This is a genomic window from Lutimonas sp., from assembly GCF_051011215.1.
Classification (GTDB): domain Bacteria; phylum Bacteroidota; class Bacteroidia; order Flavobacteriales; family Flavobacteriaceae; genus Lutimonas.
In genome coordinates, this window is sequence record NZ_JBPCUJ010000111.1 from 1 (window position 1) to 41,088 (window position 41,088).

Sequence of the window (41,088 nt, forward strand, 5' to 3'; positions counted from 1 at the left end):
CCAGAACAACTTGTGATGACCCAATAGAACGCTTTATAAAAGCCTTGTTGATCTGATTGATAGTATTGGGTTTTGGTTGCATCAGCAGGAAGTTCTACCGCTAAAATAAGAGTTGCAATAGTAGAAATCAAGAACATTGAATTAATTTATACCAAATAACCCGTCAGCCATCTTCTTTTCTAATTCCGGGGCCTGCTCCTTTACAGCGATTTTAATGGAATTGTTTTCTTCAATTGCATCAAAACCTGCTAATTGTAAATAACTGGCGAGCGGAATTTGTTGCACTCCGGAGACATATTGTTTAAAAAAACCTGCTTGATCTTTACCACTTGCTTCTGAGATCAATTTTTCAATTTCCTCTAAAGAATAGCCATTGTTGGTTCCTCCATATTTTTTGAACAAGGTACGCATCACATCATCAAGGCTTTTTTCATTAGCAGTGGATGCTCTAATAATCATATCCTGAGAGATGCCAACAAAGAATCCTCCACTATAAATGAGGCCCCAATGATCATGCTTTTGATCACCATCAGTCATGGAAAGCTTTCCAACTCCTGTATCGGTTATGTAGCGTTGATAGAAAAAATTATTAAGGACTTGTAAATAGGAATCCTCATTGAGAAAGCCAATGTGGAAGAGAGATTTTAAGGTATAATAATTGGCGAACCCTTCTTTGAACCATTCACAGTCGTTGGCGATGGGAGCAAATGATTTACCACTCCAGAGATGAAAGAATTCATGAGCAAAAATAAACCGACCAATTAATTCAGACATTTGGTCTCCGTTTTTTTCAAGCAGGATACTGATATTATTTCCAATCACTTCTCCATCAGTTTTTTCTGAAGAATTAATGACAACTACAGATGTATTAAAAGCATTGTCAGGAGCCGGGTTAGGAACACCTCCCATCAAATTGATATAATAATCTAAAACACCGGAAGCCATGTTTGCAAAAGTTTCTTTCTGCGCAATAATAGCTGCCCCACCAAGAGCGAATATCAGTTGAAACTTTTCTCTTTTTAGTATGATTTCCTCATGGGTTCCCGCAAAAAATATGGCGTCAGAAAGCGCCGTCAGATTGTTCACCAAAAAACTGGATGTATTGTTTTCAACGGTGTCCCAGGGACAGGAAATTTTCCAAGCTTGAGGGATCTTAAAGTTTACTTTAACTTGCTGCTCAGTAGTTCCTGACATGATAAAGATACTTCTGCCGGTATAGAATACTCCCCAATCACGTGCATAGGCGGCTCCATCGATTCCACCACTCCACTGATAATCTTCATGGTCAAGATGTACTTCATAAGATAGCTTGATACGGGTCCCATTCCTGCATTTTATTTCCCACCTGCCTCCATCTGTTGCCCTAATTTCAATGGCTTGACCATCTAATGTTTCGGCACTAAGATTGTGCACAAATTTAGCCCATCGATCGGGGAATTGATTTGCTCCAATAGCACTCATATAAAGGGAACTGTCTTCTACTTTTAAAACACTTTCCACCAATGCTTTTTTAATTGTCGCCTCTTTGATGCTAATGGTATATTCACTGCTGTACAGTGATGAATTCGTATTTGAATAACCGGAAAGTACAGTCAGAAAAAGAAAGGAAATGCTAAATAGTTTTAGTTTATAATCACGGAAAGCAGGCATACGAATAGAATTGACTTTATTCATTGGACGAACAAAGACTTCAATTAGTTACAAAAAACAGATAGGATCTCTGTGACTATTCCTCTTTCTGCGGCATAATTCGAGGGCTCCAGATTTCATATATGGGGCTTCCTTTGGAACTTAATCCTCGATGATGCCATTCATTTTCTTTCACGTCATATTGAAAAGAAAGGCTCGCACCAACACGACTGTTATCTCTTGAAAAGAACTCAATATGTTCAGTATAAGTACCATTTTCAGCAGAATAAGTTCCTCCTCCGGTTCCGAAGAATTTACCGGTATCGGTATTATATGCAATCCATTGAAAGCGTGAATCTGATAATATTTTCATCGTTTTTCTTGCACTTGGAGCGCGTCTGATCATGTTTCCATCTCTTTCTCTTCCTGAGATCAGCCAGGCACCGTTAAGAGCTCCTTTTTTACCATCATCAATTCTTGTCCAGATCTTATCATTGCCTTTAAAAGTGATGGTATCACCCCTAAGATCAAAAATCAGGTGTCTTGTTTTACCAATCGAAGCACTATCATTAGAAGAAAACTCACGTGTTAAAGAAATCATGCTGTCTTTAACGACCCAGGATCCGCCAAATGTTTTAACAAAGGCATTTGATTTCTCATTGTAAAAGGTTTCAGCCAAATAACCATCCATTACGATGGTGGTGATGGTAATTTTTTCTCCAGCATCATTGATTTCAGAACTGCTCCAGGCCCCTTGCAGATCAGGGGAGGCATCTGAGTTATTTCGCTGCTGCTTGTTGTTATCAGCGCCAAAGGCATCCCAATTAGAACCAATAAGCGGAATGCATAATAAACAACACAGTGTTAAAGGCAATAATACAAGAGTCTTCATAGATCAGAATTTTAAGTCATGAATTATTATTGAAACGCAGGAATTCCGGTAATGTCCATTCCTGTAATCAGCAGGTGGATGTCATGTGTTCCTTCGTACGTGATGACAGATTCGAGATTCATCATATGTCTCATAATTGAAAAATCGCCAGTGATTCCCATCGCCCCTAGTATTTGCCTTGCTTCTCTGGCAATATTCAATGCCATTTCAACATTATTCCTTTTTGCCATAGAAATTTGAGCTGAAGTGGCTTTGTTTTCATTTCGTAACACACCCAGCCTCCAGGTCAACAATTGTGCCTTGGTGATTTCAGTAATCATTTCAGCCAGTTTTTTTTGTTGCAACTGGAATCCTGCAATAGGTTTTCCAAATTGTACCCTTTCCTTGGCGTATCTTAAAGCGGTATCATAACAATCCATGGCACATCCAATAACACCCCAGGCGATACCATATCGTGCCGAATCAAGACAACCAAGAGGAGCACCTAAACCACTTTTATTTGGCAGTAAGTTTTCTTTGGGAACTTTAACATTGTCAAAAATCAATTCACCAGTAGCCGAAGCTCTCAGTGACCATTTATGATGTGTTTCAGGCGTTGAGAACCCTTCCATTCCTCTTTCCACAATTAATCCGTGAATTCTTCCTTCTTCGTTTTTGGCCCAGACCACGGCAATGTCAGCAAAAGGCGAATTTGAAATCCAGAGTTTAGCCCCATTCAGTAGATAATGATCTCCCATGTCTTTGAATTTTGTTTCCATTCCTCCGGGATTAGAGCCATGATTTGGCTCGGTAAGGCCGAAACAACCAATCATTTCGCCAGAGGCTAATTTTGGCAGGTATTTATTTCTTTGTTCCTCATTTCCATACTTCCAAATGGGATACATTACCAAAGAAGATTGTACAGATGCGGTCGATCTTATTCCTGAATCTCCTCTTTCAATTTCCTGCATGATCAGTCCGTATGAGATCTGATCCAGACCTGCCCCGCCATATTCCTCAGGAATATAGGGTCCAAAGGCACCAATTTCGGCCAGACCACTTAATAATTGATCTGGAAATTTAGCTTCCTGAGCGGCATCCTCAATAATAGGAGAAACCTCTCTCTTAACCCAGTCACGACATGCGTCTCTAACTAGTTTATGTTCTTCTGTTAATAAATCATCTAAAAGAAAATAATCGGGTGCTTGAAATTGATCTGCAGACATAGCTTTTGTTATTATGATAATAAAGCAAAGTTACAGTTATTGGTTTGATAAAAACAAGTGGGTCAAACTTTTAAATACATAAAAAATAATTAACTAACTTTGGCCACCATGCGGCATACGTTTAGAAAGGAAGAAAAGCTAAAAAAGAAAAATCTAATCACTGAATTGTTTGCCTCTGGTAAGTCAGCTTCGGTATTTCCCTTAAAAATGGTCTATTTAGAGAATGACCATGAATCTCCCTTCAAAGTTCAGGCAGGAGTATCGGTTTCCAAAAGAAATTTTAAGTCTGCGGTAGACAGAAATCGCATCAAAAGATTGATGAGAGAATCATACAGGAAAAATAAATACCTGATTTACAATGATGATGATACTAAAAAGCATATTCTGATGTTTATATATCAAGGGAAAAAGGAACTTAGCTATGATGAACTTGAAAAGAAAATGAATGAATTGATTCACAAGTTTTTACAAAAACAAAAATCACAATAAAATGAAAAGAATGAAACGGGGGATAGTGATCATAGGTCTTGTTATTACAAGTACATTTTTTGTTGCCTTTAAATCAGATTTTTTTGAGGTGGCCAAGCAAATGGAAATATATACGACTTTGTTCAAGGAGTTGAATCTATATTATATTGATGAGATCAATCCGGCAGAATTAACGGAGAAGGCGATAAATGAAATGCTGGATGACCTTGACCCATACACCAGGTATTATGACGAGCAAGGTGTTGAAGAGGTAAAAATCAACTCTTCTGGTGAGTACAGCGGTATTGGGGCAGAATCGAGGTATTATGACAATAAGTTGGTGATTTCAGAAGTCTATGAAGGGTATTCTGCAGAAGAAGAAGGAATAAAAGTAGGAGATCAGATTTTAAAGATTGATGATATTTCGGTGGAAGATTATGACAGTGATCAAATTTCAGCCTTGCTGAAAGGAGTTCCAGGAAGTACTGTCCAGCTCATAGTTAAAAGACAACAAAAGGAAATTGGTTTTACTGTAAAAAGAGAGAAGATATTGGTTGACCCGGTTCCACATTTTGAAATGGTAAGTACGGAAATAGGGTATATCGCTTTTAATAAATTTAATAACAAGGCATCTTCTTCCGTAAAATCGGCCTTTGCTGATCTGAAAGAACAGGGAATGACCAAACTTATACTGGACTTGAGAGGAAACCCCGGAGGGCTTTTAAATGAAGCTATAAATATTACAAATTTCTTTGTGCCAAAAAATGAAGTAGTTGTAAGTACCAAAGCCAAATTGAAAAAGTGGAGCGAGGTGTACAAGACAAAATACGAGCCAATAGATCTGGATATGCCAATTGTTGTATTGATCGATGGAAGATCGGCGTCTGCAGCTGAAATTGTGGCCGGTTCTCTACAGGATTTGGACAGAGCTGTGATATTGGGAGAAAGATCATTCGGAAAAGGTTTGGTACAACGCTATAGAAACCTCACCTATGGTACCAAACTGAAACTTACAATTTCTAAATACTATACCCCGAGCGGAAGAAATATTCAAGAATTGGATTATACCCACAGGGAGGGCGATGATGTGCCTAAGTTTTCTGAAGAAAGCAGGCATGCATTTAAAACTAAAAATGGACGAACAGTCTATGATGGTGGAGGAATATCTCCCGATATTAAGATTGAGAAAATTGAATTAACTGAATCGACCGAAGCACTACTGCGTTCAGATGCGATTTTTAATTTTGCATCAGAATATTACCATGATCATAGCAGCATTGCTTCACCAGAAACGTATGTATTTGAAGATGGCGAATATGAAGATTTCCTGTCGTATCTCGATAAAGGAAGTTCGAATTTCAAAACAAAGTCAGAGAAAAAGTTTGAAGCAGCTTTTGAACTATCAGAGGAAGAAAACCTGTCTGGAGGAATTGAGTCATCCTTTAAAAAGTTGTCAAAAGAATTACAGGAACAAAAAATAGAAGAACTTAATAAGAATAAGGAAAGCATCAAGGAGATCATCAGTGATGAGATCATTAACAGATACTACTTTAAAAAAGGGGAATACCAAAACCATATTGCCTTTAGCCCGTTTATCAAGGAGGCTATTTCAGTTCTTGAAAATGACGAACAATACAGAAGCATCTTATTGAATGGAAAAAAATAAACGGACCAGAGCTCAAATTTCAACGAATGCCATTGAGAGGATTTATATCACAATGCGCCATTTATTTATCAGGGGTTTTTACAAGCCCATGGGAATTTCCGGGAATACTTTAATTAACGAGTTACTGGTATTACAACCAGAAATTTATGGTTCTATTGGGTCTGAGATAACCGAGCTGGATGGCTTATTGTATATTATAGACAGATTACCAGAAGGAATTGCAGAGTGTCGATTTATAAATCTTACGGCAGATGAAGGGCTTGGGAATTCGCATTTTAAGAAAATTGTTCCTTCCAAAAGAAGAAGGAATTGCTATCGAATAGACCGAAATCAAATGAACATTGAAATTACCAGAGGAAGGTCAGATATTTATGATATTCTAACCCATTTGACCTTTATGTTCGTTGAGGCTAAAAAGATTGCCCATAAGGTTTTGATCAATGATGAAGGAAAGACGATCAGAGAATGGGGATATCTTGAGGAAGTTGTTTTAAATAATAAGAAGATTAATAAAAATGAAAGGGAAGTCTTGCTGGCTCATTTATCTTCTTTTTTAGGAAGAAGTTATGAGGAGATAAAAAAAGCAGATGATAATTTTGCCAGTAGCAAATCTCCCAATCGGTTTTTTCAGGTAATCTACTGGATGGGCAAGCTATCCCTGAACGAAATTTTAAGCGATCAAAAACATGAAATTACTTTCAGTCCTATCCTAAGAGAAAGGATTGGTCATCACATTTCAGGTGAAAGCTGGGCTGAGAATATTAAAAACGAATTGTTTAAAAGAGACTTAATCGACAGACCAATTCATGTGATCAGTGCCAATATGCACAGTGTGATGAATTCTATTTATGCTCCGATGTTCCTTCCAAAAGAATCAAGTGAGAATAAAGGGATTTCATTATTTGAACTGATAGGTGAGTCGGAAAATAATGAGTTGAGAAGAGTGATTAAAAAAGGAGCTGCCAAAAAAGGCCTGACCTTTATCAAAGATACGACCGGAGCGAATATTGATGTTCAGATCATTGATACGGAAATGATCGACTTAAATGCGACCATTTATAAAAGAGAAAATTCTAAAGGGGATATGCCGGTGATTATTGTAATGGACTACGCCTTTGGAGAACAAGCCTATGAGTCCTTAGATGAATTGCTAAAGCCATTTGACTTGCCATCAGCGGGTAAAAAGCATTTAAATATAGAATCTGTTTCCGTAATGGGAAAGGCTGGAATCCTTGAAGGTGTCAAAGGGGACATTATGATTCCGACTTCGCATATCTTTGAAGGGACCGCGGATAATTATCCTTTTCACAATGAATTGACACCAGAAGATTTGAAAGATAGTGGTTTGGGAGTTTATGAAGGATCCATGATTACCGTCCTGGGAACATCTCTGCAAAACAGAGATATCCTGGAATTTTTCTATAACTCTACCTGGAAGGTTATCGGATTGGAAATGGAAGGAGCTCATTATCAAAAAGCGATTCAATCTGCTTCAAAAATCAGGGGAAATATCAAAAAAGACATCAAAGTGAGGTATGCCTATTATGCTTCTGATAACCCATTGGAAACAGGAAGTACCCTGGCCTCAGGAGGATTAGGTACCTCGGGAGTTCGACCTACGTACCTGATAACAAAAAAAATTCTTGAACAAATTTTTTAAATTTCGGGTCATTTCATTTCGTTCTAAATAGAAATTTTAAAGTATTTTTGCAGCCATAAATACTGCATACATGAACATACTTATTTTAGGATCAGGAGGTAGAGAATGTACTATTGCCTGGAAATTGGCACAAAGCCCAAATTGCGGATCTCTTTTTATTGCACCCGGTAATGCAGGAACCGTTGAATACGGGACCAATGTAGAGATCAGTCCTACTAATTTTGAGGAGGTAAAAAAAGTCGTTCTCGAGCACAACATACAAATGGTTGTTGTAGGGCCGGAAGACCCTTTGGTGTTAGGAGTTCACGATTTTTTTCTCAATGACAGCGAATTAAATAATATTCCTGTTATCGGGCCTCAAAAATATGCAGCACAGTTGGAAGGAAGTAAAGAGTTTGCCAAAGAATTTATGTTCAGGCACCATATTCCAACAGCGAAATACAAAAGTTTTACGGTAGATAATTTAGAAGAAGGGTTTCAGTTTCTCGATTCTCTTGAAGCACCATACGTACTAAAGGCTGATGGCTTGGCAGCAGGAAAAGGTGTTTTAATTCTGGACGATCTCAATGAAGCCAAAAAAGAACTGGAAGAAATGCTTCGTGATCAAAAGTTTGGTGCAGCAAGTGCCAAGGTGGTTATTGAAGAATTTCTGGATGGAATTGAAATGAGTTCCTTTGTTTTAACCGATGGAGAAAACTTTGTTGTTTTGCCAAATGCAAAAGACTACAAGCGAATTGGTGAAGGAGATAAGGGATTAAATACCGGAGGTATGGGGGCCATTTCTCCTGTTCCTTTTGCGGATAAGGAGTTCCTTACAAAAGTAGAAGAAAGAGTCATTATTCCAACTGTGGAAGGATTAAAAAAAGACAAGATTTCGTACGTAGGCTTTATATTTATTGGATTAATCCGAGTGAATAACGAACCATACGTGATAGAATACAACGTAAGAATGGGCGACCCTGAGACGGAAGTTGTCATTCCTAGGATTGAATCTGACCTGGTTGACTTATTGACGGCAACAGCGGAGAAAAAACTGGATCGATTTACATTGGATATTAATGAGAAATCTGCCACGACTGTGATGATGGTTTCAGGTGGCTATCCGGAATCATATGAAAAAGGAAAGGAAATAAGCGGTCTTGAGGAAATTGAAGATTCGATCGTGTTTCATGCAGGCACCAAACTCGATAATTCTAAAGTGAAAACCAGCGGAGGAAGGGTCTTGGCTGTAACCTCGTTTGGAGATGATTTTGAAAAAGCTTTGGCAACTTCATATAAGAATATTGAAAAAATTCATTTTGATAAAATGAATTTTAGAACAGACATTGGATTTGATCTGAAATAGATGTCGGCTCTTCTTTTGACCAGAGTGGCAATAACAACTTATTGAGCAATGCTATCTCACATAAAAAAATCTTGGTGGCACCATTGAATTGGGGCCTTGGTCATGCTACAAGATGTATTCCAATAATTAATGCACTGATGCAACAAGGGTTTTCACCCTTATTAGGAGGAGATGGTGATTCGCTTCAACTTTTAATCAAAGAGTTCCCTGAGTTGCCTTTTTATGAACTTCCTGCTGCTGAGGTCGCTTATAGCAAGAAAGGCTCTCTGTTAAAGTATAAGCTGCTTTCACAGGCACCAAAACTTTTAAGAGCGATGGGTTTGGAAAGGGAAGTGCTAAAGGAGATTCATCAAATCGAGAATTTAAGCGGAATCATTTCAGATAATCGATTTGCCGCCAGGTTGGAGGAGGTTCCCAGTGTTTATATGACGCATCAATTAAAAGTTCTGAGTGGAAAAACGAGCAGTCTAAGTACAGTCTTGCATCAAAATATTATCGACAAGTTTGACCAATGTTGGGTACCTGATTATGCATTGGAAGGGCTGGCGGGGGAATTATCCCAATCAAACAAATCATTCAAGCACGTAAAATACATTGGTCCGTTAAGCAGATGCGCTAAGAAGTCTCTTAAAAAAAAGTGGGATTTGGTAGTTGTTTTAAGTGGTCCGGAACCACAAAGGCAGTATCTGGAAGAAAAAATAATGAAACAACTGGTATCTTTTTCAGGAAAGAGTCTGGTGATTCAGGGCATCGTTGAAGAAAAACAGAAACAGGACTCCTTTGGTGCAATCACCAGAGTCAATTTTATGCTTCATCAGGAATTGAGAGATGCCATTGAAGCAGGTCATCTTATTATTTCAAGATCCGGATATAGCAGTATCATGGACATGGAGGCCTTGGAAGCAAAAGCATTTTTTATACCAACCCCAGGACAGTATGAGCAGGAATATTTGGCAATGCATCTTGAAAAAAAGGGGATTGCAGGATTTTCGGATCAGGCATCCTTTGATCTGCATAAAAGTTTAAAAGGAAAAGAATATGCCGGTTTTAGGCATAAAAAAACATCAAACAATAAATACACTTCATTATTTGATGCTTTTGAGCAGTGAGTATGCTTTAGATAAAAGAAAGTTCCGATTCATTCACCTGTTGCACTTTGATTACTTTGTTGTTTTTATAGGTTACTTCTTTAACAGAATCTTCTCCAACCATATACCATTTACCTTCTTTGATACCATTGTTGTAAAGGGCCACAACTTTTATTTTCCCTTCTTTATTGTAGGAAATCCATTTATCGTGAAGTTTTTCCTCTTTGAAAAAACCTACTTCCTTAATCATACCATTGTCATGATAATAGGTGGCTTTCACAAGATCATTTTCTTTTTCAAATTTTGGTTCTACTCCTTGAGCGAATGAAACATTAACCGTAAGGAGGAACAATACTAAGCAAGCGAACAACTTTTTCATTTTTTCTATTTTGATAGGTTAAAATTAGATATTTAACCTTTAATAAACAATAAGTTTACAATTTCTTAACATTGGAAAAAGAATAAGTCATTGTGAAATTGATGAAAATGCCAAATAATTCTATGAAGAAGCTTTGTTAAGTGTAAAAGAAAAAGTGGATCCTTTGCCAGGATCACTTTCTACCAGAACTTCCTGTTCATGGGCTTCCATGATATGTTTTACAATGGCCAAACCAAGTCCCGAGCCTCCTTGATCTCTCGACCTGCTTTTATCCACCCGATAAAATCTTTCAAACAAACGCGCCTGGTTATTTTTGTCTATTCCTACGCCATTATCAATCACATCGACCACAACCTGGTGGACTGAATGTGTTCTAACCTGTAAAAGGGTACTGCCGTTTATGTTGCCATATTTTATTGAATTGGACAACAAATTAATAATCACCTGTTCAATTTTTTCCTTGTCTGCTCTTACCAGAATGGGATAATTATGTGGTTCTTTGAATCCAAGTGTGATGTTCTTTTTATGGGCCCTAATTTCCATTAATTCGAAGACATCATTAATGGTGGCAACAATATTGAATTCAGACTGATCTAATTTCATTCCGGATTCTAATTTGGCGATCATATCGAGGTCCTTCACGATATAGGATAAACGTTCTATGCTCTTGTTGGCCCTTTCCAGGTATTTTTTTTCCAATTCAGGATCTTCAATAGAGTCATCCAAAACAGTTAAAAGATAGCCTTGTGCCGTAAACAAAGGAGTTTTTAGTTCATGAGAAACATCACCGATAAAGTCACGACGAAAATCATCTCGGTTATGCAGTTGCTCAATTTCACCGAGTTTATTTTCTGCAAAATTCTTGATGCGTTTCGTGAAATTTTCGAAATCAACATCTTCAAGATCAGCTTTTAAGGACGGTTCATTGTCGAAAAGAGTTGATTTATAGACACCTTCCAGCTGTGATTCAATAAACCGTTTGGTCCCATAAATAAAGATGAAAAACAGGGTGATAAAATAGCCAAGAAACAGCATAGAAATGAATACCCACCCTGAATCCTTCATGATCCAAAATAGGGCAGCAAAAATGATAAGACTAATGAGGCTTGCAAATGCAGTACGAAGGGCTTGCTTTTGAAGTAGTGTCAATTTCATTCCCAAATATACAGGAAGATCTTCTTATACCACAAATTTATAACCAACTCCTTTGATGGTTTTTATAAAGTCATCTCCGATTTTTTCCCGTAACTTTCTAATGTGTACATCAATCGTTCTTCCACCAACGACAACATCTTGTCCCCAAACGGTTTTTAATATGATTTCCCTATTAAAAACTTTATTTGGCACACTGGCTAATAAGGACAACAATTCAAATTCTTTTCTCGGTAGGGTAATCTCTTTTCCGTCCACCTCAACATAATACTGATCTTTATTGATAACTATACCATCAAAAGAAAGTGTGTTTTGCTTGATTTCTTCAGAAGTGGAGAAGCGTCTTAGCAGTCCTTTTACTTTACTAACCAATACCTTAGGTTTAACAGGCTTTGTTATATAATCATCTGCACCTGCTTCAAAACCGGCCACCTGAGAATAATCTTCTCCTCTGGCGGTAAAGAACGCGATCAATACATTTTCAAGGCCGTCAATTTTCCGAATCTTTTCACAGGCCTCAATACCATCCATCTCAGGCATCATGATATCAAGTAGTATCAAATGAGGTTGAATCACCTTAGCATTCACAACAGCTTCGGTTCCTTTAGTAGCCTTAAAAACCTGATACCCTTCCTTCTTGAGATGGTATCCAACAATTTCGAGAATATCGGGTTCATCATCAACCAGAAGAATCTTTATTGCTCCATTATCCATAGGATTGTCTTTTAAGAGATTATGCTGCAAAAATAGACATTTTTCACTGCCGCACTCGCTGTTAACAATAACTTAATATAGTAACACTTAAGTCGCCTTTATTTGATTGACTATTAAACCCGACTTAACATTTCTATAACATATGATGCTGACTTTTGCCATGTAAAATTAAAATCAATTAAAACTAAAAAATTAAAATGAAAAAATTTGTTCTATCTATTTTGATCTTAACATCGCTCACTTTTTCTTTTACAAGCTGTGAGGATGAAACAAACAGAGGAGGTGTTTCTTGCTTTAATGGTATTTTGGATGGTGATGAGACTGGAGTTGATTGTGGTGGTTCATGTGTTCCATGTGCTACTTGTGATGATGGAATCAAAAACGGTGATGAAACCGGAATTGATTGTGGAGGTTCTTGTGAACCCTGTACAGGAGTAATTACAATTTCTGGCGAAATACTTGCCGATGCGACCTGGACGGCAAACAATGTATATGTATTAGCAGGAAAAGTTGTTGTTGAGGATGGAATAACATTAACAATTGAACCTGGAACTATTGTAAAAGGGCAAAAAGGAACAGGCTCATTAGCTTCTGCATTGATCGTTGCCCGTGGAGGTAAAATCATGGCAGAAGGCACATCTGAAAGGCCGATTATCTTTACTTCTATAGATGATAATATTGAAGTTGGCCAGCAAGCAGGAACTAATCTGAATGAAAGTAATAACGGACTTTGGGGTGGTGTACTGATCTTAGGGTATGCCAAAGGATCTTTTAAAGGAGATGTAACGGAGGTTCAAATTGAAGGGATCCCTGCCGGTGACACTTTTGGATTATACGGAGGTGATGATGACGATGATAACTCAGGAGTTTTCAAATATGTTTCTATTCGTCACGGTGGTGCTTTGATTGGAGAAGGAAATGAGATCAATGGATTGACATTAGGAGCGGTAGGTAGAGGAACCGTGATTGATCAGGTAGAGGTTGTGGCAAACTTTGACGATGGCGTTGAGTTCTTTGGCGGAACAGTGAATGCTTCCAACTTATTGGTATGGGCACAAGGAGACGATGGATTGGATATCGATCAAGGCTATGCAGGAACCATTGAAAACTCTTTGGTTATACTGGGAGAAACTTCAGACCATGCTTTTGAAGTTGACGGGCCGGAAGGTGCTTACGAAGGGTTGTTTACGATTAACAACACGACAATTATCGGCGATGCTGCAACACCAGGAGGTGAATATGCCGATTACAGAAGCAGGGCGATGGGCGCAACTAACAATATCTACGCTTATGGTTTCAAGGAGTCTTCAGATGTAGAATTGGATAACAATGGTGTTTCTCAAAACTTTCTTGACGGGAAGTTGACTTTCTCAGGATGGGAAATTGTTGGATATGACAACAGTATTTTCCAGGAAAAAGTAGCCAAAGATGCTGACGGAAACGAAACAGAGAATAAAATTATTTTGAGCCCTGACTTTACTGAAAGAGCAGCTGCCTGGACGAAAGAAGTTACAGCAGGGTCACAAACAGTTGGAGCTGACGTATCGGTTTTCAATTGGACATATGCCAAAGCAAAAGGAGCTTTCTAAGAACACGAAACAAAGAAACGAAACAAACCAATTGCCCATCTGTTGAAAGATGGGCAATTGTGATACAAAAACGATAAGAAAGATAGTAATGAAGAAACAATTTTTATACCTGGTTATTTTTGCTTTATTCAGCCAGTTGGGCTTTGCCCAAACAGGGGAATTAGCAGGAACGGTAATGGATAAGGAATATAACGATATACTTCCTTTTGCCAATGTAATAATTAAAGAAACGGGAACCGGAACCACTACGGATTTCGAAGGAAACTATAGTTTAAAACTAGAAGAAGGAGTTTATACAGTAGTCTTTTCTTTTATAGGATATGAAACCATCGAAATTTCAGAAGTGAGTATCAGTTCTGGAGAGTCTGTGACAGTGAATGCCAGTATTGGTCCTCTTTCAAATGAACTGGAAGAAGTTATCGTAAAAGCAACGACTGCAGAGAATACCGAAGCGTCCATCTTAAATGTCCAAAAGAAATCGATTAATTTACTCGATGGGATTTCTGCACAGACTTTTAGCAAAATTGGGGCGAGTAAAGCAGCCAGTGCTGTAAAAAGTGTACCTGGAGTATCTGTACAAGGAGGTAAATATGTGTATGTAAGGGGTCTTGGTGACCGCTATACCAAGTCTATTTTAAATGGTGTTGATATTCCTGGTTTGGACCCGGACAGAAACACAATTCAACTGGATATTTTTCCTACGAATGTTTTAGATAATATTCAGGTAGTAAAGTCCTTTACTGCAGATTATCCTGCTGATTTTACGGGTGGAGTAGTCAATATTGTAACCAAGGATTTTCCAAACAAAGAAACCTATAGCGTTTCGGTAGGGGCCGAGTACAATCCAAACATGCATTTTAATTCTAATTATTTAGATTATAAAGGAAGCAAGTCAGATCCATTGGGTTTTGACAGTGGTAAAAGAGCGAGACCGATACCGCGGGACATTACAATTCCTCCTCCATCTGATAATAACCCTGCCACGTCCTATTGGACCTCGCAATTTGAGCCTGAAATGGCAGCTCAGAATGAAACGAGTTTTATGAATACAAATTTTGGATTCACTGCCGGTAATTTATACGATGTTGGTCAGGGGAATAAGCTTGGCTATTTGGCGGTTGCTTCTTACAGAAACGAGTTTTTATACTACAAGGATATTGAAAATGGAAACTGGAGAAAATCGGAGGATAAAAGTGTAACAGAATTGGACCCAGACAAATTACAGAAAGGTGATTTGGCAAAAAACAGTGTACTTTGGAATGTAATGGGAGGCTTGACTTTTAAGACTGATAAGAGTAAGTACAAGTTATCGGCATTGCATATTCAAAATGGAATTTCAAGTGCCGGGTATTTAAGACAGGAATTATTGTTTTCAGATGCGGTAACTATTTTTAAGGACAACCTTGAATACAAACAAAGTCAGATCACAAATATACTGCTAAACGGAAAGCATGCAAATGATGATGGAAGCTGGAATATTGAATGGAAAGTAGCCCCGACAATTTCAAAAATAAATGATAAGGATGTGAGGGTAACTCCTTTTGAATATGATGTTGATGAAGATGTTTATTTTATCAGCCCCAGTTCAGCTGGAAGTCCACAAAGAATCTGGAGGGATCTGGAAGAGGTGAATTTAGTGGGTAAATTAGACTTTTCAAAGAAACATACATTTTTGGGGAAAGGAGCTAAGTTGCTATTTGGTGGAAATTATACCTATAAGCAAAGAGACTTTTCCATTGATTCTTATCAGTTAAGGATTCAAGGAGGTGCAGGTCAGGAATTTGAGGGAGATGCCGACAGACTGCTGGATCCTCAGAACATCTGGACTGTAAACACTCAGAAAGGAACCTATGCCGAAGGGAACTTTGAACCCGCAAATACCTTTGATGCAACACAGAATATCGCAGCGGTTTATGCTTCTGAAGAATTTCAGATTACGGACAAGTTAAAATCTATTATCGGACTTCGTTTTGAGAAATTTGATTTGTTTTATACAGGAACAAACAATCAGGGAGATGTTGTTTTAGACAATGAACAATTGTTAGACAAGGCAGATTTATTTCCTTCTGCCAATTTTATTTATGCGCTTAATGATGCTTCAAACTTAAGGTTTGCTTATGGAAGAACAACAGCAAGACCCTCTTTTAAAGAAGCTTCTATTACCCAGATTTTTGACCCGATTTCAAGTACAACGTTTAACGGTAATATTGAGTTGCAACCGACCTATGTCAATAATTTAGATTTACGCTGGGAGCATTTTGGAGAAAGAGCTCAAATGTTTGCAGTTAGTGCCTTTTACAAGAATTTTAAGGATCCTATTGAATTGTCTTACTTTTTATCCGCTTCAGACCAGTTTATACCTTTGAATACAGGAAAAGCGACAGTATACGGAGCTGAATTTGAAATGAGAAAAAACTTCGGATTTATCATGGATAAACTAGAGGATTTTAGTTTTAACCTGAACTTTTCTCTGATTAAATCTGAGTTAGAAATGACAGATGCAGAATTGGAAAGAAGAACCTTGAGTTTAAGAGATGGAGAGACATTGAGTGATACGCGTGACATGCAGGGCCAGTCTCCGTATTTGGTCAATTTCGGATTAAATTATGCCAATGATAAGGGATGGCAATCGAGTCTTTATTATAATGTGCAGGGTAAAACCCTTCAGGTAGTTGGTACCGGAGATGTTCCGGATGCGTATACCATGCCATTTCATAGTTTGGATTTTATTTTAAATAAATCTTTTGGAGAGGAGCAAAATTCAACCATCAATTTTTCCATCAAAAATATCCTGGATAGCAAAAGAGAAGCTCGTTATCAATCTTTTGAAGCAGAAGATCAGATCTTTTCCAGTCTAAGCCCTGGAAGAGGAATCTCTGTTGGATATTCCTACAGGTTCTAGGCCGCGATTTGACAAAGTCACTTCTGAAAGAGTTACATTAATTACCCTTGTGAACCAATAATTGTTGGATCACAAGGGTTTTTAGCGAATACCTTCTTCGTGTAATCCTCTACAGGACATTCAAAACAAGGGAAGTTCATTTAAAAGCAAAAGGATTAAAAACAGCGGTTGTTATGATTCCAGTTTCATGGAAAGTTCAAACCATCTTTCTTCTTTATGTTCTAATTCGGATATGATTCTTTCCAGCTCAAGAGAGGTTTCTTCAATTTTGTCAGACGGGACTTCATTGTTGGTGAATTTGCTTTCAATAATTGCTTTTTTCTTTTCTAGATTAGCGATTTCTTTTTCAAGTTTTCCAAACTCTCTTTTTTCTGAATGAGATAATTCATTGGCTGACGGAGCCGATTTTCTACTATCTTCTTTTTTAACTTTTAGACTGCTTTCAGCTGGCTTTGAGTCTTCATAACTGCGATAATCAGAATAATTCCCAGGAAAACCATTGATAACTCCATCACCTTCAAAGACAAATAAATGATCGACAATTCTGTCCATAAAATACCTGTCATGTGATATTACAAGCAGATTTCCAGGATAGTCTAAAAGAAAGTTTTCGAGAACCTGTAGCGTGATAATATCCAAATCATTTGTTGGCTCATCAAGAATCAAAAAATTAGGATTTTGAATTAGAACGGTACAAAGAAAGAGGCGCTTCAGTTCACCTCCGGATAACTTCTCCACAAAGTCATATTGTTTTTTACGGTCAAATAAAAATCGTTCAAGCAACTGTCCGGCACTGATTGCTTTGCCTTTTGCCAAGGGAATGTATTCTCCGTACTCTTTGATTACCTCAATTACTTTTTGCCCTTCTTTTATTTGTATGCCTCCTTGCGAATAATATCCAAATTTAATGGTATCACCAATGACCACCTTTCCGGTATCAGTTGCCAGACCACCGGTGAGAATATTGACAAAAGTAGATTTTCCAGTACCGTTTTTACCAATAATCCCGATGCGTTCCCCACGTTTAAACACATAATCAAACTTATTGAACAAGACGTTATTATCAAAGGCCTTTGAAATATTATGTAACTCAACTACTTTACTACCGAGTCTTTCCATCTGTATTTCTAATTGCACCTGATGATCTTTTCTTCTTTGATGGGCAATTTCTTTTATTTGGTGGAAGTCGTCAATTCTTGATTTAGATTTGGTCGTGCGGGCTTTGGGTTGCCTGCGCATCCAATCCAACTCCTTTTTGAAGAGGTTTCTTGCTTTTGAAACGGTGGTTTGCTCTGCAGTGATACGCTCTTCTTTTTTCTCCAGATAATAGGAGTAATTTCCTTTGTAGCGATATATTTTTCCGTGATCTAACTCCAGAATATCATTGCAGACCCTATCTAAAAAATACCTGTCATGAGTTACCATGAACAGGGTTGAATTAGCCTTTTTTAAATATTGTTCCAGCCATTCGATCATTTCAAGGTCCAGATGATTTGTCGGTTCATCCAGGATCAGCAGATCCGGTTGATCTAATAATATCATGGCAAGAGCCAGTCTTTTCTTTTGCCCTCCGGACAGAGACGACACTTTTTTATGAAGATCACTTAATTTTAACTTAAATAGAATTTGCTTGTACTGGGTTTCGAAATCCCAGGCATTCTTTTGTTCCATCAATTCAAAAGCCTTCTGATAAGCTTCCGCATCTTCAGGATGCTCTAAAGCATGCTCATAGCGTTCTATTATTTTTAAAGTTTCATTATCAGAATCGAAAATAGTTTGCTCAATTGTTAGCGCTTCATTGAGATCTTCTTTTTGAGAAAGGTACGCTACTTTTAAGTCTTTCCGAAGAATGATTTGACCCGTATCAGGGGTATCATCTCCCGAGATAATTTTGAGTAAGGTAGTTTTTCCGGTGCCGTTTTTAGCGACAAATCCAATCTTTTGATCCTTGTTGATGCCGAAGGAAATGTCTTCAAAAAGGACCCTGTCACCAAAGGATTTTGAAATATTCTCAACTGATAAGTAGTTCACTCAAATACGAATTTAAAGGTGTTCATTCTGGCTGGCAAGTTAAGCCAAAAAGAATCAAGAAAAATGAAGATTTTCAGACTATCCTTTAAACTGTGAAACGAAATCTTTTTGATACTGATCCCATTGTTCCTGAGTGTTGATCGTTTGATGATCGTTATTTAAGAAAAGTTTTAAGTACAACTCTAACTGATTGGGCGTTTTATAACCCGGTATAGGGAGCAACGTATCTCCGTTTTCATTAAAAAATACAATCGTTGGATAGGCTGTAATTTTCAGTGCGGTTGCCAGTTGGTGTTGTGCATTTCTTCCACTTCTTTTTGGGTCGTAGTCGGGGTTGCTGAATACCTGATCTTTAAAATTAACGGCCTTATTTCCTTCGGCATTAAATTTTACCGCATAATAATTAGCATTGATATATTCGACAACATCCGGATTTTGGAAGGTGTTTTTGTCGAGCATTTTACAAGGTCCACACCAGGATGTATACACATCCATCATAATTTTTCGAGGCTGAACGGCCTGGGCAGCAACGGCTTCCTCAAGACTCATCCAGTTTATTTTTTTCTTTTGGGCATGCGTTGAAAGGCTTACCAAAAAAAGCGCTAAAATAAAAAAGGTCTTCTTCATCGTATTCATATTATTCATGGCCTTAGTAGGGTTCATTCCTGCAAAATTACATAATCTGACCTAAAAATTTGTTAAAGGACATGTTAATGAAACAGATTCTGCCAAAAATTATTTTACACCGTGCATTAATTTTTTTAGAACCGGGTTCAGCATGATTGACACAAATCCCATGGCAATAGGAATTATTGTAAAGATCAGGAAAAATGAACTCAAAGAGTATTCTTCAGAAATTTTATCGATCATTCCCCCCATGGTTCCTGCTGCTTTTTGACCTATGGCAATGGCTAAATACCAGATCCCAAACATAAATCCAATCATTCTAGGCGGCACCAATTTGCTTAAATAAGACAATCCTACCGGCGAAAGACATAATTCACCCATTGTATGAAAAAGGTAGGCCAGAATCAAGAAAATCATGCTTACAGAAGCTGTTTTTGCACCTTGCGGAATATCTGAGGTCCCAAAAGCAAGAATAGCAAAACCCAGACCGAGCAAAATTAGACCAATACCGTATTTAACGGCTGCACTTGGATTGTATTTACTTTCCCACCAACGTGAAAACAAAGGAGCCAAACTGATAATAAAGAATGAATTCAAAATTCCAAACCAACTTGCTTCGATCTGATTTCCTTCCTGAGAAAATTTATCGACCAATCTGTAAATAACCAGTCCCCAAACACCTACAAAAGCAAGTGCAAGAACCATATTAGAGACAGGTATTTTCATATAGGTTTTCTTAAACAGTAAGTATAAAACCCAGGTAATTATAATCAAAGGGATGGTGGTCAAAAGCCCGTCAATTATTTTAAAAATAAGGGCAGAAGAACCAACCAGGTCTCTATTGGTATAGTCTCTGGCAAACAAGGTCATGGAGCCAAGGGATTGTTCAAAGGCTGCAAAAAAGAAAACCGTAAACAATCCGAAAATAGCAACAGCGATAATTCGATCTCTCACAATCGGTAAGTATCTTGATACCCTTGTTACCAATAAAACAAGAAAGAGCACCAGGGCAGTTAAAACGATTACGTTTGAGCCGCTAAGGCCACCTAATTCAAATGGTAACAGATTGATGCCTTCAATAAGCTCTAAAGGATGATTAAACAAGTATAAAAGACCTCCAACGGATGACAATACGATCAACACCATGTCAAATTTGGTAAAAGGATTTAATTTTTCATCACTTTTTGTTTCCTGCACACCCTGTTCTGATGCAGCTTCCAATTCTTTTACTTTTGCAGGAGATTCTCCGATAGAACCAAAAAGATCTTTCGCCAACCAGAATTGCAACATTCCTAAAAACATAAAAATACCAGCCAGACCAAAGCCCCAGGACCAGCCAAAATTTTCAGCCAGATAGCCACACAACATCATACCAAAAAAAGCTCCAGAGTTAACACCCATATAGAAAATGGTGTAGGCTCCGTCTTTTTTCGATTCTTTCCCTTTATACATGGAGGAAATAATAGACGTGATATTTGGTTTAAAAAATCCGGTTCCAATGACCAGTAAACCAAGTCCCAGATACAAAGACCATGGAGTTTCTATGGCCATGGAAGCATGACCCAGTGTCATGATAAAACAACCGATAACCACGGCCCATTTATAACCAACATATTTATCGGCAATAAAGCCGCCAACAATAGGAGTCAGATATAGCAAAGAAGCATAGGTCCCGATCAATGCCAGGGCATTTTCACGAGGCCATTCCCATCCGGGATTGTCACTGATAATAGGCGCGGTTAAAAATAAAACCAAAAGGATCCTCATTCCATAGAATGAAAAACGTTCCCACATTTCTGTAAAAAAAAGGATAAATAATCCTGCAGGGTGACCTAAAACAGTGTGCTTAAATAATTTTTCTATATCGGTGTTCATAGTAAGGTGTATTTATAAGAAAAGCCGAACAATACGCCCGACTTTGTAATTTTATTAGTGAATATTTCCCATTAGTTTTTTCATCAAAGGACCAAAAATAAGAACGATGATTCCTGCGCCCAATGAATACTTGGCTATCAAACTAAAGCCATCAATATAAACAGCAAGCGTGTCTAAACCACCAATATTGGCATCTGTACTTTCGATGGCCAGTTGTTTTGAAATAAATCCAACGATCTGAAATGCATAGGCGGATGAAAGAAACCAAACACCCATCATAAAGGCAACAATTCTCTTGGGAGACAAATCAGTGATCTTTGACAGACCCACCGGAGACATAAACAATTCCCCGACGGAGATAATAAAATACATAGCCAATAAATAAATCATTGGGACCATTCCGTTTTCATCTGCACTACCTCCACTCAAGGCCAGAATATAAAAACTTAGGCCGGCAAGTACCAGCCCCAAGCCAAATTTATAAGGCGTTCGAGGATTTAAATTCCTTTTGCTTAGGTATGCCCATAACAAGGAAATCGGAATCGCAAGGATGATAATGAACATTGAGTTTAGTGCATTCGTCTGACTTGCATTTAAGAATGTTAAGTTTACGTTTCTTGCTGCAAATAAAGTGATAACACTTCCTGACAATTCATGGAAGCCCCAGAATAGCGTCATAAAGAAGGTAATCAGGATAGCCATGAATAATTTTTTACGCTCATCCGGTGTGGATTTCAACATGATCATCGCCATATATATGACGATAGCCACACCGATTAGTTTAAAAATTAAACTGACATATGTTTGATCTCCTAGAAATGATTCTCCCCCGGCAATAGCCTTGTAAGCTGACAGAATATAAGCAATCAGTGGCACTGTTAATACTGCGATTGTCGGTACCAATATTTTTTGGGGGATACCTATGATTTTTTTCTCGTAAATTTCTTTGCTTGGCGGCATGCCTCTGTCTCCAAAAACATTTTTCTTGATGCCACTCCAAAAGAAAATAAGGCCTGTCATCATACCGATACCTGCAAGTCCAAATCCATAATGCCATCCATATTGGGTTGCTAACCATCCACAAAGCAGCGGGGCAACGAAACCACCAATATTAATTCCCATATAGAAAATGGTAAAACCGGAATCTTTTCTTGTATCTCCTTCAGGATATAAGGAACCAACAAACGTCGAGATATTTGGTTTGAAAAACCCATTGCCGACCACAATAAATGCCAGTGCCAGAAAGAAGGCCACATTGTTTTCGATGGCAAGCACAAAATGTCCGATGGCCATTAAGACTCCACCTAAAAAAATGGAGCTTCGCATTCCTAAAATTTTATCTGAAATTCTTCCGCCAATAACGGTCGAAGCATATACCAAAGAGCCATAAGAAGCGTAAACTACAGCAGTGGCCGCATCTCTTTCTACCAAGGCTTTGAAAATTTCCTGCACCATGTAGAGCGTCAAAAGGGCCCTCATTCCATAGAAACTAAATCGCTCCCAGAGTTCTGCAAAAAATAAATAAAATAGACCTTTAGGATGTCCGAACATTTCCTGTTCCGTAGCGTCTTTTGTAGTAGATGTCATATTGATTTTGAATGAATTAGTCGATGATGTTTTGTTCTGTTGGTTGTGGCTCTCCAAGCGAACGATCGATAAATGTAGTCATTTTTTTGAAAAGGTGTAAGCGGGTATTTCTACCTCTGTAAATGCCGTGTGCTCTATCAGGATATGTAAAATAATCAAATTGCTTATTGGCTTCTACCAAGGCATTGATCATTTGCATCGAATTTTGCACATGGACATTGTCATCTCCGGTTCCATGAATAAGTAAATAATCGCCTTTTAACTGATCGGCAAAATTGACCGGTGAATTTTCATCATAACCAGCAGCATTTTCCTGTGGAGTCTGCATGTATCTTTCAGTGTACACAGAGTCATAATATCTCCAAGACGTTACAGGTGCAACAGCAATAGCCATTTTAAACACATCTGCTCCTTTGGTGATGGCAAGCGAACTCATAAAGCCACCATAACTCCAGCCCCAGATACCAATTCTATTTTTATCTATATAGCTTCTTTTTCCTAATTCTTTTGCAGATTCGATTTGATCTTCAATCTCATATTTACCGAGTTCTTTATAGGTGACTTTTTTAAAGTCTCTTCCTTTAAAACCAGTTCCTCTGCCATCCACACAAACAATGATATACCCTTTCTGACTGAGCATCATATGCCAATAATCATGTCTCCAGGCATTGTGCCATCTGTTCGCTACTTGCTGTGATCCAGGTCCTGAGTATTGAAACATCAATAAAGGATACTCCTTGTTTGGGTCAAAATCTTTCGGTTTGATCATCCACATATTGAATTCACCATTGACAGTTTTTATGGTGCCGAATTCTTTTGAAGGCAGGTCATAGGCAGTCAATTTTTCCGCCAGGTTCAGGTTGTTTTTAATTTCTTTTAATTCCTTTCCTGTTTTGGCATCAACCAAGGTATAGACAGTAGGAGTTGTAGCACTAGAATAAGTGTTTACAAAGTAGTTTAAACTATTGCTGAATTTTGCGGAGTTTATACCGACAAACTTGCTGAGTTTTTTCTTTTTCTTTCCAGAAATATCAATAGAATAAACACTTCTGTTAATTGACCCCTCTTCGGTAGATTGATAGAATATTTTCTTTGACTTTTTATCAAAGCCATAGTATTTGGTGACTTCCCAAGGCCCCTGGGTGATTTGATTTTGAAGCTTGCCTTTCTTGTCATAGGAATATAAATGATTAAAGCCATCTTTTTCACTACTCCAGATAAAGCTATTATCATGCAGAAAAGTCAAATCATCATTGATATCAACATAGGCTGCATCCTTTTCGTTTAGAAGTAAGGAGGCCGTATTTGAAGCAGCGTTGAACGACACCAGATTCAAATTGTTCTGATGTCTGTTAATGGTGGTTACGGCCAATACGTCGGCTTCTTTGGTCCACTGAATTCGTGGAATATAATATTGTTCGTAGGATTTGATATTCGCTTCAAATTTTTTGTCTTTGTCAAGATCAAAAATATAAAGTGCTACCGTAGAATTTGTTTCTCCTGCTTTTGGATATTTAAATGTTTGATCGCCGGGATATAGTCCAGTACCATAAGTGTCCATGGAAAATTCTGGAACCGCTGTTTCGTCAAATCGTATAAAGGCAATTTTGTTAGAGGTAGCATTCCATTGAAATGCCCTCACAAAACTGAACTCTTCTTCATAGACCCAATCGGTTATCCCGTTTATTATTTTGTTTTTTTCACCATCCGCGGTAACTTGCTTTATCTCTTTGGAAGCAAGGTCTTTTATATAAAGGTTGTTTTCAAAGACATAGGCCACTTTTTTGCCATCTGGTGAAAAAGTAGGAGACTGTATATTTTTGTCAACGATCAATTCAAGGCTTTTTTCAGCGATCACATAGACGTAGTATTTCCCAATTTTTGAACGCCGATAAATGGGTTCCAGATCTACTCCAATGATGAGTTTTTTTTCATCTTCGCTAAAGGCGTAATCATCAAAAAAAGTGATACCGTCCAGATCTTTTCCTACAACAACAGTTTCAATTTTTTCGAGGGTTTTATAATCGTACTTATCCATAAATGTACCATAAGAATTATGGTTTAAAATGGTGTAATAGTCTCCATTTTTCATGGATTGAAATGCTTCAAGAGATTCCGTGGCAAAGGTGTTATTGGCCCAGATATCTTCTAAAGTGATTTCTTTCTGTTGTGAAAAAAGTGGTTGAACTAATACAAATAATAGCAGTAAAAGGATTCTCATAAAAGGGTATTGAAATTTAAAAAACCAAGTTTACGGAAAATATATGAAATCAATTCTTTTTTAACGATAATATTTACCTATTGAGGCCTTTATTTTTCAACGTTTGTCTGCGATTTTTGTAAGGAAGAGGGCATGTACCGATAAACTGTTTAACGATTCTATTTTTGACTTGAAATTCATGCATTTTCTTAGGAATTTTATTGAAGATTATCTATCCGTATTTTATTTTGCTATTGATTATCTTTGTGAAGCTAAAAAATTGAATATGTCAAAAATGATCTCTGGGTTTTCTAAAATGAGCAAGTTGGAAAAAATTTCATGGCTCGCGGAGAATTATTTCCAGGATGTTAAAAAAGGAAAACAGATCTTAGATCAATATGTGAATCATGACGAGCAATTACAGTTACTTCATGATGAATTTATTGAAAATACGATTAGTAACTTCTATGTACCGTATGCTATTGCTCCTAACTTTTTGATCAACGGAAAATCATATGCCATTCCCATGGCAATTGAGGAAAGTTCTGTGGTGGCTGCGGCCGCACTAACTGCAAAATTTTGGAGTACAAGAGGTGGTTTTCAGGCAGAAGTGATTTCAACAACTAAAATAGGACAGGTACACTTTTTATTTGACGGAGCATATGAGGCATTGGAGGCATACTTTCTTTCCGTCAAGCAGGAGTTGATTAAGGCTACAGATGGGATTACTGTCAATATGAGGAAAAGAGGCGGAGGAATTGTCGGAATAGAGTTACGAGATAGAACCAATGACCTTGACCAGTATTACCAGCTTCATGTGACATTTGAAACAGGAGATAGTATGGGAGCCAATTTTATTAATTCCTGTTTAGAGACTATCGCCGGGGAATTTGAAAAAGAAGGAATTTCAATTATTATGAGTATCCTCTCTAACTATGTTCCCGAGTGTTTGGTAAGAGCCGAAGTGTCCTGTAAAACGGAAGATTTTTTTCCTGAAAACGCAGAAGTATATGCTAAAAAATTTGTGCAGGCGGTTGAAATAGCTAACGTTGAGCCATACCGTGCTGTAACTCATAATAAAGGAATTATGAATGGCATAGATGCGGTCGTCCTGGCAACAGGAAACGACTTTCGCGCTGTAGCGGCAGGGGCTCATGCCTATGCAGCTAAAGATGGCCGGTACACGAGTCTTACTCAGGCAACAGTAGAGAAGGGGGTTTTTAAATTTTGGATTGAGATTCCTTTATCTCTCGGAACCGTAGGTGGCTTAACCAAATTACATCCCTTGGCTAAATTATCCATGGAGATACTACAATTCCCTGATGCGAGGGAATTGATGAAAATTGTTGCCGTTGCGGGATTGGCTCAGAATTTTGCTGCCTTGAGAGCATTGACAACTACAGGAATTCAGGAAGGTCATATGAAAATGCACCTGATGAATATTTTGAATCAGCTGGAAGCGAATGTACATGAAAAAGAATTAATCATTGAAGAATTTAAAAATACCTCTGTTTCTCATAGTGCAGTTGCAGAATCCCTGCACAAGATCAGAACCGGACATTAAATAGTATCAGGTTATGAGTAAATAAAAATTTTCTATTTGATTCACTTGACATCTGCCTCGAGTATTGCGTATCTTTGGTAAAAATTAAATTAATCTAAAAAAACATATTATGTCATTCCAATTGCCAAAATTACCATACGCCTATGACGCTTTGGAGCCTCATATTGACGCAAGAACGATGGAGATTCACCATTCAAAACATCATAACGGATATACGAACAATTTAAACAATGCTATTGAAGGAACAGGTTTAGAAGGAAAGTCTATTTTAGACATTCTTGGAAATCTTGATCTGGCCAACGGCGCAGTTAGAAATAACGGAGGAGGTTTTTATAATCATGACTTATTCTGGACTGTAATGTCTCCAAATGGAGGTGGTGCTGCAACGGGAGCCGTTGCACAAGCCATCAATGAAGCATTTGGTTCATTCGATAGTTTTAAAGAAGCATTTGCCAAGGCGGCTGCCACTAGATTTGGATCAGGTTGGGCATGGTTATGTGTTCATAAAGGAGGTAAGGTTGAAGTTTGTTCAACAGCCAACCAAGACAATCCGTTGATGCCGGACATGGGATGTTCAGGAACACCAATTTTAGGGTTGGATGTTTGGGAACATGCTTATTATTTAAATTACCAGAACAGAAGACCAGATTATATCAATGCCTTTTTTAATGTGATCAACTGGGACGAAGTTAACAGAAGATACGAAGAAGGAAAATAATTTCATTTTTTCTTTTTGAACACCATAACCACGGAGCGACCCTCCGTGGTTCGTTTTTTAAGAGATCCCTATATATTTTCAAAACTTTTAATAGCATGACTTCCAGGAAAATAGCTTTTTTACTTGCCTTCTCAGCCGCCTTGATCTATGGGGTGAGCTTTACGGTGGCAAAAGAAGTAATGCCGTTATATATTCAACCCTTCGGATTCATTTTATTAAGAGTAGTCGGGGCCACTTTGTTGTTTTGGGCAGTAGGATTATTTGTTAAAAAAGAAAAAATTGAGCTAAAAGATTATCCCAGATTTGCTCTTGCCGCCTTATTTGGAATGGCACTGAATCAACTTTCATTCTTCAAAGGACTCAGCATGACCACGCCGATTAATGCATCGGTCATTATGGTCTGTACGCCAATTATCGTGTTGATTTTTTCATCAATTTTGCTGAATGAAAAGGCAACAAAGAAAAAATTACTCGGCATTTTTATTGGTTTGCTTGGGGCCGTTATTCTTATCATTTTTGGAAAAGAAATTGGAATGGCCAGTAATGCGTCATTGGGTAATTTATTGGTATTTGTCAATGCCAGTGCCTATGCGCTTTATTTGATTCTTGTGAAAAATTTAACCAAGAGATACCATGCCATAACACTGGCAAAATGGCTGTATCTTTTTGGATTGTTTATGGTCATTCCCTTCGGCATTTCCGAGCTTCAATTGGTAGAATGGCATACAATGCCGGTGCCGATATTTTTACGTGTTGGGTTTATTATCGTGTTTACTTCCTTTTTGACTTATTTATTCAACCTGTATGCCATTAAGGAGTTAAAACCAACCACCCTGAGTATTTTTATTTACTTACAACCCGTTATTGCCAGCAGCTATGCTTTACTTGTTGGCAGCGACTCTTTGAATTTATTAAAAATTGTGGCTACTGTGCTCATTTTTATCGGTGTATACCTTGTTACTCTCAAACCAAAGGAGGCTTAAATGAGCTGATTTTAATGGATGTTTGAAGAAGATAAAGATATTTTTATTAGTAACTTTGCTGAAATTTTAAAGAAATAAGATGATACAATCCATGACCGGATACGGGAAATCAATAGTTCAACTTGATACAAAGAAAATTAGCCTTGAAGTCAAATCATTGAACAGCAAGAATCTTGACATTAATACTCGTTTTCCTGGTGTATACAAAGAAAAAGAAATTGAAGTTCGAAAGCTTATTGCAAGTAATTTAGTTCGCGGAAAGGTTGATATGTCATTTTATATAGAATCCACGGGCCTTGAAACCAGTGCAAAAATAAATAAAGAAGTAGTTTCAAATTATATTTCCCAATTAGAGCAAATTCATAAGGAGGCGGATATTTTATCCATTGCGATGCGACTTCCGGACGTTTTAAAAACAGAAAGAGAGGAATTAGATCCTACAGAATGGACGGTCATTCAGGAAGGAATTCAGGAGGCTATTGATCATTTAAAAGAGTACAGGCTTTCCGAAGGGCAAGAGCTGGAAAAGGACTTTAAGAAACGAATTACCATTTTACAACAAAAATTGGAAGAAGTCATAAGTTTAGATACGGAAAGACTGGATCAGGTAAGGGAGCGATTAAAAAAATCGATCAATGAATTAGAACAGAATATCGATGAAAATCGTTTTGAACAGGAATTGATTTACTATTTGGAAAAACTCGATATTACAGAAGAGAAAGTAAGGCTCACAAATCATCTCAGTTATTTTATTCAAGAATTGAACGGGAATATTTCCAACGGTAAAAAATTAGGGTTTATCTCACAGGAAATTGGAAGAGAAATCAACACCATTGGATCAAAGGCTAATTTTGCTCCCATGCAAAAAGTGGTTGTTGAAATGAAAGATGAGTTAGAAAAAATAAAGGAACAATTATTAAATGTGTTGTAGCAATGGACATTGAAAAAGGAAAGTTAATTGTTTTTTCGGCCCCTTCCGGTTCGGGTAAAACAACAATCGTACATCATCTTTTACAACAACAAGACCTCCATCTGGACTTTTCTATTTCTGCTACATCCAGAGAAAAAAGAGGGAAGGAAATTGATGGGAAGGATTATTACTTTATCAGTCCTGAAAAATTCAAAAAGCATATTGAGGAGCATGAATTTGTTGAATGGGAGGAAGTTTATAAAGGGAATTTTTATGGGACACTTAAATCCGAAGTAGAACGAATTTGGTCGGAAGGGAAACACGCTATTTTTGATATTGATGTGGTAGGTGGGTTAAGAATAAAAGAAAAGTTTCCGGAGAAAACCCTTGCTGTGTTTGTGAAAACACCTTCCAAAGAAATCATGGAGGAACGATTGAGATCCAGAAAAACAGATTCTGAAGAGAAGATTAAGGAACGATTGGCAAAAGCCGATAGAGAGCTTTCTTTTGCTGATAAGTTTGATGTAATTCTCGTGAATGATGACCTGGAAAAGGCACAGAAGGAAGCAGCTGAAATGATCACTCAATTTGTTTCGTAGCTCGATATAAGGATAGTATGAAAATTGGACTTTTTTTTGGGAGTTTTAACCCGATTCATGTAGGTCATTTAATTATTGCCAATCACATGGCAGAATATTCAGACTTAGACGAGGTTTGGTTTGTTGTGACTCCTCACAATCCGTTTAAAAAGAAAAAAAGCCTTTTAGATGATCATCATCGATTTCAATTGGTGCTCAGAGCAACGGAGGATTATCCAAAATTAAAACCCAGCAATATTGAATTTGGCTTGCCTCAACCAAATTATACGATCAATACCCTGGTTCACTTGAAGGAAAAGCACCCTGATTACGATTTTAACCTCATTATGGGACAGGACAATCTCTATTCCTTCAAGAAGTGGAAAAACTATGAAACAATATTGGAGCATTATGAAATTTATGTGTATCCGCGAGTATCTGAGAAAAAAGAAGCACCTGAATTGCTATCTCATGCCAAGGTTCATTTTGTTCAAGCTCCAATTGTTGAAATTTCCTCAACGTTTATCCGAAAAGCAATAAAAGAGCATAAGGAAGTGAAGCCTCTTTTACCTCATACTGCCTGGATCTATTTGGATGAAATGAATTTTTACAAGTAGTATTCAGGAGGCAGAAAACAATTTTTGAGTCCGTTTGAGAACTTAAAAACATTGTATATTTGTGTTGAAAGTCTGATCATGGAGAAAAGTAGAAAAGAGAAAATAAAAGAAAAACTGACATTTAAATACCGCTTCGTTGTTTTAAATGAAGATACTTTTGAAGAGCGTTTTTCTTTTAAACTTAATCGTTTAAATGCCTTTATTTTTGGAGGTGTATTTTCCGTTTTACTAATTAGTCTTACAATTTTATTTATCACTCTAACTCCTTTAAAAGAATATATTCAGGGATACTCTTCAACCGAGTTGCAAAAAGAAACTACAGATCTGGTTTATAAAGTTGATTCCTTGAATCAGGCCTTAACCGTAAATGATCTCTATATAGAGAATATTCAGCAAGTTTTAAAAGGTGAAATTAAACGGGTAACCTTCAACAAAGATTCTGTGTTGCGTCAATTTCAAATTGATGAAATTGATTTTGCACCCTCTCAGGTAGATTCGGCTTTTCGTGAAGAAGTTGAGCAGATGGATCGGTTTAGTGTTTTTCAGCAAGCCAAAAAAAGCACTGACATTGTTTTTTCCAGTCCAATTAAAGGACAGATTACCCAGCAATATGATGATCAGGAGAAGCACTTTGCTGTAGATATTGCTGTGGACGAGGATACCCCTGTAAAAGCAGTTGCGGATGGTACCGTAATTTTTAAAGGATTTACTGCGGATACAGGTTATGTGATTGTTATTGAACATGGACAGGGCTTCACCTCCATTTATAAACACAACGCCTCGATTTTTAAAGAACAGGGAGAATTGGTAACTTCAGGAGAAGTGATAGCCAGTGCTGGCTCAACGGGTACCTTTTCTACTGGAGCACATCTTCATTTTGAATTGTGGAATGATGGATATCCGGTGAACCCGACCAACTATATTAATTTTGATTAAAGCAATCAAGGCAGCTTACTAATTATTAAGATTCTAAATACGTGATAAAGTCATTTTTTGCAAAAATTTATGCCAATATAGTTTCAAAACAGGTATATGCCTGGGCGAATGACCCCATAAATACACAAGACAAAGTTTTTAAAGAATTGATTGCTGAAGCCAGCAAAACAAGGTTTGGTCGCGATCATAATTTTCCTTCAATTGGTAGTTACGAGGATTATAAGGCACAAGTCCCAATAAGAGATTATGAGGGTCTAAAACCGTATGTAGAGGCAGTAAAAAATGGAGATTCTGATGTCCTTTGGAAGGGAAAGCCTTTGTATTTTGCCAAAACGTCGGGAACTACGTCCGGAGCGAAGTATATTCCAATTTCTAAAGAATCCATGCCGTATCAAATTGCGGCTGCAAAGGAGGCCTTGTTATTGTATATCGCTGAAACCGGGAAGGCTGATTTTGTCGATGGTAAAATGATTTTTCTACAGGGCTCACCAGTGATCGATGCGACGGATAAAATTAAGACAGGTAGACTGTCTGGTATCGTGGCTCATTATGTTCCGAAATATTTACAAAAAAACAGGTTGCCTTCATGGGAGGCAAACTGCATCGATGATTGGGAAACAAAGGTGAATGCAATTGTGGAAGAGACAGTTGTAGAAGATATGAGGCTTATCAGTGGGATTCCTTCCTGGGTACAAATGTATTTTGAAAAGCTGATTGATAAAGAGGGGAAAAAAGTGTCTGAGATTTTCCCAAACTTTAACCTGTTTGTGTATGGAGGCGTGAATTACGAACCCTATCGACAGAATATGGAAACGCTGATAGGGAAGAAAGTGGATTCAATCGAATTGTTTCCGGCATCTGAAGGTTTTTTTGCCTATCAGGACAAACAACGTAAAACCAGTGAATCAGACAAAGGCATGTTATTGTTGTTGAATAGCGGTATTTTTTACGAATTTATTCCTGCGGATAAATTTTTTGATGATTCACCTGAACGGATTAGCATAAAGGATGTGAAAGTAGGCGTTAATTATGTACTGATCATCTCAACAAATGCTGGTTTGTGGAGCTATAACATTGGAGATACAATAGCCTTTACTTCGATAAAACCATATCGTATTGTAGTGACGGGGAGGATTAAGCATTTTATATCCGCGTTTGGAGAGCATGTCATCGGTAAAGAGGTGGAAGAATCTATTCAGCTCGCCAGCCAGGGTACTACAATTCAAATAAAAGAGTTTACCGTGGCTCCTCAAGTGAATCCGGTTGAAGGGGAACTGCCCTATCACGAATGGTTTATAGAATTTGAAAATGAGCCAGAAGATCTGGCTGATTTTTCAAAAAAGATCGACCTTGAAATGCAACGACAGAACAGCTACTATTTTGATTTGATTCAAGGAAATATTTTGCAGCAGCTTAAAATAAGTATTGTTGAAAAGAACGGCTTTGATCATTATATGAAATCAGTGGGGAAACTGGGAGGACAGAATAAAATACCAAGGCTTGCCAATGATAGAAAAATTGCAGATCAGCTTAAAAAGATAGTTTAAATATGAAAGTAGTCTCTCTAAACATTGGAAGTAAGCAGGAAGTATTCTGGAAAGGAAAGGCTTATACAACGGGTATTTTTAAAAAGAGTGTTTCGGGCCCTGTTTTTTTGGATAAAGAAGATGTAGAAGGTGATGCGGTGATCGATCGAAAACATCATGGAGGTATTGAGCAGGCTGTATATGCTTATGGAGAGAACCATTATCAGTATTGGAAAGATTTATATCCTGCCTTGGAATTGAATTATGGCTTTTTTGGTGAAAACCTGACGCTATCAAGCCTTGATGAAACCACCGTACACGTTGGAGACATTTACCTCCTTGGAGAGACCATTCTTGAGGCGACAAAACCCCGCCAACCATGTGTAAAATTAGGGATTCGTTTTCAGGATGCAAAAGTGATCAAACAGTTTTGGAATACCAGTAAAAGTGGTGTTTATTTCAAAATTGTGCAAACAGGTAAAGTAGCAATTGAGGATGAATTGAAGCTTGTTGAAAAAGCTCTGAATTCACCATCAATTGCAGAAGTTTTTAATTCGAAGAAATAATACCTTATTTCTTAGCCAACAGATCTCTGATTTCCGTAAGAAGATCTTCTTGACTTGGCCCGGCAGGAGGCGCTGGAGCTTCCTCTTCCTCTTTTTTGAGTTTATTAACTGCTTTCACAATTAAGAACATTACAAAAGCAACAATAATAAAGTCGATCACATTTGTAATAAAGGCTCCATAAAGAACAGCTACAGTTCCTTCAACTACTCCTTCAGCGTTTGCCACGCCTTCTCGAACGATCCATTTAAGGTCTTTAAGGTCAGATTTCAACAATAGACCGATTAACGGTGAAACGATTCCTGCAGTAAATGAGGTGACCACACTTTTAAAGGCGGCACCCATTACAAAACCTACGGCAATGTCCAGTAAACTACCCTTCAGGGCAAATTCTTTAAATTCTTTGAGCATGTTGTTTTTATTAAGATTTGTGTTGAAGCGAAGATACTAAAAATACTAAACAGAAATGCGCTTTATCCTGCTGTTAAACGAAGTCAGGATTTCATAACTAATTGTTTCTGCCACTTTTGCCAAATTCAGAATCTCATTCTGGGTATTAAAAATGATAACGTTGTCGCCCTCCTTACAATCCACTCCGCTAATGTCTATCATTACCATGTCCATGCACACATTGCCAATGATGGGCACCTTATGACCATTGACTGTCACCAAAACTTTCCCTTGCCCGAAAGATCTAAAAAAACCATCAGCATGACCTATTGGAAGCGTTGCTGTTGTCATTTCTTTTTCAGAAACAAACCCCATATTGTAACCAACATTCTCATTTGGCCCAATGGTGTGAATTTGTGAAATAACCGTTTTTAAGCACAGAACATTCTTTAATTTTGAATTAAGACCTGGGTCATTGCTAAATCCAAATAGCCCTAAACCAAGACGTATCATATCAAAATGAGCTTCCGGGTAATTTAGTATACCAGAGGTATTGCTCATATGAAGAACAGGAGCATAACCCAATTGTGATTCAACGGCAGTAGTCAAAGATTTAAAACTGTTAATTTGATTCATTGTAAATGCCCTTTCATCTCTGTCTTCCGAGGCAACAAGGTGAGAAAAAATGGATTGCAGGTAGACGGACTTTTCGCTTTTCAGGCTTTTTATAATAAAATCAAGATCCGACTTTTTAAATCCAAGTCGGTTTAAGCCGGTGTTGAATTTTATATGAACTGGGTATTCTTTGAGATCTAAGGTATGAGCAATTTCCAGAAATCGTGTAAATATTTTTTTACTGTATAAATTGGGTTCAAGCTGGTAGTCCACTAAGAGACTTAAGTTGTTTATTTGTGGGTGAAGCACTAAGATGGGTGTTTTAATTCCAGCCTCACGCAAAGAAATTCCTTCATCCGCATAGGCTACGGCGAAATAATCGACCCCTTGACCTTCAAGAAATTTTGCGACAATTACACCATCAGAGCCGTAACCACCGGCTTTAACGACGGCCAGCACCTTGGTAGAAGGTTTTATTTTTGAACGAAAATAATTGAAATTATAAAGCAGGGAAGATAAATCAATCTCTAAAACTGTTGGATTATTGTTCATTGGATCCGTTCGTTAATTCTTCTTTCTCTTGTTGCTCCTTTTGTCTTTCCTTATAAAAGGCTGCTCTGCTCAAGGGTTCGTATTCATGCACTTCACCAAGGACAACAAGTCGTTCATCAGGAATGGTCCTATGGCTATAATGAGCCAAATTTCCGGTTTTAGTACAAACAGCATGAACCTTGGTTACATATTCTGCTGTGGCCATAAGTGCCGGCATAGGACCAAAAGGATTTCCTTGAAAATCCATGTCCAGTCCAGCCACAATAACGCGGATGCCTCGATTTGCCAAGTCATTACAGACATTGACAATTTCATCATCAAAAAACTGAGCTTCGTCGATTCCAACGACGTCAATTTCATTGGCCAAAAGGCGAATATTTGCCGAAGAGGGAACTGGTGTACACCTAATTTCATTCTCATCATGTGAGACAACTAATTCCTCAGAGTATCGTGTATCAACAACAGGCTTAAATATCTCGACACTTTGCTTTGCAAATTGAGCGCGTTTTAACCTTCGAATCAGTTCTTCAGTTTTTCCTGAAAACATAGATCCGCAGATCACTTCGATCCACCCAAATTTCTCTGTATGATTAACTGTATTTTCTAAAAACATTTATGACATCTTGGTGTTGACAATATTCAATAATTAACCTGTAAGTTAGAACAAAAGTAATGAAATTCTTTAGTAGTATTTTCTTTTGAAAATGTTAATTTTGTATCTTACTCAAATAGTGAATAATACCTATCTAAATACCAGTGATGCATAACAATTTGATGGAAGAACTAAGGACACTCGCCGAATCAATATTGCAAGAGCCACAAGGACCTGAATTAGAGACAAGACTTGAGCAGGCGAGAAATTTATACGAGAAACTACTGATTTTAGATCATTTGAATAAAAATGAGAGGCAGGAGGCAATTCCAGAACAGGAGAATACGGTTCAAGAGATTTTAGAAGTGCAGGAGGAGGTAGAAGTAGTTGAGATTAAAGAAACTGTTCAGGAGACTCTTATTGCAGTGGCGATAGAGGAGGAAGCAGAAGAAATTGTGGAGTCATTAGAGACTGAAGAGGATGTTCCTATGAGCTTAAATGATTTGTTTGTTCCTACTTTTGATGAAATCAAAGAAGATATGAGTCAAAAGGAAGAGTTTAAAGATACCATATCACTGGATGAAACTGAGAATTTGTTCCAAACCAAAAAGGAGGTACCAAGACAGCTTTCCCTAAATGATAGATTGGTGGGAAGCAGCATTCAGGTTGGGCTGAATGACCGGATTGCTTTTGTAAATAAACTATTTAATTTCAGCCAATCTGATTTTAATAAAGTGTTGACAAAGTTAAATGAATGCAACTCTAAAGAAGAAGCTATCAAATACTTTGAATATCAGGTAAAACCAAATTATAATTGGAAGGGAAAAGAGGATCTTGAAGAAAGATTGATCATTTTAATAGAAAGGAAATTTCTATAATTATTTGTTTTTTCTTTTTCGGCGCTCTTCTCTTTTAAGTTGTCTTTTTCTCTTGTTTGCTTCTTTTTCCGTGGTCATCCCAAAGGGAGCAATGGTATTTACAATCCCGCTCTGAACAGTTTTCCAAAAGAGATTTCCGAATCCTTTATAAAGAACACGATCGAACTTCATAGTGGCTTCTCTAAGCTCCCCGTTTTTTCCCGGATTTGATTTATGAACCAGATTATTTACAGACCAGCTTAAAAAATTGTTTTTTTCCGCTTTTTTGAGTTTAAATACTTCCCCTTCAAGATTATTATACTTGAAAATCATTTTTCCATGAGAATTATAACTGTTGCCTGTGGCATGAAAAGAGAGACTTTGAATATCTCCATTAAGAACTTTCAATCCAATGGCCGGAATAATTGCGGAATCATAATAGGTCATTTTTGAGGGTCCTAAAAATCCGCTAAAATAGAATGTGTCTTCATTGGTTTTAAGAGGCAGTATCATGTCTACATGTAAATTGGCTTTTCCCATGAACTTAGAACTTAAGTCAACTTTCATAGGAACCTCACGCTTAGATTTAATAGAAGTAACGTTAAATAGGTTGATTTTCAAATCCTCCAAAGAAACCTTCATTAAGATTTCGGCATGTTCAAGTTTTTCTTCGTAAACAAGCTTACTTTCCCTCAGAGATACCTTCTGAATTAGCAAAGGAGTTTTCATTTCTTTTAGTAATTGATGCGGAAACTGAGGTCTTTTATTGAGATCAAAAGGCTTCCGTTTGTCTTTGTAGATTTCTGCTGATAAATTTGAGATAATCACACTATCCATATAAAACCCTTTGTTTTCAAAAGCTTTTTCCAGATCAACGTTGTATACTTTAACATCCGCTCCTTCAACATCAATAATATCTGTGTTATATAAATAAGAATTGGCCAGCGTTAACTTATTAACCATAGGCTTGAATTTCAAATTTGATATTTGTAAATGATCATCTCCAAAATGATAATTTAACTTGTCAATTGAGAAGCTATACTTAATATTCGGAAAATCCACCTTTATTCTGGTCATTTCAAATAATTCAGAAACCGGTGATAGTTTGAAGTAATCTTCTGATAATTCATCAAGTTTAAATCCGGTAACTTCAAAATCTAAAGGCTTGTTTTGAAAGGTGATTTTATCGCTGTGAATATCTATTTTTTGAATTTTTAAATTGGTGATCTTAATGAGATCTAATTGAAAACCTTCCAGCTTCTTCAAATGAATCGAGTCTAGCTCACGGTGTTTATTTACGACTTCTTTCTTCGGTTTTTTGTCTGAAGAAATTTGCTGATATAAAGGGTCATCTATGATGAGTTTATTGATTTTAAGCTGCTTTTTAAATATCAACGGTGATAACTGTATACCTCTTAATTTTAACCTGGAAATGGATAGTTTATGCAATGACTGGCTCGAATGTTCATTGTTTTTTAATTGTATCATTGCGGATTCTGTCGGCCCCAAATGAATGTCTGAAAAAACCAATGATCGATCAAAAAAGCTAAATTTTGTTCTTTCAATAGAAAGGTAAAGGTTTTCTATATTTTGTTCTTCCAGTAAGGCTGTAACTTTATTCGAAATTATTTTTGAAACTACGATGCTCGCAAGAAAAATTAAAAACGCAAGTGTCAATATGACCCCAACTGCAATTTTATATTTTTTTTTGAATACCATGGTCTGGATCATTAAAGGACTGTATTAATCAAAAGAAGATTAATTTGAGAAAGAGGCTGTTAATAAGGAAAGGTTCTTTTTATCGCTGCCAATGAAAATATCTTTTTCCTTTATAATTACGGGTCGTTTAAGAAATGTATAATCGCTTAAGATGAGTTGCTTGAAATCTATTTCTTGAAGGATTTCATTTTTTAAACCCATAGCCGCATATTTTTTCGCCCTTCTGCTGAAGAGGGATTCATAGGAGCCGGAAAGGGTTCTCATCTCGTCTATTTGAACCTCAGTGATTGGTTGAGATTTAATTTCTTGAAACTCAAAACCTTCAAGAGGTATAGACTTCATAATTCTTTTACAAGTATCACAGGTTTTTAAGAAATATATTTTTTTCATTTATTTTTCAGATAGTCTATTGTCTCAGCTTAAAGTTACTTATTTTTAGATAATTTTTAAACATATGGAAAAATTATTTGAAACTGCAGTCTTTTCCAGAAAGGCCTTGTTAAATATTTTAGAATCAAAGAGCTATGATGAGCTTGTTGAGATACCTGAGAATTTTAAAAACTCAATTTTTTGGAATGTTGCACATTTATTGGTGACGCAGCAATTATTGTTCTATAAATTGTCAGGATTAGAGCTTCGTATCGACAAAGAAATGGTTCGTAAATATGGCAAAGGATCTTTGGCGACAGAGGATGTTGACGCCGCAGATATTGAATACATAAAGAAGCATTTAGTAGTTGCGATGGAACAAACCGTCAAAGATTATTATGAAGGAGTTTTTTCGGGATTTACGCCCTATATGACCAGCACAGGAATAGAATTAAAAAACATTGAAGATGTGGTAAGTTTTAGTGCCTTTCATGATGGAATCCATCTGGGCGTTGTTTTGTCACTCAAAAAAATCGTTTAAAACAGATTAAATGGAATTTAACACAAAAGTAATTCACGGAGGTCAAAAACCTGATCCCAGTACCGGTGCTGTAATGCCACCTATATACCAAACCTCCACCTATGTGCAAAGTTCACCTGGAGTGCATAAGGGGTTTGAATATTCCAGAACTGGAAACCCTACAAGAACGGCCTTGGAAAACTCTTTAGCGAGCATTGAAAATGGCAATTTCGGTCTGGCATTCGGTTCAGGATTAGCGGCAATTGATGCGGTAATGAAATTGTTAGCACCTGGAGATGAGGTGATTTCAACCAATGATTTATACGGAGGAACCTTTCGGTTGTTTTCGTCCGTATTCAAAAAATTTGGAATTAAATTTCATTTTGTAGGCATGGAGAATGTCGATAATATTGAAGAATGTATCAATGAGAAGACCAAAATCATATGGGTTGAAACTCCGACAAACCCGATGTTAAACATCATAGATATAAAAAAGGTACAAGCACTATCTGAGAAATACAACACAATGCTTGTTGTGGATAATACTTTTGCAACACCATATTTGCAGAAACCGCTGGATTATGGTGCTGATATTGTGATGCATTCCGCCACAAAATATTTGGGCGGACATTCTGATGTTGTAATGGGAGCATTGGTAGTAAAAGACAAGGAGCTTGCGGACAAACTATATTTTATTCAAAATGCCAGTGGAGCAGTCTGTGGACCAATGGACAGTTTTTTAGTGTTAAGAGGAATCAAAACCCTTCATGTTCGCATGCAACGACATTGCGAGAATGGGGCAGCAGTTGCTCATTATTTGCGGTCACATCCAAAGGTAGGTAAGGTCTATTGGCCTGGTTTTGAAGATCACCCAAATCACCATATTGCAAAATCTCAAATGCTTGATTTCGGAGGAATGGTATCTTTTAGTTTAAAAGGAGACAAGTACCAGGATGCGATAAAAATTCTTGAAAACTTAAAGGTATTTACCCTTGCAGAATCTTTGGGCGGAGTAGAGTCCTTGAGCGGACACCCTTCTAGTATGACGCATGCATCTATTCCAAAAGAAGCGCGTGAAAAAACAGGCGTTATAGATTCATTAATTCGCTTGAGTGTAGGAATTGAAGCAGAAGCAGACTTGCTAAGGGATCTTGAAAATGCGTTGGAATTGGTCTAGTATTTGCCAAAAACGTAAATGATACCGGCATTGATAAATACCATGGAGTCGTTGCTCTTATTCGCAGGGTCATCAGCCGCGTTTAAGCCTTCAACTACATCTGAGAAATAATATTGGTACCTGCCTTCTAAACTGAAGTCAACTTTATCAAGACCAAAGCGAACACCCGCACCTGCTGAAGCTGAAAAAATATTTTCAGCGTCCAGAAACACAGCGTCCTCCTGCCATTTGTCGATCAATTGTGTATAAGGCTCTTCAGACCCTTTAAGGGACACATCATTCACTAAAATATCTGGTTGTGAGTAACTGTAGTGAATACCTATTGTCACAAAAGGATTAATGGCACCTGAACTTTGATAGAATGACGCATAGTCTTCCAATTCCAGGATATAATATTCCAGATTTAAACCTGCATTATACAGTTTTATCCTGGCTTTCATATCGTCTAATTTCTGAGAAGTACCAGCAGGCTCAAAACCCACGTTGGTATTGTTCATGTATGATAACTCCGCTTTTAGCTTGAAATGTTCACTAAAATATGAAGAACCGCTTCGCCAGTTGTATTGACTTCCAAAAAACTTTAAGTAATAAGATAGACCAAATGCCAAGGTTGCTTGGGTTTGAGCCCCGAACTCCGTACTTAGGCCCATGTCGGTTTGAAACATAGCCGGACCGAAAAACACTCCGACTTCACTACTAATACTGCTTTGAGCTTTAGCGTTGGTAAAAAAGAAGAAAAGTAATACTGCACAAAGTTTAGGTAAAAGTTTCTTCATGGTTTAGTTAAAATTTTAGGTACAATTTAGCACAAATATAAAAAAGAAATTTCTTAAATCTTTCTTTTCAAAACAAAAAACTCAAATTTTTAAGATTTATTGTTGGATTAATTCAA

The 41,088-nt window shown here is 37.4% G+C and carries 36 protein-coding genes; 19 read left to right on the forward strand and 17 right to left on the reverse strand.

What is annotated here, in order from left to right; translation table 11 throughout:
- Window positions 1-141: 141 nt before the first annotated feature.
- From ACR2MV_RS10495 to ACR2MV_RS10505, 3 genes are all read right to left on the reverse strand, one after another.
- Entirely contained in the window at window positions 142-1,650 is a 1,509-nt protein-coding gene (locus ACR2MV_RS10495) for a hypothetical protein (RefSeq protein ID WP_434021866.1), read from the reverse strand.
- 76 nt (window positions 1,651-1,726) lie between these two features.
- On the reverse strand, window positions 1,727-2,521 hold the full coding sequence (locus ACR2MV_RS10500; protein ID WP_434021867.1) for a membrane or secreted protein: 795 nt from the start codon (window positions 2,519-2,521) through the stop codon (window positions 1,727-1,729).
- Window positions 2,522-2,547: 26 nt separating this feature from the next.
- Window positions 2,548-3,726: an acyl-CoA dehydrogenase family protein gene (locus ACR2MV_RS10505; protein WP_434021868.1), complete on the reverse strand. Its 1,179-nt coding sequence runs from the start codon at window positions 3,724-3,726 to the stop codon at window positions 2,548-2,550.
- 108 nt (window positions 3,727-3,834) lie between these two features.
- On the opposite strand from ACR2MV_RS10505, the gene rnpA reads away from it, so the two are divergent.
- From rnpA to ACR2MV_RS10530, 5 genes are all read left to right on the forward strand, one after another.
- Window positions 3,835-4,215 (forward strand): ribonuclease P protein component, encoded by a 381-nt coding sequence (rnpA, locus tag ACR2MV_RS10510; RefSeq protein ID WP_434021869.1) that lies wholly within the window; start codon window positions 3,835-3,837, stop codon window positions 4,213-4,215.
- Between the two features lies 1 nt (window position 4,216).
- Complete coding sequence (locus ACR2MV_RS10515) at window positions 4,217-5,860, forward strand: S41 family peptidase (RefSeq protein ID WP_434021870.1); 1,644 nt, start codon at window positions 4,217-4,219, stop codon at window positions 5,858-5,860.
- Window positions 5,847-7,520, forward strand: a complete 1,674-nt coding sequence (locus ACR2MV_RS10520) for a DUF6909 family protein (RefSeq protein ID WP_434021871.1) — start codon at window positions 5,847-5,849, stop codon at window positions 7,518-7,520. The genes ACR2MV_RS10515 and ACR2MV_RS10520 overlap by 14 nt, the downstream gene beginning before the upstream one ends.
- Window positions 7,521-7,590: 70 nt before the next feature.
- Window positions 7,591-8,865, forward strand: coding sequence for a phosphoribosylamine--glycine ligase (gene purD, locus ACR2MV_RS10525; RefSeq protein ID WP_434021872.1), 1,275 nt, complete (start codon window positions 7,591-7,593; stop codon window positions 8,863-8,865).
- Window positions 8,866-8,939: 74 nt separating this feature from the next.
- A complete protein-coding gene (locus ACR2MV_RS10530; RefSeq protein ID WP_434021873.1) occupies window positions 8,940-9,974 on the forward strand; it encodes a glycosyltransferase in 1,035 nt (344 codons plus the stop codon).
- A gap of 7 nt (window positions 9,975-9,981) precedes the next feature.
- On the opposite strand, the gene ACR2MV_RS10535 is transcribed toward ACR2MV_RS10530, so the two are convergent.
- The 3 genes from ACR2MV_RS10535 to ACR2MV_RS10545 form a co-directional block, all read right to left on the reverse strand.
- Window positions 9,982-10,332 carry a toxin-antitoxin system YwqK family antitoxin gene (locus ACR2MV_RS10535; protein ID WP_434021874.1) on the reverse strand — a complete coding sequence of 117 codons (351 nt, stop codon included), beginning with the start codon at window positions 10,330-10,332 and terminating at the stop codon, window positions 9,982-9,984.
- A 120-nt stretch (window positions 10,333-10,452) separates the two neighbouring features.
- On the reverse strand, window positions 10,453-11,487 hold the full coding sequence (locus ACR2MV_RS10540; RefSeq protein WP_434021875.1) for a sensor histidine kinase: 1,035 nt from the start codon (window positions 11,485-11,487) through the stop codon (window positions 10,453-10,455).
- Between the two features lie 24 nt (window positions 11,488-11,511).
- Window positions 11,512-12,198: a response regulator transcription factor gene (locus tag ACR2MV_RS10545; protein WP_434021900.1), complete on the reverse strand. Its 687-nt coding sequence runs from the start codon at window positions 12,196-12,198 to the stop codon at window positions 11,512-11,514.
- A gap of 197 nt (window positions 12,199-12,395) precedes the next feature.
- Here ACR2MV_RS10545 and ACR2MV_RS10550 point away from each other — a divergent pair, with 197 nt between their 5' ends.
- Both ACR2MV_RS10550 and ACR2MV_RS10555 read left to right on the forward strand, forming a co-directional pair.
- A complete protein-coding gene (locus ACR2MV_RS10550; RefSeq protein ID WP_434021876.1) occupies window positions 12,396-13,787 on the forward strand; it encodes a hypothetical protein in 1,392 nt (463 codons plus the stop codon).
- Window positions 13,788-13,875: 88 nt separating this feature from the next.
- Window positions 13,876-16,689 (forward strand): TonB-dependent receptor domain-containing protein, encoded by a 2,814-nt coding sequence (locus tag ACR2MV_RS10555; RefSeq protein WP_434021877.1) that lies wholly within the window; start codon window positions 13,876-13,878, stop codon window positions 16,687-16,689.
- 171 nt (window positions 16,690-16,860) lie between these two features.
- Here ACR2MV_RS10555 and ACR2MV_RS10560 read toward each other — a convergent pair whose 3' ends face one another.
- From ACR2MV_RS10560 to ACR2MV_RS10580, 5 genes are all read right to left on the reverse strand, one after another.
- Window positions 16,861-18,720 (reverse strand): ABC-F family ATP-binding cassette domain-containing protein, encoded by a 1,860-nt coding sequence (locus ACR2MV_RS10560; protein ID WP_434021878.1) that lies wholly within the window; start codon window positions 18,718-18,720, stop codon window positions 16,861-16,863.
- A gap of 78 nt (window positions 18,721-18,798) precedes the next feature.
- Window positions 18,799-19,383: a thioredoxin family protein gene (locus tag ACR2MV_RS10565; RefSeq protein WP_434021879.1), complete on the reverse strand. Its 585-nt coding sequence runs from the start codon at window positions 19,381-19,383 to the stop codon at window positions 18,799-18,801.
- A 72-nt stretch (window positions 19,384-19,455) separates the two neighbouring features.
- Complete coding sequence (locus ACR2MV_RS10570; protein ID WP_434021880.1) at window positions 19,456-21,222, reverse strand: peptide MFS transporter; 1,767 nt, start codon at window positions 21,220-21,222, stop codon at window positions 19,456-19,458.
- A gap of 54 nt (window positions 21,223-21,276) precedes the next feature.
- Window positions 21,277-22,809 carry a peptide MFS transporter gene (locus tag ACR2MV_RS10575; RefSeq protein WP_434021881.1) on the reverse strand — a complete coding sequence of 511 codons (1,533 nt, stop codon included), beginning with the start codon at window positions 22,807-22,809 and terminating at the stop codon, window positions 21,277-21,279.
- Between the two features lie 16 nt (window positions 22,810-22,825).
- Complete coding sequence (locus tag ACR2MV_RS10580; RefSeq protein ID WP_434021882.1) at window positions 22,826-25,030, reverse strand: S9 family peptidase; 2,205 nt, start codon at window positions 25,028-25,030, stop codon at window positions 22,826-22,828.
- Window positions 25,031-25,295: 265 nt separating this feature from the next.
- On the opposite strand from ACR2MV_RS10580, the gene ACR2MV_RS10585 reads away from it, so the two are divergent.
- The 9 genes from ACR2MV_RS10585 to ACR2MV_RS10625 all read left to right on the forward strand — a co-directional run bounded on the left by ACR2MV_RS10585 (window position 25,296) and on the right by ACR2MV_RS10625 (window position 33,407).
- A complete protein-coding gene (locus ACR2MV_RS10585; protein WP_434021883.1) occupies window positions 25,296-26,573 on the forward strand; it encodes a hydroxymethylglutaryl-CoA reductase, degradative in 1,278 nt (425 codons plus the stop codon).
- A gap of 109 nt (window positions 26,574-26,682) precedes the next feature.
- Window positions 26,683-27,291 (forward strand): superoxide dismutase, encoded by a 609-nt coding sequence (locus ACR2MV_RS10590; protein WP_434021884.1) that lies wholly within the window; start codon window positions 26,683-26,685, stop codon window positions 27,289-27,291.
- A 95-nt stretch (window positions 27,292-27,386) separates the two neighbouring features.
- Entirely contained in the window at window positions 27,387-28,274 is an 888-nt protein-coding gene (locus ACR2MV_RS10595; protein WP_434021885.1) for a DMT family transporter, read from the forward strand.
- 79 nt (window positions 28,275-28,353) lie between these two features.
- A complete protein-coding gene (locus ACR2MV_RS10600) occupies window positions 28,354-29,205 on the forward strand; it encodes a YicC/YloC family endoribonuclease (protein WP_434021886.1) in 852 nt (283 codons plus the stop codon).
- 8 nt (window positions 29,206-29,213) lie between these two features.
- Window positions 29,214-29,783 carry a guanylate kinase gene (gene gmk / locus ACR2MV_RS10605; RefSeq protein ID WP_434021901.1) on the forward strand — a complete coding sequence of 190 codons (570 nt, stop codon included), beginning with the start codon at window positions 29,214-29,216 and terminating at the stop codon, window positions 29,781-29,783.
- A gap of 17 nt (window positions 29,784-29,800) precedes the next feature.
- The gene (gene nadD, locus ACR2MV_RS10610) at window positions 29,801-30,379 is read left to right on the forward strand and encodes a nicotinate (nicotinamide) nucleotide adenylyltransferase (protein ID WP_434021887.1); all 579 of its coding nucleotides are present in this window, start codon (window positions 29,801-29,803) and stop codon (window positions 30,377-30,379) included.
- A 78-nt stretch (window positions 30,380-30,457) separates the two neighbouring features.
- Window positions 30,458-31,315, forward strand: a complete 858-nt coding sequence (locus ACR2MV_RS10615; RefSeq protein ID WP_434021888.1) for a M23 family metallopeptidase — start codon at window positions 30,458-30,460, stop codon at window positions 31,313-31,315.
- Window positions 31,316-31,356: 41 nt separating this feature from the next.
- Window positions 31,357-32,862: a GH3 family domain-containing protein gene (locus tag ACR2MV_RS10620; protein WP_434021889.1), complete on the forward strand. Its 1,506-nt coding sequence runs from the start codon at window positions 31,357-31,359 to the stop codon at window positions 32,860-32,862.
- Window positions 32,863-32,864: 2 nt separating this feature from the next.
- On the forward strand, window positions 32,865-33,407 hold the full coding sequence (locus ACR2MV_RS10625; protein ID WP_434021890.1) for an MOSC domain-containing protein: 543 nt from the start codon (window positions 32,865-32,867) through the stop codon (window positions 33,405-33,407).
- A gap of 4 nt (window positions 33,408-33,411) precedes the next feature.
- Here the strand turns inward: ACR2MV_RS10625 and mscL are convergent, their stop codons facing one another.
- The 3 genes from mscL to ACR2MV_RS10640 are packed head-to-tail and all read right to left on the reverse strand — an operon-like array spanning window position 33,412 to window position 35,575.
- A complete protein-coding gene (mscL, locus tag ACR2MV_RS10630; RefSeq protein WP_434021891.1) occupies window positions 33,412-33,816 on the reverse strand; it encodes a large conductance mechanosensitive channel protein MscL in 405 nt (134 codons plus the stop codon).
- A gap of 45 nt (window positions 33,817-33,861) precedes the next feature.
- On the reverse strand, window positions 33,862-34,962 hold the full coding sequence (gene alr, locus ACR2MV_RS10635) for an alanine racemase (RefSeq protein WP_434021892.1): 1,101 nt from the start codon (window positions 34,960-34,962) through the stop codon (window positions 33,862-33,864).
- On the reverse strand, window positions 34,952-35,575 hold the full coding sequence (locus tag ACR2MV_RS10640; protein WP_434021893.1) for a thymidine kinase: 624 nt from the start codon (window positions 35,573-35,575) through the stop codon (window positions 34,952-34,954). Before ACR2MV_RS10640 ends, alr begins: the two co-directional genes overlap by 11 nt.
- 146 nt (window positions 35,576-35,721) lie before the next feature.
- On the opposite strand from ACR2MV_RS10640, the gene ACR2MV_RS10645 reads away from it, so the two are divergent.
- The gene (locus tag ACR2MV_RS10645; protein WP_434021894.1) at window positions 35,722-36,432 is read left to right on the forward strand and encodes a hypothetical protein; all 711 of its coding nucleotides are present in this window, start codon (window positions 35,722-35,724) and stop codon (window positions 36,430-36,432) included.
- Here the strand turns inward: ACR2MV_RS10645 and ACR2MV_RS10650 are convergent, their stop codons facing one another.
- The gene (locus ACR2MV_RS10650) at window positions 36,433-38,142 is read right to left on the reverse strand and encodes a hypothetical protein (protein WP_434021895.1); all 1,710 of its coding nucleotides are present in this window, start codon (window positions 38,140-38,142) and stop codon (window positions 36,433-36,435) included. It abuts the gene before it with no gap.
- A gap of 27 nt (window positions 38,143-38,169) precedes the next feature.
- Window positions 38,170-38,520, reverse strand: a complete 351-nt coding sequence (locus tag ACR2MV_RS10655; protein ID WP_434021896.1) for an arsenate reductase family protein — start codon at window positions 38,518-38,520, stop codon at window positions 38,170-38,172.
- A gap of 64 nt (window positions 38,521-38,584) precedes the next feature.
- Between ACR2MV_RS10655 and ACR2MV_RS10660 the strand changes: the two genes are divergently transcribed.
- Window positions 38,585-39,040, forward strand: coding sequence for a DinB family protein (locus tag ACR2MV_RS10660; RefSeq protein ID WP_434021897.1), 456 nt, complete (start codon window positions 38,585-38,587; stop codon window positions 39,038-39,040).
- Between the two features lie 10 nt (window positions 39,041-39,050).
- On the forward strand, window positions 39,051-40,196 hold the full coding sequence (locus tag ACR2MV_RS10665) for a cystathionine gamma-synthase (RefSeq protein WP_434021898.1): 1,146 nt from the start codon (window positions 39,051-39,053) through the stop codon (window positions 40,194-40,196).
- On the opposite strand, the gene ACR2MV_RS10670 is transcribed toward ACR2MV_RS10665, so the two are convergent.
- The gene (locus tag ACR2MV_RS10670; RefSeq protein WP_434021899.1) at window positions 40,193-40,972 is read right to left on the reverse strand and encodes a THC0290_0291 family protein; all 780 of its coding nucleotides are present in this window, start codon (window positions 40,970-40,972) and stop codon (window positions 40,193-40,195) included. The two genes, ACR2MV_RS10665 and ACR2MV_RS10670, sit on opposite strands and share 4 nt — an antisense overlap.
- Between the last annotated feature and the right edge of the window lie 116 nt (window positions 40,973-41,088).

Excerpts from the sequence above, each read along its gene's own strand:
- ACR2MV_RS10495 (WP_434021866.1), bottom strand. The coding sequence starts at position 1,650 with ATGCCTGCTTTCCGTGATTATAAACTAAAACTATTTAGCATTTCCTTT.
- ACR2MV_RS10500 (WP_434021867.1), bottom strand. The coding sequence starts at position 2,521 with ATGAAGACTCTTGTATTATTGCCTTTAACACTGTGTTGTTTATTATGC.
- ACR2MV_RS10505 (WP_434021868.1), bottom strand. The coding sequence starts at position 3,726 with ATGTCTGCAGATCAATTTCAAGCACCCGATTATTTTCTTTTAGATGAT.
- rnpA (WP_434021869.1), top strand. The coding sequence starts at position 3,835 with ATGCGGCATACGTTTAGAAAGGAAGAAAAGCTAAAAAAGAAAAATCTA.
- ACR2MV_RS10515 (WP_434021870.1), top strand. The coding sequence starts at position 4,217 with ATGAAAAGAATGAAACGGGGGATAGTGATCATAGGTCTTGTTATTACA.
- ACR2MV_RS10520 (WP_434021871.1), top strand. The coding sequence starts at position 5,847 with ATGGAAAAAAATAAACGGACCAGAGCTCAAATTTCAACGAATGCCATT.
- purD (WP_434021872.1), top strand. The coding sequence starts at position 7,591 with ATGAACATACTTATTTTAGGATCAGGAGGTAGAGAATGTACTATTGCC.
- ACR2MV_RS10535 (WP_434021874.1), bottom strand. The coding sequence starts at position 10,332 with ATGAAAAAGTTGTTCGCTTGCTTAGTATTGTTCCTCCTTACGGTTAAT.
- ACR2MV_RS10540 (WP_434021875.1), bottom strand. The coding sequence starts at position 11,487 with ATGAAATTGACACTACTTCAAAAGCAAGCCCTTCGTACTGCATTTGCA.
- ACR2MV_RS10545 (WP_434021900.1), bottom strand. The coding sequence starts at position 12,198 with ATGGATAATGGAGCAATAAAGATTCTTCTGGTTGATGATGAACCCGAT.
- ACR2MV_RS10550 (WP_434021876.1), top strand. The coding sequence starts at position 12,396 with ATGAAAAAATTTGTTCTATCTATTTTGATCTTAACATCGCTCACTTTT.
- ACR2MV_RS10555 (WP_434021877.1), top strand. The coding sequence starts at position 13,876 with ATGAAGAAACAATTTTTATACCTGGTTATTTTTGCTTTATTCAGCCAG.
- ACR2MV_RS10565 (WP_434021879.1), bottom strand. The coding sequence starts at position 19,383 with ATGAACCCTACTAAGGCCATGAATAATATGAATACGATGAAGAAGACC.
- ACR2MV_RS10570 (WP_434021880.1), bottom strand. The coding sequence starts at position 21,222 with ATGAACACCGATATAGAAAAATTATTTAAGCACACTGTTTTAGGTCAC.
- ACR2MV_RS10575 (WP_434021881.1), bottom strand. The coding sequence starts at position 22,809 with ATGACATCTACTACAAAAGACGCTACGGAACAGGAAATGTTCGGACAT.
- ACR2MV_RS10580 (WP_434021882.1), bottom strand. The coding sequence starts at position 25,030 with ATGAGAATCCTTTTACTGCTATTATTTGTATTAGTTCAACCACTTTTT.
- ACR2MV_RS10585 (WP_434021883.1), top strand. The coding sequence starts at position 25,296 with ATGTCAAAAATGATCTCTGGGTTTTCTAAAATGAGCAAGTTGGAAAAA.
- ACR2MV_RS10590 (WP_434021884.1), top strand. The coding sequence starts at position 26,683 with ATGTCATTCCAATTGCCAAAATTACCATACGCCTATGACGCTTTGGAG.
- ACR2MV_RS10595 (WP_434021885.1), top strand. The coding sequence starts at position 27,387 with ATGACTTCCAGGAAAATAGCTTTTTTACTTGCCTTCTCAGCCGCCTTG.
- ACR2MV_RS10600 (WP_434021886.1), top strand. The coding sequence starts at position 28,354 with ATGATACAATCCATGACCGGATACGGGAAATCAATAGTTCAACTTGAT.
- nadD (WP_434021887.1), top strand. The coding sequence starts at position 29,801 with ATGAAAATTGGACTTTTTTTTGGGAGTTTTAACCCGATTCATGTAGGT.
- ACR2MV_RS10615 (WP_434021888.1), top strand. The coding sequence starts at position 30,458 with ATGGAGAAAAGTAGAAAAGAGAAAATAAAAGAAAAACTGACATTTAAA.
- ACR2MV_RS10625 (WP_434021890.1), top strand. The coding sequence starts at position 32,865 with ATGAAAGTAGTCTCTCTAAACATTGGAAGTAAGCAGGAAGTATTCTGG.
- mscL (WP_434021891.1), bottom strand. The coding sequence starts at position 33,816 with ATGCTCAAAGAATTTAAAGAATTTGCCCTGAAGGGTAGTTTACTGGAC.
- alr (WP_434021892.1), bottom strand. The coding sequence starts at position 34,962 with ATGAACAATAATCCAACAGTTTTAGAGATTGATTTATCTTCCCTGCTT.
- ACR2MV_RS10640 (WP_434021893.1), bottom strand. The coding sequence starts at position 35,575 with ATGTTTTTAGAAAATACAGTTAATCATACAGAGAAATTTGGGTGGATC.
- ACR2MV_RS10645 (WP_434021894.1), top strand. The coding sequence starts at position 35,722 with ATGCATAACAATTTGATGGAAGAACTAAGGACACTCGCCGAATCAATA.
- ACR2MV_RS10650 (WP_434021895.1), bottom strand. The coding sequence starts at position 38,142 with ATGATCCAGACCATGGTATTCAAAAAAAAATATAAAATTGCAGTTGGG.
- ACR2MV_RS10655 (WP_434021896.1), bottom strand. The coding sequence starts at position 38,520 with ATGAAAAAAATATATTTCTTAAAAACCTGTGATACTTGTAAAAGAATT.
- ACR2MV_RS10660 (WP_434021897.1), top strand. The coding sequence starts at position 38,585 with ATGGAAAAATTATTTGAAACTGCAGTCTTTTCCAGAAAGGCCTTGTTA.
- ACR2MV_RS10665 (WP_434021898.1), top strand. The coding sequence starts at position 39,051 with ATGGAATTTAACACAAAAGTAATTCACGGAGGTCAAAAACCTGATCCC.
- ACR2MV_RS10670 (WP_434021899.1), bottom strand. The coding sequence starts at position 40,972 with ATGAAGAAACTTTTACCTAAACTTTGTGCAGTATTACTTTTCTTCTTT.